Annotated in this window: 54 protein-coding genes and 1 pseudogene (1 of these 55 running past the window's edge); 19 read left to right on the top strand and 36 right to left on the bottom strand. The window is 69.9% G+C overall.

The genetic code is table 11. The features are described from left to right. On the bottom strand, positions 1-1,166 hold the 5' portion of the coding sequence (locus B9P64_RS05365) for an AI-2E family transporter (protein ID WP_085315200.1). The gene continues 103 nt to the left of window position 1, outside the view; the window shows 1,166 of its 1,269 coding nt (coding positions 1-1,166); its start codon is at positions 1,164-1,166; the stop codon falls past the left edge of the window. Between the two features lie 149 nt (positions 1,167-1,315). After that, positions 1,316-2,230: a 16S rRNA (cytidine(1402)-2'-O)-methyltransferase gene (gene rsmI, locus B9P64_RS05360; RefSeq protein WP_085315268.1), complete on the bottom strand. Its 915-nt coding sequence runs from the start codon at positions 2,228-2,230 to the stop codon at positions 1,316-1,318. Positions 2,231-2,306: 76 nt separating this feature from the next. Between rsmI and B9P64_RS05355 the strand changes: the two genes are divergently transcribed. The 5 genes from B9P64_RS05355 (at position 2,307) to B9P64_RS05335 (ending at position 5,927) form a co-directional block, all read left to right on the top strand. Then, complete coding sequence (locus B9P64_RS05355) at positions 2,307-3,377, top strand: penicillin-binding protein activator (RefSeq protein WP_176256731.1); 1,071 nt, start codon at positions 2,307-2,309, stop codon at positions 3,375-3,377. Between the two features lie 68 nt (positions 3,378-3,445). Further along, complete coding sequence (locus B9P64_RS05350) at positions 3,446-3,853, top strand: YraN family protein (RefSeq protein ID WP_085315266.1); 408 nt, start codon at positions 3,446-3,448, stop codon at positions 3,851-3,853. 53 nt (positions 3,854-3,906) lie between these two features. Next, complete coding sequence (locus B9P64_RS05345; RefSeq protein WP_085315199.1) at positions 3,907-4,494, top strand: phosphoheptose isomerase; 588 nt, start codon at positions 3,907-3,909, stop codon at positions 4,492-4,494. Between the two features lie 2 nt (positions 4,495-4,496). Next, positions 4,497-5,156, top strand: a complete 660-nt coding sequence (locus B9P64_RS05340) for a BON domain-containing protein (protein WP_085315265.1) — start codon at positions 4,497-4,499, stop codon at positions 5,154-5,156. 12 nt (positions 5,157-5,168) lie between these two features. Continuing rightward, positions 5,169-5,927: a hypothetical protein gene (locus tag B9P64_RS05335; protein WP_085315198.1), complete on the top strand. Its 759-nt coding sequence runs from the start codon at positions 5,169-5,171 to the stop codon at positions 5,925-5,927. 131 nt (positions 5,928-6,058) lie between these two features. Here B9P64_RS05335 and B9P64_RS05330 read toward each other — a convergent pair whose 3' ends face one another. Beyond that, a complete protein-coding gene (locus tag B9P64_RS05330) occupies positions 6,059-7,639 on the bottom strand; it encodes a cryptochrome/photolyase family protein (protein ID WP_139826155.1) in 1,581 nt (526 codons plus the stop codon). A 106-nt stretch (positions 7,640-7,745) separates the two neighbouring features. Here B9P64_RS05330 and B9P64_RS05325 point away from each other — a divergent pair, with 106 nt between their 5' ends. From B9P64_RS05325 to B9P64_RS05295, 7 genes are all read left to right on the top strand, one after another. Then, the gene (locus tag B9P64_RS05325; protein WP_085315196.1) at positions 7,746-8,342 is read left to right on the top strand and encodes a YqgE/AlgH family protein; all 597 of its coding nucleotides are present in this window, start codon (positions 7,746-7,748) and stop codon (positions 8,340-8,342) included. Beyond that, positions 8,335-8,823, top strand: a complete 489-nt coding sequence (gene ruvX, locus B9P64_RS05320) for a Holliday junction resolvase RuvX (protein ID WP_085315195.1) — start codon at positions 8,335-8,337, stop codon at positions 8,821-8,823. The genes B9P64_RS05325 and ruvX overlap by 8 nt, the downstream gene beginning before the upstream one ends. After that, on the top strand, positions 8,820-9,404 hold the full coding sequence (gene pyrR, locus B9P64_RS05315; RefSeq protein ID WP_085315194.1) for a bifunctional pyr operon transcriptional regulator/uracil phosphoribosyltransferase PyrR: 585 nt from the start codon (positions 8,820-8,822) through the stop codon (positions 9,402-9,404). Before ruvX ends, pyrR begins: the two co-directional genes overlap by 4 nt. A gap of 139 nt (positions 9,405-9,543) precedes the next feature. Further along, positions 9,544-10,491, top strand: a complete 948-nt coding sequence (locus B9P64_RS05310) for an aspartate carbamoyltransferase catalytic subunit (protein ID WP_085315193.1) — start codon at positions 9,544-9,546, stop codon at positions 10,489-10,491. A gap of 16 nt (positions 10,492-10,507) precedes the next feature. Continuing rightward, positions 10,508-11,815, top strand: a complete 1,308-nt coding sequence (locus tag B9P64_RS05305) for a dihydroorotase (protein WP_085315192.1) — start codon at positions 10,508-10,510, stop codon at positions 11,813-11,815. After that, entirely contained in the window at positions 11,812-12,645 is an 834-nt protein-coding gene (locus tag B9P64_RS05300) for a lysophospholipid acyltransferase family protein (protein ID WP_085315191.1), read from the top strand. The genes B9P64_RS05305 and B9P64_RS05300 overlap by 4 nt, the downstream gene beginning before the upstream one ends. Before the next feature lie 49 nt (positions 12,646-12,694). Next, the gene (locus B9P64_RS05295) at positions 12,695-13,816 is read left to right on the top strand and encodes a polyamine ABC transporter substrate-binding protein (protein ID WP_085315190.1); all 1,122 of its coding nucleotides are present in this window, start codon (positions 12,695-12,697) and stop codon (positions 13,814-13,816) included. A 518-nt stretch (positions 13,817-14,334) separates the two neighbouring features. On the opposite strand, the gene galE is transcribed toward B9P64_RS05295, so the two are convergent. From galE to rfbB, 21 genes are all read right to left on the bottom strand, one after another. Then, on the bottom strand, positions 14,335-15,357 hold the full coding sequence (gene galE, locus B9P64_RS05290) for a UDP-glucose 4-epimerase GalE (protein ID WP_085315189.1): 1,023 nt from the start codon (positions 15,355-15,357) through the stop codon (positions 14,335-14,337). Between the two features lie 18 nt (positions 15,358-15,375). Further along, positions 15,376-16,221 (bottom strand): symmetrical bis(5'-nucleosyl)-tetraphosphatase, encoded by an 846-nt coding sequence (locus B9P64_RS05285; protein ID WP_085315188.1) that lies wholly within the window; start codon positions 16,219-16,221, stop codon positions 15,376-15,378. Further along, positions 16,218-17,312 carry a glycosyltransferase family 4 protein gene (locus tag B9P64_RS05280; protein ID WP_085315187.1) on the bottom strand — a complete coding sequence of 365 codons (1,095 nt, stop codon included), beginning with the start codon at positions 17,310-17,312 and terminating at the stop codon, positions 16,218-16,220. The genes B9P64_RS05285 and B9P64_RS05280 overlap by 4 nt, the downstream gene beginning before the upstream one ends. Positions 17,313-17,321: 9 nt before the next feature. Next, complete coding sequence (locus tag B9P64_RS05275; protein WP_085315186.1) at positions 17,322-18,074, bottom strand: glycosyltransferase; 753 nt, start codon at positions 18,072-18,074, stop codon at positions 17,322-17,324. A 279-nt stretch (positions 18,075-18,353) separates the two neighbouring features. After that, a complete protein-coding gene (locus B9P64_RS05270; RefSeq protein ID WP_085315185.1) occupies positions 18,354-19,103 on the bottom strand; it encodes an SDR family oxidoreductase in 750 nt (249 codons plus the stop codon). Beyond that, positions 19,100-20,422, bottom strand: coding sequence for an FAD-binding oxidoreductase (locus tag B9P64_RS05265; RefSeq protein WP_085315184.1), 1,323 nt, complete (start codon positions 20,420-20,422; stop codon positions 19,100-19,102). The genes B9P64_RS05270 and B9P64_RS05265 overlap by 4 nt, the downstream gene beginning before the upstream one ends. Then, entirely contained in the window at positions 20,419-21,852 is a 1,434-nt protein-coding gene (locus B9P64_RS05260; RefSeq protein WP_139826154.1) for a UbiA family prenyltransferase, read from the bottom strand. Before B9P64_RS05260 ends, B9P64_RS05265 begins: the two co-directional genes overlap by 4 nt. A gap of 5 nt (positions 21,853-21,857) precedes the next feature. Continuing rightward, positions 21,858-22,874, bottom strand: coding sequence for a lysylphosphatidylglycerol synthase transmembrane domain-containing protein (locus tag B9P64_RS05255; RefSeq protein ID WP_176256730.1), 1,017 nt, complete (start codon positions 22,872-22,874; stop codon positions 21,858-21,860). 134 nt (positions 22,875-23,008) lie between these two features. Then, positions 23,009-24,403 carry a glycosyltransferase family 39 protein gene (locus tag B9P64_RS05250; RefSeq protein WP_176256729.1) on the bottom strand — a complete coding sequence of 465 codons (1,395 nt, stop codon included), beginning with the start codon at positions 24,401-24,403 and terminating at the stop codon, positions 23,009-23,011. A 59-nt stretch (positions 24,404-24,462) separates the two neighbouring features. Continuing rightward, a complete protein-coding gene (locus tag B9P64_RS24910; RefSeq protein ID WP_176256728.1) occupies positions 24,463-24,600 on the bottom strand; it encodes a hypothetical protein in 138 nt (45 codons plus the stop codon). Between the two features lie 260 nt (positions 24,601-24,860). Next, on the bottom strand, positions 24,861-25,802 hold the full coding sequence (gene rfaE1 / locus B9P64_RS05240) for a D-glycero-beta-D-manno-heptose-7-phosphate kinase (RefSeq protein WP_085315179.1): 942 nt from the start codon (positions 25,800-25,802) through the stop codon (positions 24,861-24,863). Between the two features lie 28 nt (positions 25,803-25,830). Beyond that, entirely contained in the window at positions 25,831-26,526 is a 696-nt protein-coding gene (locus tag B9P64_RS05235; protein ID WP_085315178.1) for a nucleotidyltransferase family protein, read from the bottom strand. Beyond that, complete coding sequence (locus tag B9P64_RS05230; protein ID WP_085315177.1) at positions 26,523-27,113, bottom strand: D-sedoheptulose 7-phosphate isomerase; 591 nt, start codon at positions 27,111-27,113, stop codon at positions 26,523-26,525. Before B9P64_RS05230 ends, B9P64_RS05235 begins: the two co-directional genes overlap by 4 nt. Continuing rightward, the gene (locus B9P64_RS05225; protein ID WP_085315176.1) at positions 27,110-28,138 is read right to left on the bottom strand and encodes a GHMP family kinase ATP-binding protein; all 1,029 of its coding nucleotides are present in this window, start codon (positions 28,136-28,138) and stop codon (positions 27,110-27,112) included. Before B9P64_RS05225 ends, B9P64_RS05230 begins: the two co-directional genes overlap by 4 nt. Before the next feature lie 10 nt (positions 28,139-28,148). Further along, positions 28,149-31,565 (bottom strand): methyltransferase domain-containing protein, encoded by a 3,417-nt coding sequence (locus B9P64_RS05220; protein ID WP_235839902.1) that lies wholly within the window; start codon positions 31,563-31,565, stop codon positions 28,149-28,151. A gap of 29 nt (positions 31,566-31,594) precedes the next feature. Next, positions 31,595-32,986, bottom strand: a complete 1,392-nt coding sequence (locus B9P64_RS05215; RefSeq protein WP_085315174.1) for an ABC transporter ATP-binding protein — start codon at positions 32,984-32,986, stop codon at positions 31,595-31,597. Continuing rightward, the gene (locus B9P64_RS05210) at positions 32,976-33,800 is read right to left on the bottom strand and encodes an ABC transporter permease (protein ID WP_085315173.1); all 825 of its coding nucleotides are present in this window, start codon (positions 33,798-33,800) and stop codon (positions 32,976-32,978) included. The genes B9P64_RS05215 and B9P64_RS05210 overlap by 11 nt, the downstream gene beginning before the upstream one ends. Positions 33,801-33,869: 69 nt before the next feature. Beyond that, a complete protein-coding gene (gene rfbD / locus B9P64_RS05205; protein WP_085315172.1) occupies positions 33,870-34,769 on the bottom strand; it encodes a dTDP-4-dehydrorhamnose reductase in 900 nt (299 codons plus the stop codon). Beyond that, positions 34,766-35,311 carry a dTDP-4-dehydrorhamnose 3,5-epimerase gene (gene rfbC / locus B9P64_RS05200; RefSeq protein WP_085315171.1) on the bottom strand — a complete coding sequence of 182 codons (546 nt, stop codon included), beginning with the start codon at positions 35,309-35,311 and terminating at the stop codon, positions 34,766-34,768. The genes rfbD and rfbC overlap by 4 nt, the downstream gene beginning before the upstream one ends. After that, positions 35,308-36,198, bottom strand: a complete 891-nt coding sequence (gene rfbA / locus B9P64_RS05195) for a glucose-1-phosphate thymidylyltransferase RfbA (protein WP_085315264.1) — start codon at positions 36,196-36,198, stop codon at positions 35,308-35,310. Before rfbA ends, rfbC begins: the two co-directional genes overlap by 4 nt. Before the next feature lie 5 nt (positions 36,199-36,203). Further along, the gene (gene rfbB / locus B9P64_RS05190; protein WP_085315170.1) at positions 36,204-37,265 is read right to left on the bottom strand and encodes a dTDP-glucose 4,6-dehydratase; all 1,062 of its coding nucleotides are present in this window, start codon (positions 37,263-37,265) and stop codon (positions 36,204-36,206) included. Between the two features lie 160 nt (positions 37,266-37,425). Between rfbB and B9P64_RS05185 the strand changes: the two genes are divergently transcribed. After that, positions 37,426-38,820 (top strand): phosphomannomutase/phosphoglucomutase, encoded by a 1,395-nt coding sequence (locus B9P64_RS05185; RefSeq protein ID WP_085315169.1) that lies wholly within the window; start codon positions 37,426-37,428, stop codon positions 38,818-38,820. 113 nt (positions 38,821-38,933) lie between these two features. On the opposite strand, the gene galU is transcribed toward B9P64_RS05185, so the two are convergent. Then, on the bottom strand, positions 38,934-39,791 hold the full coding sequence (gene galU, locus B9P64_RS05180) for a UTP--glucose-1-phosphate uridylyltransferase GalU (protein ID WP_085315168.1): 858 nt from the start codon (positions 39,789-39,791) through the stop codon (positions 38,934-38,936). Positions 39,792-40,086: 295 nt separating this feature from the next. On the opposite strand from galU, the gene waaC reads away from it, so the two are divergent. Both waaC and B9P64_RS05170 read left to right on the top strand, forming a co-directional pair. Beyond that, positions 40,087-41,115 carry a lipopolysaccharide heptosyltransferase I gene (gene waaC, locus B9P64_RS05175; protein WP_328589855.1) on the top strand — a complete coding sequence of 343 codons (1,029 nt, stop codon included), beginning with the start codon at positions 40,087-40,089 and terminating at the stop codon, positions 41,113-41,115. Next, positions 41,112-42,428 (top strand): 3-deoxy-D-manno-octulosonic acid transferase, encoded by a 1,317-nt coding sequence (locus tag B9P64_RS05170; RefSeq protein WP_085315166.1) that lies wholly within the window; start codon positions 41,112-41,114, stop codon positions 42,426-42,428. The genes waaC and B9P64_RS05170 overlap by 4 nt, the downstream gene beginning before the upstream one ends. Here B9P64_RS05170 and B9P64_RS05165 read toward each other — a convergent pair whose 3' ends face one another. The 3 genes from B9P64_RS05165 to B9P64_RS05155 are packed head-to-tail and all read right to left on the bottom strand — an operon-like array spanning position 42,429 to position 44,833. Continuing rightward, positions 42,429-43,775 carry a TolC family outer membrane protein gene (locus B9P64_RS05165; protein ID WP_085315165.1) on the bottom strand — a complete coding sequence of 449 codons (1,347 nt, stop codon included), beginning with the start codon at positions 43,773-43,775 and terminating at the stop codon, positions 42,429-42,431. Positions 43,776-43,787: 12 nt separating this feature from the next. After that, complete coding sequence (locus tag B9P64_RS05160; RefSeq protein WP_085315164.1) at positions 43,788-44,111, bottom strand: rhodanese-like domain-containing protein; 324 nt, start codon at positions 44,109-44,111, stop codon at positions 43,788-43,790. Positions 44,112-44,149: 38 nt separating this feature from the next. Further along, positions 44,150-44,833, bottom strand: coding sequence for a protein-L-isoaspartate O-methyltransferase family protein (locus B9P64_RS05155; RefSeq protein WP_085315163.1), 684 nt, complete (start codon positions 44,831-44,833; stop codon positions 44,150-44,152). A 430-nt stretch (positions 44,834-45,263) separates the two neighbouring features. Here B9P64_RS05155 and thiC point away from each other — a divergent pair, with 430 nt between their 5' ends. Together thiC and B9P64_RS05145 are read left to right on the top strand one after the other, a co-directional pair. Further along, positions 45,264-47,177: a phosphomethylpyrimidine synthase ThiC gene (gene thiC / locus B9P64_RS05150; protein WP_085315162.1), complete on the top strand. Its 1,914-nt coding sequence runs from the start codon at positions 45,264-45,266 to the stop codon at positions 47,175-47,177. A gap of 156 nt (positions 47,178-47,333) precedes the next feature. Further along, the gene (locus B9P64_RS05145) at positions 47,334-48,341 is read left to right on the top strand and encodes a GGDEF domain-containing protein (protein WP_085315161.1); all 1,008 of its coding nucleotides are present in this window, start codon (positions 47,334-47,336) and stop codon (positions 48,339-48,341) included. 64 nt (positions 48,342-48,405) lie between these two features. Here the strand turns inward: B9P64_RS05145 and B9P64_RS05140 are convergent, their stop codons facing one another. Further along, a complete protein-coding gene (locus B9P64_RS05140) occupies positions 48,406-49,326 on the bottom strand; it encodes a LysR substrate-binding domain-containing protein (RefSeq protein WP_176256727.1) in 921 nt (306 codons plus the stop codon). Between the two features lie 221 nt (positions 49,327-49,547). Here B9P64_RS05140 and B9P64_RS27215 point away from each other — a divergent pair, with 221 nt between their 5' ends. Together B9P64_RS27215 and B9P64_RS05130 are read left to right on the top strand one after the other, a co-directional pair. Then, complete coding sequence (locus B9P64_RS27215; RefSeq protein ID WP_235839900.1) at positions 49,548-50,015, top strand: DUF2917 domain-containing protein; 468 nt, start codon at positions 49,548-49,550, stop codon at positions 50,013-50,015. Next, on the top strand, positions 49,952-50,413 hold the full coding sequence (locus tag B9P64_RS05130; protein ID WP_235839899.1) for a peroxiredoxin family protein: 462 nt from the start codon (positions 49,952-49,954) through the stop codon (positions 50,411-50,413). Before B9P64_RS27215 ends, B9P64_RS05130 begins: the two co-directional genes overlap by 64 nt. 5 nt (positions 50,414-50,418) lie before the next feature. Here B9P64_RS05130 and B9P64_RS05125 read toward each other — a convergent pair whose 3' ends face one another. The 7 genes and pseudogenes from B9P64_RS05125 to B9P64_RS05095 form a co-directional block, all read right to left on the bottom strand. Beyond that, complete coding sequence (locus B9P64_RS05125; RefSeq protein ID WP_085315157.1) at positions 50,419-50,955, bottom strand: TlpA family protein disulfide reductase; 537 nt, start codon at positions 50,953-50,955, stop codon at positions 50,419-50,421. 60 nt (positions 50,956-51,015) lie between these two features. Beyond that, the gene (gene lipA / locus B9P64_RS05120; RefSeq protein WP_085315156.1) at positions 51,016-52,071 is read right to left on the bottom strand and encodes a lipoyl synthase; all 1,056 of its coding nucleotides are present in this window, start codon (positions 52,069-52,071) and stop codon (positions 51,016-51,018) included. A 181-nt stretch (positions 52,072-52,252) separates the two neighbouring features. Further along, the gene (locus B9P64_RS05115) at positions 52,253-52,642 is read right to left on the bottom strand and encodes a hypothetical protein (protein WP_085315155.1); all 390 of its coding nucleotides are present in this window, start codon (positions 52,640-52,642) and stop codon (positions 52,253-52,255) included. A gap of 25 nt (positions 52,643-52,667) precedes the next feature. Then, positions 52,668-53,363, bottom strand: a complete 696-nt coding sequence (gene lipB, locus B9P64_RS05110; protein WP_085315154.1) for a lipoyl(octanoyl) transferase LipB — start codon at positions 53,361-53,363, stop codon at positions 52,668-52,670. After that, positions 53,360-53,632 carry a YbeD family protein gene (locus tag B9P64_RS05105; RefSeq protein ID WP_085315153.1) on the bottom strand — a complete coding sequence of 91 codons (273 nt, stop codon included), beginning with the start codon at positions 53,630-53,632 and terminating at the stop codon, positions 53,360-53,362. Before B9P64_RS05105 ends, lipB begins: the two co-directional genes overlap by 4 nt. A gap of 14 nt (positions 53,633-53,646) precedes the next feature. After that, entirely contained in the window at positions 53,647-54,879 is a 1,233-nt protein-coding gene (locus tag B9P64_RS05100) for a D-alanyl-D-alanine carboxypeptidase family protein (protein WP_085315152.1), read from the bottom strand. A 143-nt stretch (positions 54,880-55,022) separates the two neighbouring features. Then, positions 55,023-55,247 (bottom strand): annotated as a pseudogene (locus B9P64_RS05095) (alpha/beta hydrolase); the annotation flags it as partial.

Below are 55,247 nucleotides of genomic sequence, written 5' to 3'. Positions count from 1 at the left end.
GCCGGCCGGCCGTCCATCAGGTCGCCGAGCGGCCGCAGGCTGTCGACGCGGTCGCACACCACCTTGACGATGGCCACGATCGGCGCCGCCAGCAGCAGGCCGCCCACGCCCCAGAGCCAGCTCCACAGCATCAGCCCGATGAACATGACGGCCGGATCGATGCGCGACGACCGGCTCTGCAACCACGGCGTGACCAGCATGCCGATCAGCGTGGAAATGCCCCAGTTGGCCGCCACCGGCCCGAGCGCCGCGATCAGCGTGCCGGTCTGCATGAAGCCGCCGATCGCGCCCGCCACCGTGACGATGACCGTGCCGACGTAGGGAATCGTGTGCAGCACGCCGGCCGCCAGCCCCCAGAGCGCCGCGTTCTCGATGCCGAGCAGCCAGAACGCCAGCCACACGCCCAGCCCGTAGAGCACATTGGTCACGACCAGGATCGCCAGCGCGTACTGGATCTGCTCGGCGATGCCGTAGAGCACGCGCACCGTCGTCTTCTTGTGCGACAGCGTGCGGCCGGCCACGCGCACCAGATTGCGCTTGAGGTTCTCGCCCGAGGCCAGCAGGAAAAAGGCGAGAAAGCTGACCAGCAGCGTCTGCGAGGCCAGCGCGATGACGCTCGCCGAGCCGGCCAGCAGCCAGTCGCGCAGCGCCGTGCCGGCGCCCAGACCGGCGCCGGCGGGCGGCGCGGCGGCATTGCCACGGCCGGCGGGCGGACCGGGACTGGCGGCGCGTTCGAGCGTGGACAGCGCCTTCTGCACCCGGCCGACCAGGCTGCTGTCGCCGCTGTGCAGCTCGCGCACGGCAGCCGCCAGGCGTTCGGCGGCGGCGGGCAGGGTGTCGATCATCGCCTCGACGTTGTCTTCCAGCCGGACGGCGGCGCCGATGCCGGCGGTCCAGAGCGTGCCGAGCACCAGGGCGGCGCCGAGCGCGCGCGGGATGCGCTGGCGCGCCAGCCGCGCGACGGCCGGATTGAGCGCGAAGGCGATCACTACGCCGTAGGCGAGCGGGATCAGGAAGCCGGCGGCCCAGCGCATCAGATAGAGCAGCGCGGCGATGCCGAGCGTGGTCAGGAGCACGCGCTCGGCGCCGGGGCGCAGCCGGCGCTCGACCGGCGCGGCGGCGGAATCGGCGCGCTCCGGGGCGTGGGAATGGGCGGGGGTGGACATGCGGCGCGGCGCTCCAGGGCGCCGCGCCGCGGCCCGTCCGCGACGCCCATCGGCCCCAAGATTCCGGTTCTACCCGCCCCGGCGCGGCGCGCGCGTCGGCCGGCGGCGAGGGCGGATGTAGGACTGCGGGCGACGCCGCGCGGCGCGGTTCAGTCGCCGTCGGCGGCGTCGGCCTGGTCGTCGTCGGCCGTGCCGCGCAGCGCCAGCGCCCGTGCGTACACCGCCTTGCGATGCAGCCCGCTGATCTCGCAGGCCACCTTGGTGGCGCGGCTGAGCGGCAGCGCGGCCAGCAGCGGCTTGAGCAGGCGGTCGAGATCGGCATCGTCGGTGGCGCCGGGCGGCGCGGCCTCGATCACCAGCACGAATTCGCCGCGCGCATGGTTGGCGTCGGCGCCGAGCCAGTCGCGCGCCTCGGCCAGCGTGCCGGCAAAGATCTGCTCGTGCAGCTTGGTCAGCTCGCGCGCAATCACGATGCGGCGCGTGGCGCCGAGCGCTTCCTCCAGCGCGGCGAGGCTGTCGGCGATGCGATGCGGCGCCTCGTAGAACACCAGGCTCGCGTCGAGCGGCGCGAGCGTGCGGATGGCCTTGAGCCGGGCCTCGCGTGAGGTGGGCAGAAAGCCCGCGAAGTGGAACGCCGTGCCGTCGAAGCCGGCCGCCGACAGCGCCGTCGCCACCGCGCTCGGCCCCGGCATCGGAATCACGCGATGCCCGGCGGCGCGCACCGCCGCCACCAGCCGCGCGCCCGGATCGCTGATGCCCGGCGTGCCGGCATCGGACACATAGGCCACGCGTGCGCCGGCCGCGAGCCGCTCGATCACGCGCGCCGCCGCCTCGCGCTCGTTGTGCTGATGGCAGGCGATCCAGTCGCGCCGCCGGTCGAGCCCGAGGCGCGCCAGCAGCTGCTGCGAATTGCGCGTGTCCTCGGCCGCAACGGCGTCGGCGATGTCGAGGATGTGCAATGCGCGCAGGCTCGAATCGGCAACATTCCCGATCGGCGTGGCCACTACATACAATGCCCCGGCCGGCATCTGCTGGGCCCGCGCGGCGGCATCCAGCGCCAGCAGCCAGCGGGCGCGCTCGCCGCCGCCTTCGCCGCTCTCATCCGCGCCGGTCGCCCCGGCCATCTCCCCGCCTTCCGTCATGCCATTTCCCTTGTTGCCCGTCGGTCGCCGTCGCTTTGTGGGTGCGGCGGCCTGCGCGATGGTAGCCGCCGGCCTGCCGGCCGCCGCCCGCGCCCAGACGCCGATCCAGATCGCCACCCTGCTGCCCACGCGCACGCCGGCCTTCGCGCGCGCGGCGGCGGCACTGCTGGCCGGCGTCGAGGCGGCGCGGCGCGGCAGCGATCAGCCGATCGAGCTGCTGCAATTCGAGATCGGCGCCGAGCCGGCGGCCGCGCTCGACGGCCTGCGGCGTGCCGGCGAGGCGGCGGTGCAGGTGGTGCTGGGGCCGCTCACGCGCAGCGCGGTGCAGGCGCTGGCCGAGGCCGGACCGCCGGCGCTGCCGGTGATCGCGCTGGCGCCGCTCGACGGCGAGGCGCCGCGCAATCTGTGGCCGCTCGGCCTGTCGCTCGATGCCGATGCGCGCCAGATCGCCCGGGTGGCGCTGGCCGAGGCACGCGCTACCGCGCCGACGGCCACGCCGACTGCCGCCATCATCGCCAGCGCGCCGGCGCTGTTCCGGCGCGCAGCCCAGGCGTTTGCCGGCGAATTCCGCGCCGGCGGCGGCGAGATCGCGCTGACGGTGGACTGGGCGCCGGGCCGCGAGCCGGTGCTCGGCAAGGCGGTGCTGCAGACCGCCGCGAGCTGCGTCTTCCTCGCGCTCGACCGCGCCGGTGCGGCGGCGCAGCGGCCGTTCTGCGGCCGGCTGGCGGCGTTTGCCACTGCCCAGATCGACGACGGCCGCGACGCCGCCGGCCAGCAGGACCTCGACGGCGTGCGCTTTGTGGAAGTGCCCTGGCGCGTGCAGCCCGACCAGTCGGCGCTGGCCGCGTTTGCCCGGCCCGAGCCGGCGCTCGGCGCGCCCGAGCTGGAGCGGCTCTATGCGCTCGGCATCGATGCGCTGCGGGTGGCGGTGGAGATTGCGCGCGGCCATGACGGCTTTGCGCTCGACGGCGCGACCGGGCTGCTCACGGCGGCCGGCGGCCGCATCGAGCGGCGCGGCGCCATCGCCACGCTGCGCGACGGCGTGCTCGGGCTGGACGCGCCGGCGTGAACGCCGCGGCGCCGGCAGGCGAGGGCGATGCGCTCGCGCCGCTCGACCGCGCGCGGCGGCTGGCGCGCATGGCCGCCGGCATGGCGCCGGTGGCCGAACCGGCACCGCATCCCGCCGCCGACCGCCGCGCCATCGGCGCCGCCTACGAAGCCCGCGCGCGCCAGCATCTCGAAGCCGCCGGCCTGGTCTGCCTCGACGCCAACTGGCGCGCGCATTTCCACAAGCAGGCCGGCGAGATCGATCTGGTGATGCGCGACGGCGCCACCGTCGTGTTCGTCGAGGTGCGCGCCCGCGCCAGCGCGGCCTTCGGCGGCGCGCTCGCCTCGATCACGCCGGCCAAGCAGCGGCGCTGGTGGCTGGCGGCGCGCGCCTGGCTCGCCGCGCATGCCGCCGGCGCCGAGCCGCGCTGCCGCTTCGACGTGGTGGCCTTCGAAGCCGGCCGGCTCGACTGGCGCCGCGACGTGCTCGCCGCCTGACCGCCGCCGCCGGCCCGCAACCCGCCCCGACCCACTACCTATAATCCGCCGCCATGTCTCTCGCCCAACGCATCCAGCAGCATTTCGCCGACAGCATCGCCACCAAGCAGGCGGCACTCGCGGCGCTCGCCCAACCCATCGAACGCGCCATCGACATCCTGGCCGACGCGCTCGCCAACGACCGCAAGGTGCTGGCCTGCGGCAACGGCGGTTCGGCCGCCGACGCCCAGCACTTCGCGGCCGAACTGGTCGGCCGCTTCGAGCGCGAGCGGCCCGAGCTGCCGGCGATCTCGCTCGCCACCGACAGCTCGATCCTCACCGCCGTGGCCAACGACTACAGCTATGAGCAGATCTTCGCCAAGCAGGTGCGCGCGCTCGGCCGCAGCGGCGATGTGCTGCTGGCCATCTCCACCTCGGGCAATTCGGCCAATGTCATCGCCGCCATCGACGCCGCGCGCGAGCGCGAGATGACCGTGATCGCGCTCACCGGCAAGGACGGCGGCCGCATCGGCGCCATGCTGGAGCCGCACGATGTGAGCCTGTGCGTGCCGGCCGACCGCACCGCGCGCATCCAGGAAACCCATCTGCTCGTCATCCACTGCCTGTGCGACGGCATCGACTACACGCTGCTCGGAGAATGAACATGACTTTCACCCACGGCCTTGTGCGCGCCGCCCTCGTTGCGGCCGCGATTGCCGCCGTGCCGGCGCTCAGCGGCTGCTTTCCGGTCATCGTGGCCGGCGCCGCCGGTGCCGCCATGTCGGCCACCGACCGGCGCTCGACCGGCTCCCAGGTCGACGACCAGGCCATCGAGCTCACGGCCGCCAACCGGCTCAAGAAGAAGTACGGCGACAACGTGAGCGTGAGCGTGGTCAGCTTCAACCGCCGCGCGCTGGTCTACGGCCAGGTCGGCAACCAGCCGGCACGCGAGGAAGTCCTGCGCATCGTGCGCGGCGTCGACAACGTGCGCGACGTGATCGACGAGACCGAGATCAGCGACAGCACGCCGAGCTTCGGCACCCAGACCAGCGACACGCTCATCACGCAGAAGGTCAAGCTCAGCTTCATCGATGCCAAGGACGTGTTCGCCAACTCGGTCAAGGTGGTGACCGAGCGCGGCACCGTCTATCTGATGGGCATCGTCAGCGCGCGCGAAGCCGACCGCGCGGCCCAGGTGGCGGCCGGCGTGTCGGGCGTGATGCGGGTGGTCAAGGCCTTTGAAGTGGTCAGCGAGGCCGAGCTGGCCAATCTGTCCAGCGCCAAGCCGGCCGATCCCACGCCCGGCCCCACGCCGCGCAACTGACCGGCCCGCGCCATGACGCCCGACGGTCTGCTGACGGCGGCCGCGCTGCTGCTGCCGACCTTCTGGGCAGTCGGCGCGCGCAACCGGCTGGCGCGGCTGCGCGGCGCCGCGCGCACCGCCTGGCTGCGCACCGACGACCGGCTGAAGGCGCGCCACGAGCTGCTGCTGCGCTTCGTCGATGCCGCCGGGCCGGGCCTGCCGCAGGCCGCCGAGCAGGTGGCGGCGCTGGCGGCGGCGCGCAATTCGGCCGCGGCGGCGCGCCAGGGCGTGCTGGCCCGCACCGGCGCGGCCGATGCGCTCGGCCAGCTCACGCGCGCCGAGGCGGCGCTCGATGCCGCGCTGCTGCGGGTGCTCGATCCGGTGATCGCCGCCGGCGTCGCGCCGGCACCGGACCCGCTGGCCCAGGCGGTGACGCTGCCGCTGCTGCTGGCCACCTCGGCCCAGCCTGCGGTGCCGGCGCCCGCGCCGGCTGCGGCACTGGCCGGGCTGGAGCTTGAATTCGACGCCGAGCCGGCAGCGCTGCCGGCCGAGCCGCCCGTGCCGTTTCCGCCGCCGGGGCTGTTCGATGAGCTGGATGCGGTCTGCACCCAGCTCGATGTGGCGCGCCATGCCTACAACGCCGCCGCCGAGGCGCACAACGCGGCGATCGCGCAGTTTCCGGCCCGGCTGCTGGCCGGCGCGATGCGGCTCAAGCCCATCGGCGAGGCGGCCTCGCTCGGCTCGCGCGCGACCATTGCGCCGCTGGTGCGCCGGCCCGCGGCGGGCGACTGAGGCTGGCGGTCGGCGCGGTCGGCGCGCAGTCGTTTGGCCGCCGTCGCCAAGCCGCCGTCGCTCAGGCGTCGTCGCTCACGCGTCGTTGCCCGGCCGCAGTCGCCCGAGCGCAGCCGCTCGGCCGCCGCCACTCAGCTTTTCTTCACCACCGCATAACGCGCCAGCGTCGCCTTGCGCGCGGCATCGTGCTCGACGATCGGCGCCGGGTAATCGCGCCCGAGCCGCACGCCGCCGCGCCCGGCCGCGAGTGCCAGTTTGGCCGGATCGTGCAGCGCCTCGGGCGCGACCCGGCCGAGCGCCGGCAGCCAGTGCCGGATGAAGCGCGACTCCGGATCGAACTTCAGCGACTGGCTCGACGGATTGAAGATGCGGAACCACGGTTGCGCATCGCAGCCGCTGCTGGCGCACCACTGCCAGCCGCCGTTGTTGGCCGCCAGGTCGAAATCGTTGAGCCGCGCCGCGAACCACGCCTCGCCGCGGCGCCAGTCGATGCCCAGGTCCTTCACCAGAAAGCTGGCGGTCACCATGCGCAGCCGGTTGTGCATGAAGCCGGTCGCGTTGAACTGCGCCATCGCCGCATCGACGATGGGATAGCCGGTGCGGCCGTCGCGCCAGGCCGCGAAGCGCGCCTCGCCCTCGGCGCCGCCGACCCAGTCGATGCGGTCGTACTCGGGCTTGAAGGCGGCGCCGGCGGCAATCTGCGGCGCGTGATGCAGCAGCTGAAAGTAGAACTCGCGCCAGATGAGTTCGTTGAGCCAGACATCGGCGCCGCCCGGGCCGTCGTCGCTGGCGGCATCGGCCGCGACATTGGCGCCGTGCGCGAGCGCCGCGCGCACCAGCGCCCGCGCGCTCACGGTGCCGAAGCGCAGATGCACGCTGAGCCGGCTGGTGGTGTCGAGATGCGGGAAGTCGCGCGTGCGGCCGTAGCGGCCGATGCGCATCAGGAAGGCGTCGAGCGCCCGGGCGGCGCCGGTCATGCCGGGCAGCAGGCCGGCGCCGGCGAGGTCGGCGGGCGCAAAGCCCAGGTCGGCGAGCGCCGGCAGCGGCGCATCGAGCGGGCGCGGATCGGCGCTGCCGGCGGGCGCGGGCAGGGTCGGCGGCGCGGCGAGCCGGCCGGCGCCGACCGGCGCGGGCGCCTCGGCAGCGGCGCAGTCCATGCCGCCGCCGCATTCGCGCACCGCAATCCGCTCCGGCGTGAGATTGCGGCGCCAGGCGCGCGCATACGGCGTGAACACCGCGTAGAAGCGGCCGGCGCCGGTCATCAGGTCGTCGCGGTCGAACACCACCTGATCGCGCAGGATGCCGAGCCGCCGGCCGGCCGCCTTGAGCGCGCGGCCGACGGCATCGTCGCGCTCGACCGCCGCCGGCTCGTAATCGCGCGTCGCGTACACCACCTCGGCGCCGAGCGCGGCGGCCAGGCGCGGAATCTCGTCGCGCGCGCTGGCATGACGCACGATCAGCCCGCCGCCGCGCCGGCGCAGCGCCGCATCCAGATCGACCAGGCTTTCGCGGATGAACTCGACCCGCCGGTCGCGCGCGCTGGCATGCGGATTGGCGTCTGCGTCGAGCAGCGGCGCCAGGATGTCGCGGTCGAACACGAAGGCCGCGTACACCGTGCGCGCCTGACGCAGCGCGGCCGCGAAGGCGGCATGGTCGTGATCGCGCAGATCGCGGCGCAGCCAGACGAGGGCGGTGGAGTGGGTATCTGCCATGAAGAATCTTTGTGTGGGTCGCTGTGGCGCGCCGGCCATCGGGGATTTGCCGTAACGAATCCGGTCCCGGTTTGTCCGGCCGGCGACGGCACTTAGAATCGGCCGCATGCCAGCCACCACGCCAGACCAGACCTATTCGCTCGCGGCCCAGTTCCTGATCGCGATGCCGAACATGCTCGATCCCAATTTTGCGGGCTCGCTCGTCTTCCTGTGCGAGCACAACGAGCGCGGCGCGATGGGCCTGATGGTCAATCGCCCGACCGAACTCACGCTCGACGCGCTCTACGAAAAGATCGAGATCGAGCTGATGCGCGAACCGGTGGCCGGCCAGCCGGTGTTCTTCGGCGGCCCGGTGCAGACCGAGCGCGGCTTCGTGCTGCATGAGCCGGTCGACGACTCGACCTACAGCTCCACCGTCAGCATCGGCAGCACGCTGCGGCTCACCACGTCGAAAGACGTGCTGGAGGAGATGAGCCACGGCGCCGGCCCGCAGCGCGTGCTGGTCACGCTCGGCTATGCCGGCTGGAGCACCGGCCAGCTCGAGAACGAGATCGCGTCGAACGGCTGGCTCACGCTCGAAGCCTCGCCCGAAGTGGCGGCGACGCTCATCTTCGACACGCCGGTCGAGCAGCGCTATGCCGCCGCGATCAAGCAGCTGGGCTTCGACCCGGTGATGCTGACCGGTGAAGCCGGTCATGCCTGACGCGCCGGCCGAGGTCGTCCTCGGCTTCGATGTGGGCAAGCGGCGCATCGGCGTGGCCATCGGCAACAGCCTGCTGCGCAGCGCCACGCCGCTCGACGTGATCGAGGTGCGCGACAACGCCCAGGTGTTCGAGCGGGTGTCGGCGCTGGTGGCCGAATGGGCGCCGGCGCGCTTCGTGGTGGGTCTGCCCACGCAGGCCGACGGCAGCGACAACCAGGGCACGCCGGTCGCGCGCAAGTTCGGCAACCGGCTCGCCGGCCGCTACGGCAAGCCGGTGGTCTGGGTCAACGAGGCCTACAGCTCGGTCGAGGCCGAAGCGCGCCACCGCGACAGCCGCGCCGACGGCTCGGGCGGCTATGGGAAAATCGCCGCCCGCAAGACCGCCGGTGGTCGCACGCATGGCCCGGTCCTCGACCACCATGCCGCCGCCATCATTCTTCAGCAGTACTTCGACGAGTCTCCGACCGCCGCATCGACATGAGCCTTCCCGTTTCCGGTGCCGCCATTGATGCCGACGCCGCCTATCGCGCGCTGCGCGACGGTCTCGTCGCCCGGCTGGCCCGCCTGGGCGCGAGCGCGCCGGTTCTCATCGGCATTCACAGCGGTGGCGCCTGGATCGCCGAGCGCCTGGCGCGCGACCTGCGCATCGCTGAGCTCGGCTTTCTCGACATCAGCTTCTACCGCGACGATTTCTCGCGCGTGGGCCTGCATCCGCAGGTGCTGCCCACCGCCATCCCGTTCGCGCTCGACGACCGCACCGTGCTGCTGGTCGACGATGTGCTGCACACCGGCCGCACCATCCGCGCCGCCATGAATGCGCTGTTCGACTTCGGCCGGCCCGAGCGCATCGAGCTGGCGGTGCTGTTCGACCGCCACGCGCCCGCCAGCGCGCCCGACACGCGCGAGCTGCCCATCGCTCCGAGCGTGGCCGGCGCGCGCATCGAGCTGCCGGCCGGCGCCAATCTGCGGCTGCGCCGCGAAGGCGACGGCTTTGCCGCGTCGCTGGTGCCGGCGGCCGGATCGGCGCCTGCCGCGCCAGCGCCGGGCGATTCCGCCGCCTGATCCGCGGCGCGCCGTCGACGCGGCGCAACATCGGGCGCCCGGCTCATCGCGGCGCCACCCACGACAACCACACTCCGCCCGCCGGCCCCCGCGCGACCGCCTCCGCCGCCGCGCCCGCCCCACGAGACCGCAGCCAGCCATGTACAACCCCCAGCTCAACGAACGCGGCGAACTCAAGCACCTGCTCACGACCGAAGGTCTGCCCAGGCGCATCGTCGAGAACATCCTCGATACCGCCGCCAGCTTTGTCAGCGTGGGCGAGCGCGACGTGAAGAAGGTGCCGCTGCTGCGCGGCAAGAGCGTGTTCAACCTGTTCTTCGAGAACAGCACGCGCACCCGCACCACCTTCGAGATCGCCGCCAAGCGCCTCTCCGCCGACGTGCTCAACCTCAACATCAACGCCAGCAGCACCAGCAAGGGCGAGAGCCTGCTCGACACCATCGCCAACCTGAGCGCGATGCAGGCCGACATGTTCGTGGTGCGCCATGCCAGCAGCGGCGCGCCCTATCTCATCGCCCAGCATGTGGCGCCGCATGTGAGCGTCATCAACGCGGGCGACGGGCGCCATGCCCACCCCACGCAGGGCCTGCTCGACATGTACACGATCCGCCACTTCAAGAAGGACTTCACCAAGCTGACGGTGGCGGTGGTCGGCGACGTGCTGCATTCGCGCGTGGCGCGCAGCGACATCCATGCGCTGACCACGCTCGGCGTGCCCGAGGTGCGGGTGATCGGCCCGCGCACGCTGCTGCCGAACGGGCTGGAGCAGCTGGGCGTGCATGTGTTCCACGACATGGACAAGGGCCTGCGCGGCGTCGACGTCATCATGATGTTGCGGCTGCAGAACGAGCGCATGCAGGGCGCGCTGCTGCCGTCGGCGCAGGAGTACTTCAAGAATTACGGCCTCACGCCCGAGCGGCTGGCGCTGGCCAACCGCGATGCCATCGTCATGCATCCGGGCCCGATGAACCGCGGCGTGGAAATCGACAGCACGGTCGCCGACGGCGCGCAGAGCGTGATCCTGTCGCAGGTCACCTTCGGCATCGCGGTGCGCATGGCCGTGATGAGCGTCTGCGCCAGCCACTAATCAGAACGGTCACTCCATGAAAATCAAGATCCAGGGCGGGCGCGTGATCGACCCGGCCAACCGCGTGGATGCGGTGCTCGATGTATTCATCGCCGACGGCCGGATCGCGGCCATCGGCGCGGCGCCCGACGGCTTTGCCGCCGACCGCGTGCTCGATGCCGCCGGCCTGGTGGTGGTGCCCGGCCTCGTCGACCTGTGCGCGCGACTGCGCGAGCCGGGCTATGAATACAAGGCCACGCTCGAATCCGAGCTGAAGGCAGCGATGCACGGCGGCGTGACCACGCTGGTCTGCCCGCCCGACACCGATCCCGCGCTCGACGAGCCCGGGCTGGTCGAAATGCTCAAGTTCCGCGCCGAGCGGCTGCGTCAGGGCCATGTGTATCCGCAGGGCGCGCTGACGCTGGGGCTGAAGGGCGAAGTGCTCACCGAAATGGCCGAACTCACGCAGTCGGGCTGCATCGGCTTTGGCCAGGCCGATGTGCCGGTCACCAACACCCAGGTGCTGCTGCGCGCGATGCAGTACGCGCACACCTTCGGCTACACCGTGTGGCTGCGGCCGCAGGATGCCTGGCTGGGCAAGGGCGGCGTGGCGCATTCGGGCGCGGTGGCGGCGCGGCTGGGGCTCGCGGGCATCGGCGTGTCGGCCGAGACGATTGCGCTGCACACCATTTTCGAGCTGATCCGCATCACCGGCTGCCGCGTGCATCTGTGTCGCATCTCCAGCGCCAACGGCGTCGAGCTGTTGCGTGCCGCGCGCGCCGAAGGGCTGCCGGTGACGGCCGACGTGAGCGTGAACCACGTCCATCTCACCGATGTCGACATCGGCTTCTTCGACCCGATGTACCGGCTGGAGCCGCCGCTGCGCTCGGGCCGCGACCGCGCCGCGCTGCAACAGGCGCTGGCCGACGGCACCATCGACGCGATCTGCTCCGACCACTGCCCGGTCGACGACGACGAGAAGCTGCTGCCCTTCGATCAGGCCAGCCCGGGCGCGACCGGCCTCGAACTGCTGCTGCCGCTCACGCTCAAGTGGGCGCGCGAAGCCGGCCAGCCGGCGTCGGCGGCGATTGCGCTCATCACCCAGCGCGCGGCGGCCATCGTCGGCGCGCCGGCGCTGGCCCAGGGCGCGGGCACGCTCGGCGCGGGCGCCGTGGCCGACGTCTGCGTCTACGACCCCGAGGCCTGGTGGAAGGTCGAGCCGGCGCGCATCGCCAGCCTGGGCAAGAACACGCCCTTCCTGCGCCACGAGTTGCAAGGCGAGGTGGTCTGGACGCTGGTCGCCGGCGACGTGGCCTATCAGCGCGCGGCAGTCGCGGCGGCATGAGCGCGCAGCCGTCGGACGCCAGCGCCGCCCGCGTGCCGGTCAGCCCCGACATTGCGGTGCCGCTGCCGCCGCCCGGACTGCTGCCGCAGATCCGCATCCGGCTGCGCATCGCGGCCGCCGTCGCCACGCTGGTCGGCGGCTTTGCGGTGCAGCTGCTGCTGTTTCCGGTCATCGGCAAGGGCGGCCGCGATTTCGCGATGACGCGCTGGTCGCGGCTGATGCTGGTCGCCTGCGGCGTGCGCCGGCTGCCGGCCCGCATCGCGCCCGAGACGGCGCCAGGCTTTGCCGGCGCGCTGGTGCTGGCCAATCACGTCTCCTGGCTCGACATCCTGCTGCTGGCGGCGCTCCATCCGACGCATTTCGTGTCCAAGAGCGAGGTCGGCGACTGGCCGCTAATCGGCGCGATGGCCAAGCGCATGGGCACGCTGTTCATCGAGCGCGGCAAGCGCCATGCGGTGCACGCGATGATCCGGCGCGTGGCCATCGCGCTCGGCGGCGGCGAAAGCTGCACCGTGTTTCCCGAAGGCACGACCGGCGACGGCAGCACGCTGCTGCCCTTCCACGCCAACCTGCTCCAGGCCGCCATCGAGGCCGGTGCGCCGGTACAGCCGGTGGCGCTGCGCTACCGGCTGCGCGGCCAGCCGACCGGCGTGACCGCCTATTGCGGCGACATCAGCCTGGGCCAGTCGGCGTTTGCGGTGCTCGGCACGCCGGGCATCGAGGCTGAGCTGATCGCGCTGGCTCCCATCGCCTCGGCCGGGCTCACCCGCCACGAACTGGCCGAGCGCACGCGCTCCGCCATCGCCGCGGCGCTGGGCTGCGCCGGCTGATCCCGTTCATCGCTTCTCCGCACCGCTCAACCCGTCCGAGGAATCCGCCATGTCCGTCAATCCGTCCCGCTTCGCCGTCGGCGCCGCGCTTGCGCTGGCTGCCGTGTTCACCGCTCCGGCCCAGGCCGCCGACACCGGCGAGCCCAAGGAACTGAACATCTACAACTGGTCCGACTACATCGCGGACGACACCATCGCCAACTTCGAGAAGGAAACCGGCATCAAGGTCCGGTACGACAACTACGACAGCAACGAGGTGCTGCAAGCCAAGCTGCGCGCCGGCAAGACCGGCTACGACATCGTGGTGCCGGGCTCGGTGTTCGCCAAGCAGTACATCGCAGGCGGCCTGCTCAAGCCGCTCGACAAGTCGCTGCTGACCAACTGGGGCAACCTCGACAAGGCGCTGCTGGAGCAGCTGGCCAAGGTCGATCCGGACAACAAGTACCTCGTCGACTGGATGTGGGGCTATGTGACGGTGGGCATCAACGAGGCCCGCGTGAAGAAGGCGCTCGGCGACCTGCCCATGCCCGAGAACGCCTGGAGCCTGATCTTCGACCCCAAGTACGCGAGCAAGCTCAAGAGCTGCGGCGTGAGCTTTCTGGATTCAGCGTCGGAGGTGTTCCCGGTTGCCAACCTGTATGCGGGCAAGCCGCCCTACAGCGGCGTCGAGGCCGACTATCAGGAAAGCGCCAAGCTGCTCAAGAGCGTGCGGCCCTACGTCACGCTGTTCTCGTCGTCGGGCTACATCAACGATCTGGCCAACGGCTCGCTGTGCGCGGTGATGGGCTATTCGGGCGACATCAACATTGCGCGCCAGCGTGCGATCGAGGCCAAGAACGGGCAGAGCATCCGCGCGCTGATCCCGAGCACCGGCGCGACGCTGTTCTTCGACACGATGGCGATCCCGGCCGATGCGCCGCATCCCAAGAACGCGCATCTGTTCATCAACTACATCCTGCGCGCCGAGGTGGTGGCGGGCATCACGAACAAGGTCTTCTACGCCAACCCGAATGCGGCGAGCCTGAAGTTCGTGACCAAGAACGTGGGCGAGAACAAGACCATCTTCCTGAGCCCGGAGGACACCAAGAAGATGGTGGCGCCCGACACGGTGAGCCAGGACATCCGGCGGGTGCAGACGCGGTTGTTCACCAGCTTCAAGTCGGGGCGCTGATTTTTTTGGCAGCGGACCGGGGCTGGCCGGGATGGCCGCGGCGCCCGCTGGCGGCGGCCCCCGCGTGGCGGGGGCTTCCCGGGCGCGGCGGCCATCCCGGCCAGCCCCGGTCCTCGTGAATCGGCAAAGGTTGTTGGGGCTGTGATGCAGGCGCTGCGCTGGGTGTGATTGCCGCAGATGCTTGGACGCGGTGCCTTGGAAGATTCGGGGCGCCGCACGGACGGAGCTGACACAAACACAAAGGGCCGCAATCGCGGCCCTTGTTCATTCAGCGGCAGTGAAGGTTCGGACCGGAGGCGGCCGGAAGCGATGGCCCGCCGTCTGGCCAGCCGAGTGCCGGGCTTGGCGCCGGGCGAACGCCGCAGGCGTTCAGGGCCGCATGTCTGAGGGGGCGAAGCCCCCGAGTTGGCGGCCCGGCCCGGCGACAAGCCCGGCGCGAGGGCAGCACGCGCAGCGGGCCGCAGCCAGTCGGCGGGCCATCGCTTCCGGCCGCCTCCGGTCCTGCGGCCTAAAAAACATCAGCCGGCGTAGCCGTTCGGATTCCCCGACTGCCACCGCCACGCATCCCGGCACATGTCTTCCAGATTGCGCTGCGCGGTCCAGCCGAGCAGGTCGCGCGCCGCATCCACCCGCGCATAGCAGGCCGGCACATCGCCCGCGCGGCGCGGCACGATGTCGTAGGCCACCGGCCGGCCGGTCGTGCTGGCAAAGGTGTTGATGCAGTCGAGCACGCTGTAGCCCACGCCGGTGCCCAGGTTGACGGTCACTGACTTGTCCTTGGCGAACAGGTAGTCGAGCGCCTTCACATGGCCCTCGGCCAGATCGACCACATGGATGTAGTCGCGCACGCAGGTGCCGTCGGGTGTCGGATAGTCGCCGCCGAACACGCCGAGCTTTTCGCGCCGGCCCACGGCCACCTGCGTGATGTACGGGAACAGGTTGTTCGGGATGCCCGACGGGTCTTCGCCGATGGTGCCGCTCTCGTGCGCGCCGGCCGGGTTGAAGTAGCGAAGGATCGCGATGCGCCAGCTCGGGTCGGCGGTCATGCAGTCGCGCAGCAGCTCCTCGGTGTAGAGCTTGGTCTGGCCGTAGGGGCTCATGGTCCAGAGCTTGGAGTTCTCGTCGATGGGCACCGATTCGGGGTCGCCGTAGACGGTGGCCGACGAGCTGAAGACGAACTTCTTCACTCCGGCGCGCTGCATCGCCTTGAGCAGCTGGGTGCTGCCGAAGATGTTGTTGTCGAAGTACTCCAGCGGCTTCTGCACCGATTCGCCGACCGCCTTGAGCGCGGCGAAATGGATGACGGCATCGACCGCGTACTTGGCGAACACCGCGTCGAGCGCGGCGGCGTCGCGCACATCGCCGCGTTCCAGCGCGATGGTCGTGCCGGTGATGGCTTCGAGCCTCGCCAGCACGCCCGGATGGGCATTGCAGAAGTTGTCGAGGATGACGGCGCGATAGCCGGCAGCTTCAAGCGCCACGACCGTGTGCGAGCCGATGTAGCCGGCGCCGCCGGTGACGAGGATGGTCTTCTGGGTCAAGTGGTGGCCTATGAGGAGTCAGGTTCCGGGGCGCTGCGCCTGCGGGCAGTCGATCTGCCAGAGCCGGCGCGCGGCAGGGTCGCCAGCGAGCTGAAGTGCCGTGAGTTTGCCGCCCCAGATGCAGCCGGTGTCGAGTGCAACATGTTCGGGCGACAGGCGCAGGCCCAGCGTGGACCAGTGCCCGGTCACGACGGTGACATCGCGGCTGCGCCGTCCGGGCACATCGAACCAGGCGAAGTGGCCGGCGGGCGGAGCGCCCGTGCCGTCCTTGCTTGCGAAGTCCATCGTGCCGTCGGCGGTGCAGAAGCGCATGCGCGTCAGCGCGTTGACGATCACCCGCCAGCGGTCGGGACCGCGCAGCGAGTCGTCCCAGCGTGCCGGCGTGTTGCCGAACAGCAAAGCGAGGAAGTCGCGCCAGTCCGGCCCGCGCAGCCGATCCTGCAATTCGGAAGCGAGTTCGACGGTCTGCGCGGCGGTCCATTGCGGCAGCACGCCGGCATGCACCAGCAGATGGCCGTCCTGCAAATGCGCGAGCGGGCGGTGACGCAGCCAGTCGAGCAGCTCATCGCGGTCGGGCGCGGCGAGGATGTCGGCCAGCGTGTCGCCGCGCCCGGGCTTGCGAACGCCGGCGGCCACTGCCAGCAGATGCAGATCGTGATTGCCGAGCACCGCGACCGCGCGCTCGCCAAGGCTGCGCACCCGGCGCAGCGTGCCGAGCGAATCGGGACCGCGATTGACGAGATCGCCGCAGAACCACAGTTGCGGATCGGGCGGCGCGTCGGGAGATTGGGAGATGTGATCGAGCAGCGAGTCGAGGCTCGCGCGGCAACCCTGCAGGTCGCCGAAGGCAATGATGGGCGTCATCGCCGCATTCTGAGCCAGCCCGGTGCGCGCAGCCGGACGATGCGCGAGTATAGCCACACATAGGTCAGCACGAAGGCCAGCGCGCCGGCCGCCAGCGCCATGCCGCTTTCGAAGAACAGCACCGCCGGCACCACCGCCAGACAGGACAGCACCCACAGATAGGGCGCGGTGAGCGAATTGCTGCGCTGGCACACCAGCGCGTCGCCGGCCAGCTCGGGCGGCAGCACCAGCCGGCGATAGATGAGCTGATGCAGATGCGAGGCATCGGGCAGATGCGGATTGGCGCCCTTGACCACGCGCCGGCGGTAGACCGAGAACGCCACCTCGGTCAGCGGATAGCAGAGCAGCAGCACCGGAAACCAGGCCGACACGCGCGGATTGCGCGCCACCAGCAGGATCGACATCGCGCCGAGCACGAAGCCGAGGAAGTAGGCGCCGCCATCGCCCAGGAACAGGCTGCCGCGCGGCCAGTTCCAGAACAGGAAGCCGAAGATCGCGCCGGCCATCAGCAGCCCGCCCGACACGATGAACGGATCGCCGACGCGCCAGCCGACCACCGCCAGCGCCACGAACATCGCCGCCGTCACCACGCCGGCCAGCCCGTTGAGCCCGTCGATGAGATTGACCGCATTGGTGATGGTGAGCAGCGCCAGCAGCGTCAGCGCAAAGCCCGCGACCGGCCAGGCGATCACCGCATCGAGCCAGCCGATGTCGACGCGCGGAATGCGCAGATCGAGCAGCCACCAGGCCAGCGCGCAGGAAATGGCCATGCACACCAGCCGCCAGCGCGGCGAGATGCGCTTGGTGATGTCCTCGCCGACGCCGCCCAGAAAGCTCGGCAGCACGCAGCCGAACAGCCCGAGGATCAGCCCGCCCGTCACCGGGTTGTGCAGCTCGATCGCGGCCGCGCCGACCAGCGCCGCCAGAAAGATCGCGATGCCGCCGACCCGTGGCACCGGCGCGCGATGCAGCTTCTGCACGCCGGCCAGATCGTGGTCGAGCAGGCCGTTGTGGGTCAGCCGCGCGGCCAGCCGCAGGATGATGAAACCGACGATCAGCGAAACGATGTAGGCGATGCCGAACGAGAACATGGGCGCTCCTCAGCCGTGCTGGCCGGACCGGGCAAGCTGCCGTCCGTAGCGCCAGAACACCGGCGTGGTCCACATGCGCAGCAGGCTGAACACATGGTTGGCGAGGCGGCGCGGCGAGCGGTGGCTGTCGCGCCGCGCGTCGTGGATGACCTCGGCGGGTTCGACCACGCCGATGCCCAGACCGGCGAGGCGCAGGCGGGCACAGAGGTCGAAGTCTTCGCAGTACATGAAATAGCCCTCGTCGAAACCGCCGACGCGGGCAAACGCGCTGGCGCGCACCGCCATCGCCATGCCGGCCATCCAGCAGGGCGCGGCCGGCACCGCCGTGCGCAGACCCAGGCCCCAGCGCCGAAACAGGTCGAGCGGCGTGGGCAGGGCGCGAAAGAAATCGGCGCGCCGGCCGTCGGGTTCGAGCACCACCGGGCTGGCGAGCCCGAGCTGGCGGTCGGCGGCAAACGCCGCGACCAGCGCCCGCAGCGGATTGCCGACCAGCCGGATGTCCGGATTCATGACCCAGAACAGCTCGGTATCGCAATGCGCGAAGGCGGCGTTGTGATTGGCGGCAAAGCCGCGCGGCGCCGGGTTGTCGACGATGTCGAGCGCCACATCGTCGCGGTCGAAGCGCGGTGTCCAGGCCTCGGGCAGGTTGCGCGTGACGACGATCCGCGCGAGTCCCGCATCGTCGAGCGCGGCGATCTGGTCGAGCAGCCGCTGAGCGAGCAGGCCCTGGCCGTGGCTGACGATGGAAAGCGTGGTTCGCATGTGGATTGAGGCTGGCGAAAGTTCCGCCCGGCGTCCTTGCTGATTGGTTTCGGGATGTTGAACGGATTCTAGGTGGGCATGTTGCAATGCACAAATATTGCCCTGCTGTCCAGTGGGGCTAGGCCGAAAGGCCTCGGGCGGGCGGGTGCAAGCGATGTCATGAAGTGCAATGCGATGTCGCGTGCCAAGCCGCGCAGCGCCCGGCGCGCTGGCGGATTTTGCTGGCTGGCGCCCGGCCGTAACCCGGCGCCCGGTCTGTTTTGGCCGAGGTTGGCGCCGTCAGAGCTTGAGGCGCACGAACACGAACTCGGGGATGTGCCGGATCACCAGCATGATGAGCCGCCAGAGGCCCGGGGCGTAGACCACCGCTCGGCCGCTGCGCACGCCGTCGACGATGCTGCTGGCCACGGCTTCGGGCGCGGCCAGCCGGGCGCCACGGGCGCGGAATTCGGCCGTCATGGGCGTATCGGTGGGGCCGGGCTTGATGAGCACCACCTTGACGCCGGCCCGGTGCAGCCGGTTGCGCAAACCTTCGCAGTAGCGCGTGACCAGGCCCTTGGCGGCGCCGTAGACATAGTTGGACTGGCGGCCGCGGTCGCCGGCGACCGAGCCGATCACCGCGATGGTTCCCGCACCGAGCGGTTCGAGCCGCTGCGCGAAGGCTTCGGCCACCAGGCAGGCCGAGCTGCCGTTGAGGTCGAGCGCGCGCCGCGCGGTGGCCAGGCTGTGCTGGCAGGCGGCCTGATCGGGCAGCCAGCCGTGGGCGATCAGCACCACGTCCACGCCGCCGAGCCGGGCGAAGGATTGCGCCGCGATGGCGTCGGCGGCGCCAGCCAGGTCGGGCTGCTCGGCGTCGAAGCCGGCCACCTCGACCGAGCTGGCGCCGCGCACGCGCAAGTCTTGCGCGATGACGTCGAGCCGCGCGAGATCGCGGCCGGCGAGCAGGAGATGGGCTTTTTCGGCGGCCCAGAGCCGGGCACAGCATTCGGCGATGCGCGAGGTTGCGCCGACGATCACGACACGAGTCATGCGGTTTCCGCCGGCATTACCCGGCGCCAGAACGAGGAAGAAAAGGCCTTGTCGCGCCAGGGCGCGAACGCTTCGAGCCGCGCGCCGTAGCCGGCCGCGAACATTGCGGGCGACATGGCGGCGTCCTTGGCCGGATAGAGCGCGCCGCCGGCCGCCAGCACCTGCGCATCGAGGCGCCGGAACAGGTCGAGCGTGCTGGCGCCGAGGTTGGGAAAGTCGAGCGCCAGCGTGACGCCGGGCCGCGCGAACGACAGCAGGCCGGGCGCGCTGCGGTCGCCGAAGGTCTTGAGCACCGCCAGAAACGAGCCCTGGCCGCTGCGCGCGATGCTGTCGAGCAGCGCCTGCGTGGCGGCCGGACCGGCTGCGGGTGGCAGCACGCACTGGTACTGGTAGAAGCCGCGCCGGCCGTAGATGCGGTTCCATTCCAGCAGTCCGTCGAGCGGCCAGAAGTACTCGTACACGCTCTGGATCGCGCCCTCCGCATCGCGCGAGCGTGCGTAGTAGGCGGCGTTGAAGGCGCGCAGCGACAGCCGGTTGATGAGCGAGACCGGCGGTGTGAACGGCACGCCGCGACTGCGCGGCGCGGGCGGCAGCGTCGGCCGGCCGGCCAGTTCGTCGCGGCCGGCATGGCGGCCTGCCAGATACACGCCGCGCAGCGCGCCGTCGCGTGCCGACAGGCAGTCGATCCACGACACCGTGTACGGAAACTGCCGCTCGCGCTCGGCATTGAGCGCGAAGAATTCGGCCAGCGTGGCGAAGCGGGTCGAGCGCACCGACATCCAGCCGCTGTCCACCGGCATGAGCCGGAGGCGTGCGGTGACGATGAGCCCGGTCAGCCCGAGCCCGCCGAGCGTCGCGCGGAACAGCGCCGAATGATGCGTGGGCGAGCAGTCGAAGGCGCCGTCGGAGCACAGCAGGCGCAGGCCGAGCACATGGTCGCCAAAGCTGCCGGCCGCGTGATGGTTCTTGCCGTGCACATCGTTGGCGATGGCGCCGCCCACGGTGACGAAGCGCGTGCCCGGCACCACGGCCGGAAACCAGCCGCGCGGCAGGAAGTCGCGGACGATGTCGGACAGCAGCGTGCCGGCCTCGCACTCCAGCACGCCGCTGTCGGCGTCGAAGCCGAGGTAGCGGTCGAGGCCGCGCATCGCCACCAGATCGTGGCCCTCGTTCAGGCCCACGTCGCCGTAGCTGCGGCCATTGCCGGCGGCCAGCAGCGGCCGGCCGGCCGGCAGTGCCAGCCCGACCCGCGAGGCCGGCAGCGTCAGTCGATGCTGGAACGGCCCGGGCAGGCCCCAGGAACGCTGGCCGGCGCTCATGTGGCCAGCATCGAGGCCAGCACGCCCAGCCCGACCAGCGTCAGGCAGAAGCGATCCCGGGCCACGAAGACGATCGGATCGTCATGCATCTCGCCGCGCCCGGCCTTGAGCCAGATCCGGCCCAGGCCCAGGGTCATCAGCGCCACCAGGCTCCACAGGAATTCGGGATGGCGGTATTGCGCATGCGCGGTCTGGCTGTCGATGTAGAACGCGGTGACGAAGGTGGCGACCATGCCGGCTGCCGCGCCGAGCGCCAGCACCACCGGCGTGTCGCCGGGACCGTAGGCGCGCCCGGCCACCGTGGTCTTGCCCGCCGCCGTCATCAGCACCAGCTCGGCATAGCGCTTGAGCAGCGCCAGACTCAGAAAGCCGTAGGCGCACAGCGCCAGCAGCCAGAACGACAGCGCCACGCCGACCGCCGCCGCGCCCGCGACCACGCGCAGCGTGTACAGCGCCGCCAGCGTCGCCACGTCCACGAACAGCTTGCGCTTGAGCAGCGTGGAATAGGCCGTGGTGGTGACGAGATAGATCAGCAGCACGACCAGGAACCGCGGGCCGACCAGCGCGCCCAGCCCGATCGCCAGCAGCGCCACCAGCGGCGCCGCCAGCATCCCGGCCATGACCGGCAGATCGCCGGCGGCGAAGGGCCGCAGCCGCTTGCGCGGATGGGCCCGGTCGGCGGGCAGATCGAGCAGATCGTTGACCAGATAGATCGACGAGGCGGCGCAGCCGAAGGCCGCGAAGGCCACCAGGCATTGCAGCAGCGTGGTCCGGCTGTCGAGCACATGCGCGGCCAGCGGCGCCAGGAAGATCAGCAGGTTCTTCACCCACTGGTACAGCCGCAGCGCCCTTACCCACAGGCGCAGCCGCGTCAGCGCCGAGGCCGGCCGGTTGTCGAATTCCTGCGCGACCGTGCCGGCGGCGCGCGCCTTGGCGGTGACGGCCGCCGGCGCCTCGACCACGATGGACTCGCCGGCCTCGGCCCATACCGCCAGATCGTCGGAAGAATTGCCGGCATAGGCGAAGCCGCGCGCGCCGAATTGCGCCGACAGCGCCGCCGCCTTGCGATGCGACGACAGGTTCACGCCATCGGTGGCGAACACGCCGCTGAAAAAGCCCAGGTGCGCGGCGATGGGCTCGGCCACGCTGCGATGCGCCGCCGTGGCCAGATAGACCGGGCGCGTCGCCGACTCGCGCCGGGCCCATTCCACGAGATCGGTGCGATAGGGCAGGGCGTCGGGCGCGGGGCGGGCGTGCTCGGCCAGCCGCGCCTTCATGCTGGCCTTGCCGCCGGCCAGCCAGAACGGCAGCCGCAGCAGCAGCAGCGGATGGGTCTTGAGCAGTTCGAGCACCGACTCGTGCAGCGTGTCGGTGCGGGTGAGCGTGCCGTCGAGATCGAGACAGAGCGGCAGGGCGGCGTGTTCGGACATGATCCTCAATCCTTGGGTTGAACCGGCGGCCGGCGCAGACCCAGCAGCGACAGCAGCGGAATCGCGCCGACGCCCAGCACGATCGCAAACCACAGCGTGGCGGCGCGGCAGACCAGCGTGCATACCGCCGCCGGCGCCGGCGCCACGCCGGCCAGCACGAGCAGCGAGGCCATCGCCACTTCGGTCCCGCCCAGCCCGCCGGGCAGAAAGGTGACGACGCCGACGATCACGCTCGCGGCATAGATGCCCACCACCGTGAGCGGCGCCACCTCGGGCGCGAACCAGTGCGCCAGCAGCCACAGGCCGACGCCTTCCAGGCCCCAGGCCACGAAGGACAGCGCCAGCATCGGCAGCGGCCGATGCCCGGCCAGCGCCCCGGTCTGCTCGATCAGCCGTTGCGCCAGCCGCGCCAGGCCGAGCGCGCGATGCCAGCCCGAGCGCTCGGCCTGGGCGCGCAGGGCGCCGATGGCGCGCAGCGGCAGCGCCGGCTGGCGCAGCAGCGCGATGACGCCCAGACCGATGACCGCGATCGCCGCCAGACTCAGCGCGCCCATCTTCCAGAGCCCGAGTACCGGCAGCGCCAGCGCCAGCATCGCGACCATGTCCATCAGCCGTTCGAGCACGAACACCGACAGGCTGGTGCTGGTCGGCACGTCGAGCCGCGCCAGATAGGCGCTGCGCAGCGCCTCGCCGACCTTGCCCGGCGTGAGCGTGAGCGAGAAGCCCGACAGATAGATCAGGAAGTGCCGGCCGGTGGGGACGACATGGCCCGTGCTGCGCAGATAGGCGTCCCAGCGCAGATAGCGCAGCAGATAGTTGCCGAGCGAGAGGGCGAAGACGGCCAGGACCAGCCAGGCGGGCAGCTGGGTCAGCGCTTGCCAGCCACGGTCCAGTTCGGTGCGCGACTGTGTGCCCAGCAGCAGCGCAACGCCGGCGAGGGCCAGTGCCGCGATGAGGAGCAGAGCGAGGCGGTTCCGTCCAGGCGAGCGGACCGGCGCTTGGGCGGTGGCGGGAGAGGTCATTGGGGATGTGGCTCGCTTGATCTGCGGTCGGCGCAGGCTGGGATGTGCTGCGGTGAGGCCAATTGCGCCGCAGTGCAGCAACGGTAGCAGCAGTGCCGCGCGCCGCGGGTGCATGGCGGCTGGATCGTGCGGCACTAGCGTGCTGGCGCGGCGGCGTGGAGCGAAACGTTGCAGCTGGCGTTGAATCGCAATGCTGCCGCGTCGGGCTGGGGCGTGGCACGCACGGGGAATTCGCCATCGGCGAAGCGCACATGGCGATCGAAGATGGCGCGCGCCAGCACCCAGTCGGGTGAACCTGGCTCGGCCGAGATCGTCACGTTGCCATCGGCGGCGCGGTGATCGGCGCCGGCGAGGTGCGCGAAATCGTCGAGCAGCCGGGTCTGGCATTGCGCCATGTCGTAAAAGTCGAGACCGATCCTGCCGGTGTGCAGGCTGGCGATCGCGACCGCCAGAACCACGAGCGCACGCGCCGGCCACGCTCGCCAGCCACGCCACACCAGCACGAGCAGCAGCGCGAAGGCCACCGCGCTCGCATACAGGTATTGCGACTCGTTCTTGGAGATGAGCAGCACCGGCCCGAGCGGCGCGAGGTAGCCCAGCGGATAGAGCAGCGCGCGCCAGCGGTGGCGCAGCAGCAGCAGCACGAACAGCCCGCCATGCAGGACGGCCGCCAGAAGCAGCACCGGCGTGCGGCTGAGCCAGAGCGTCTGCGATTCGACGACACGCGGCGTCAGCGGGAATAGCAGGTAGGTGGTGGCATTCGTGGCCAGATTTGCCGGCGACGGGTCGATCCCGTAACCGCCGCCGCCCCGCGCGCCGCCAGCCAGCGCGGGGAAGCGCAAGGCCAGATAGCTGCCGACCAGCACTGCGGTGACAGCCAGTGCAAGCACGGCGCGCGGACGCAGCATCCGATCCCGGTCTGCCAGCGCCAGCAGCAGTACGGCTGGCAGCAGCGCCACCGCCGTCTCCTTCGAGGCCAGCGCCGCCGCGGTGCCGGCTGCGGCGCCAACCAGCAGCAGCACATGGCCACCGCGCCAGTACCTGCAAAAGGCGGCAAGCGCCAGCGCGCCAAACAGAAAGTAGGTCAGCTCGTAGATGGCGACGACCCACGACACCGAGAACGTCGTGAGCGGGCTGACGGCGAACAGCAGGGTCACGGCCAGCGCCGCGCGGCGCAGGAAGGGCCGGGTCGCAAGGTAGACCGCGCAGGCGGCAAGTGCATGGGCGAGGCCGCTCAGCAAGTGCCCGGCGAGCACTGGATGCGAGCTAGCAAGCACGCGGGCCAGCAGGCTGTAGCCGATGGGTCGAAAAAAGGTCGCGTTGCGCAGCCCTGCCACATCGGTGAGATCGAGGTGGGTTAGCTGGCCGGTATGGCGGAGCTGATCGAGCAGTTGCAGTTCGTCGTGGGAATAGAAGCCGGGTGCTGCGATCGACAGCAGATTGCCGGCCAGCGCGACAGCGACGACAAGCAGCAGCGCCAACGGGGTGGACAACGGTGGTGTTGCGCTGGCGGGGCCGGGCGGGCTCATGCGGGATTTCCGGAATGAATTGGCGGTTGCGGCAAGGGCACAGGCACTCGTGGTCAGAGCTAAAAGTAGATGAAGGGCTCCGACAGGTCGCGCTGCCAAAACATATCGAGCGCGGCCAGCGCGGCGGCAAACGGGCGCCAGCTGCCAGATCGGGGCGTGGCTCCGGCATGGGCGGCGCGGCGGCCGGGCGGATTCACGGGCGCGCCTCCGCAGGCGGGTTTGCCGGGAGCGCATGGAACTGCCCCAGTGCAATGCGCTGGCCGGCCACGGTTTCGCGCGGGCCCCAGTCGGTCACGACCAGCGGGGCGGCGACCGGCACCGGTCGGTGGCGCCTTGCCGCCACGTCGGTGGGGCGGGGCTCGCAGGCGCTCAGCGCGGGCATGAGGACGGCGGAGAGCGCGCCGGCACGATGGAGTCGCAATGCGGTCTGCCGATGATGGTTGTTTTCAGGCGGTGCTCAGGACTGGGCGAACAGTTCTTCCCGCGTGACCACCGCCGTGCCGACCTTGCCCACCACGATGCCGCCGGCCCGGTTCGCCACCGGCACCGCTTCGGCCAGCGGCACGCCCACGGCCACCAGGCTGGCCAGCGTCGCGACCACGGTGTCGCCGGCGCCCGACACGTCGAACACCTCGCGCGCGACGGCCGGGAAGTTGAGCACCGTGCCGGCGGTGAACAGCGTCATGCCTTCTTCGGAGCGGGTGAGCAGCAGCGCCTGCACGTCGAGGTTGGCGCGCAGGCGTTCGGCCTTGGCATGCAGGTCGGCTTCGGACGACCAGCCGCCGACCACTTCGGCCAGCTCGCTGCGGTTGGGCGTGAGCACGGTGGCGCCGCGATAGCGTTCGTAGTCGGCGCCCTTGGGGTCGACGATCACCGGCTTGCCGGCGGCGCGCGCGCTCGACAGGATGTGCGCGATGTGCGCCAGCCCGCCCTTGCCGTAGTCGGACAGCACCACCACGTCGGCGCCGGCAATGCGCTGTTCGATGTCGCCGAGCGCCGCGTCGAGCACCTCGTGCCCGGGCTTGCGTTCGAAGTCGATGCGCACCAGCTGCTGCTGGCGGCCGAGCACGCGCAGCTTGACGATGGTGGGCATCGCGGCGTCCTCGATCAGGCTGTCGGCGATGCCGCCGGCGCCGACCAGGGCGCGCAGACGCTGGCCGGCTTCGTCGCGGCCGATCACGCCCACGAGTTCGGCCCGGGCGCCCAGGCTGACGATGTTGCGCGCCACGTTGGCGGCGCCGCCGAGCCGGTCTTCGGTGCGGGTGACGAGCACGACCGGCACCGGCGCCTCGGGCGAGATGCGGTTGACGTCGCCGAACCAGTAGCGGTCGAGCATGACGTCGCCGATCACCAGCAGGCGGCCGGCGGCGAGGTCGTGGGAGGGCGTGGTGGTCTGCATGCGGAGAAGGGGAAGTTGACCGCGCGGGTCAGCGGCCGAGTGCCGGCAGCTCGGTCTGCGCGCGGTCGAATTCGGCCGGAATGCCAATGTCGATGAAATAGCCGTCGGTGCGGAACACGCGCGGGCGCAGTTCGGCGCAATGGGCCTGGAGCAGGTCGGATTCGAGGCTGAAGCGGCCGGCGAGGCCGTGGCGCGCGAACACCCGGCTGCGCAGCACATAGATGCCGGCGTTGATCCAGCCCGGGCCGCTGCGGCCCTTTTCGGAGAAGCGCGTGGCGCGGCCGTCCTCGACCACCACCTCGCCGAAGCGCGCCACGTCGTCGACCTGGCGCAGCGCGACGAAGGCGTCCTCGGGCGCGGCGGCATAGGCGGCGAGGAAGTCGGCAAAGTCGAGTTCGACGAAGGTGTCGCCGTTGAGCACCACCACGGCTTCGTCGGGGCAGTCGGCCAGCGCCAGCGCGATGGCGCCGCCGGTGCCGAGCGGCTCGGCCTCGACCGAGTAGCGCAGCGTCATGCCGCGATAGCAGTTGCCGAAATGCGCCTCGATGCGCTTGGCCAGATAGCCGACCGACAGCAGCACCTCGCTGAAATGCGCGGCGGCGAGCCGGTCGAGCAGGTATTCGAGAAAGGGCCGGCCGGCGATCGGCGCCATCGGCTTGGGCAGGTCGGCGACACGCTCGCGCAGCCGGGTGCCGAAGCCGCCGGCGAGCACCACGGCCTTCATGCGGCGGCCGGCGGCGTGAACAGCGCCGACTCGATCAGGCTGCACAGCGTGTGGCCGAGCAGGATGTGGCCTTCCTGGATGCGCGGCGTGCAGGTGGACGGCAGCTTGAGGCAGTGGTCGACGACCTCGTCGATGGCGGCCGGCCGGGCGCCGGTGAAGCCCACCGTGCGCAGCCCGAGCTGGCGCCCGAGCGCGAGCGCCGCGATCACGTTGGGCGAGCGGCCCGAGGTGGTGATGCCGATCAGCACATCGCCGGCCTTGCCGACCGCCTGCACCTGGCGCGCGAACAGCTTTTCGTAGCCGTAGTCGTTGCCGATGGCGGTCAGCACCGAGCTGTCGGTGGTGAGCGCGAAGGCGGCGAGGCCGGGGCGGTCGAACTCGAAGCGGCTGACCAGTTCGCCGGCCAGATGCTGGGCATCGGCCGCGCTGCCGCCGTTGCCCATGAACAGGATCTTGTTGCCGGCCTGGAGCGCGGCGACGCAATCGCGCGCGATGGCTTCGAGCGTGGCCAGCAAGGCCTCGTCGCGCTGGATGGCGGCGAGATGGTCGGCGGCGGCGCCGATCTGGCGGCGGATGGATTCGATCATGCGACTCTCCAGCTCTGGCGTCCGGTGGCGGTGAAGTGGCAGTTGCTCACCTGGCCGTCGAAGCGGCCGAGGGTCTTGATGACCGCCACGCGGCGGTCGGGCGGCACGAAGAACATCATGAATCCGCCGCCGCCGGCACCCGAGACCTTGCCGGCCAGCGCGCCGGCGGCGCAGGCGGCGTTGTAGATCTCCTCGATGTGCGGCGTGGAGACGGTGGCGGCGGAGCGCTTCTTCTGCTCCCAGCCGTCCTTCATCGATTCGACGATGCCGGCGAAATCGCCGCGCAGCACGCATTCCTTCATGCGCACCGCCTCGGCCTTGAGCTTGTGCATGGTCTCGATGGCGCTGGCCGAGCCGGCCTGCACATGCGAACTCTGGTCCGCGATGATCCGGGCCGACTCGCGCGACACGCCGGTATAGAACAGCACCAGCGAGGCTTCGAGCTCGCAGACGATCCATTCGCGCACCCGCAGCGGATTGATGACCGCGCGGTTGTCGGCATAGAACTCCATGAAGTTGAAGCCGCCGAAGGCCGCCGCGTACTGGTCCTGGCGGCCGCCTTGCAGCTTGCAGACCTCGCGCTCGATGTGGAAGGCGAGATGGGCGATCTCGTAATCGTCGAGCGGCAGGTTCAGCAGCTCGACGAAGGCGGCAATCATCACCACCACCAGCGTCGACGACGAGCCGAGGCCCGAGCCGATCGGCGCGTCGCAGAAGGTGCTGAGTTCGAGCGCGATCGGCCGGCCGCCGTTGTAGCGCTCGACGATCTCGCGGTAGACGGCGCGGTGCAGCTTCAGCTCGCCGTCCACTTCCACCGGCGCGTCGAGCGGCAGTTCGACCTGGCTGCCCTGGTCGGTGGCGATGAAGCGGATGCCGTCGGTGTCGCCGGTGCGCAGCACGGCATAGGCATAGCGGTCGATGGTGGCGTTGAGCACCGATCCGCCATACAGGTCGCAGTAGGGCGAAACGTCGGAACCGCCGCCGGCAAGGCCGAGGCGCAGCGGGGCGCGGGCACGGATGAGCATGGTGTGTGCGTCAGAGGTGGGAGGCGTGGTCGGGCGGCGGCATGTCCGCTTCGAGCACGTGGCGCATCGCGCCGAAGGTGAAATGGTCGCGGATGTGCTGCTGCTCGGCGGCGCTGCGGGCACGCCAGAGCGCATCGTCGCGCAGCAGGTCGAGGGTGCGGCGGGCGAAGGCCTCGGGGTCTTCCTCGATGAACAGCGCCGGCTCGGCCGCCGCCAGCCCCTGCGCGCCGGTCGGCGTGGTGACCAGCGGCAGGCCGAAGCGCATCGCCTCGACCACCTTGCCCTTGACGCCGGCCCCGGCGCGCAGTGGCGCCACGCCGGCGCGGGCGCTGGCGTAATGGCCGGCCAGCGCCTCGTCGGTGACGAAGCCGGTCACGACGATGCGGTCGGACGCGAGCACCTTGACCGCCGGCGACGGATTGGAGCCGACCAGGAACAGCCGCACCCCGGGCGCCTCGGCAAACACCAGCGGCATTACCTGGGACACCAGCCATTGCGCGGCATCGACATTGGGTGGATGGCCGAAGCCGGCGACGAACAGCAGATCGCGCCGCTCGGCCAGATTGGCGGCCGGATCGGGCGCGACATCGGTGTAGGCATAGGGCGGCAGCGTGGCGCAGGTCTGGCGCCCGCCGGCGGCGGCGATCAGGCCGCGCACGTACTCGGTCTCGGTGGCCGACGGGTAGTAGACGACATCGACCCGGGACCAGACCTCGGGCTCCATCTTGAGAAAGCGCTGGTACTCGGCGGCGAGCGCGCTGTCGTCGGGCGTGAGGCGCATCTGCTCCTGGAGCCGCAGATGGTGCACATCGTGGCCGTAGTACAGCAGCCGGGCGCGGGTGTTGGCGCGCAGGCTGTCGATGTAGTTGAGCGCGACATAGGGCCGCGACAGCAGCACGTAGTCGATGTGGGCGCCGTTCTCACGCGTCCAGCGGTCGAAATTGCCGCTGTACTCGGGGCCGTGGAAGACCTCGACGCCGGTGGCTTCGAGCGCCGGCGTGTAGTCGGGGTCGAACCACAGGTTCTCGGGCCAGAACTTCACGTTCAGGTCCATCGAGCGCAGCACTTCCATCACCTGCCACATGGTGCGCGAGCCGGCATCGCGGTCGGGCTGGGGCACGTAATGGTCGACGACCAGGATGCAGGGTTTGGCGCGGCTGCGGTCGCGCGCGACGAACACCTGCTCGGCATTGGGGAAGTGCTCGCGCGCCAGCACCTCGGCCCACTTGTCGCGGAACTTGCGCTGGTTCTCGACCTGATAGGCCTTGATGCCGCTGCCGGTATCGGTGCCGTGCGAGACGCCCTCGTAATGGATGACGACCGAGCGTGGCTGGTAGTACACGCGCTTGCCGGCGGCGCGCACCGCGAAGGCCAGATCGCTGTCCTCGCAATAGGCCGGCACATAGCGCTCGTCGAAGCGGCCGAGCTGCTCGAAGAAGTCGCGCCGGATCAGCAGCGACGCGCCCGAGCAGTAGTCGACCTCGCGCAGATAGTTGAACTGGCTGGCGCGCGGGTCCTGCAGCCGGCCGAAGTTCCAGGCCGAGCCGTCGTTCCACATGATGCCGCCGGCCTCTTGCAGCCGGCCGTCGGGATAGACCAGCTTGGAGCCGACCATGCCGCAGTCGGGCCGGCTGGCAAACACGTCGAGCAGCGCGTCGAGCCAGCCCGGCGTGACCTCGGTGTCGTTGTTGAGCAGATAGAGGTAGTCGCCGCGCGCCAGCCCGGCGGCGCGGTTGCAGCTGAGCAGAAAGCCGAGGTTGCGCGGGTTGCGCTCGTAGCGCAGGCCGGGCACGGCGCCGAGCCGGTCGATCTCGGTATCGCCCGAGCAGTCCTCGGCGACGATGACTTCGAACGGCACCGCCGGCGGATGGGCGGCGATCGAGCGCAGGCAGGTCAGCGTCACGTCGAGCATGCCGTAGGCCGGAATGACGATGGACACGACCGGCGCGGCCACCTCGGCAAAGCGCAGCTCGGCGAGCGCGGCGGCGAGCCGGTCGGGCGGGACCGGGCCTTCGGTGGCGGGCGCGGCGAGCTGGCTCGCGGCGCGCTGCCGCTTCCAGTTCTCGTAATGGACGATGCCGTCGAACAGCGGCCCGCCGAGCCGGTAGACGGTGTCGACCAGCCGGGTCTTGGCATCGTGATCGAGCGGCAGCCGGGTGTAGACCTGCCGCGCCAGCCGCTGGGCGCGCGGCCGCAGCGGTTGCAGCACCGCATCCCATTCGCCGCGCAGCAGCCGGGCCGCCACGCGCAGCGGCTGGGTCAGGCGCCAGGAGCGGGTGCGCAGCAGCGCCGCGAAGCGGGCTTCGAGCTCGGCAGTGCGCTCGACCTGGCCCTGGTGCTGGCGGCGCGCGCGCTCGAGTTCGGCGTCGAGCCGGAGCGCCCAGGCAGTGCGTTCCTCGAATTCGGTTTCCTTGGCGGCGAGTGCGGCTTCGAGCGTGGCGGCGCGGGCCTGGGCGGCCGCGGCGGCGGCTTCGAGCGCGGCGGCGCGCGCGCTGGCAGTTGCGGCGGCGGCTTCGAGGTCGGCAGCGCGGGCCTGCGCGAGCTGGACCTGCGCATCGCTGCGCGCGGCCCGGGCGCTGCCGGCATCGAGCTCGGCGCGCGCCGCGGCGGCGCTGGCGACGGCGGCGGCGCGTTCGTCGTCGATGGTCGAGGCCCAGCGGCGCAGCTCGATGTCGGCGCGGAACAGGTCGTCGGCCGGGTCGCAGAACAGTGACGGCGCGAGTCGCTCGACCAGCGGCCGGTCGGCGCACAGCGCGATGCGGTAGATGCACTCGGCCAGCTGCGGCAGCGCGCGCCGCACGCCGTCGGCCTGCGGCATCCAGGTCTCGACCGCCGGCGCCAGCTCGGCGCCGGACTCGGGCTGCACCCAGCCGACCGTGGCCAGGGTCTGGCCGTACAGCGCCACATGGCCGAAATGCCGGTCGAGTAGCGCGCGGAATTCCTCCGCGCTCAATTCGCGCACATGGAATTGATTGTGGCCGCCATCGGTCCTGGCATAGACCGCGCGATCCGGCGTGGAAATGACCAGCAGGCCGCCCGGTTTGAGCACGCGGCGAATCTCGGCCAGCATTTCCTCCTGCTCGGCCAGATGCTCCAGCGTTTCGAACGACACCACCATGTCGAATTCGGCCGCCGCAAACGGAATTGCCGTGGCCGAACCCTGGACGAATTGCAGATTGGGAAATTGCGCGCCGTATTGGGCGCGCGCATGCGCCACCGCCTCGGCTGAAATATCCACGCCGCAGACCGAGGCCGCCACCTGCGCAAGCAGGGCCGAGCCATAGCCTTCGCCCGAGGCGATATCGAGCAGCCGCTTGCCACCGGCCAATGCCGAGCAGACGGCATAGCGATGCAAATGCTCATAGCGGATGCGCCCATCGAGCGTGGGCAGAAAACGCTCGCCGGTCCACGGCAAGGGCTGGGCCAAATCGGCTGCGGGAGTGATGGAGCTTGAATTCATTCGACCGAAGCAGCCGGATTGCGCACCCGGCTGCGAGTGATTTCTATATTGCGCATTGGAATGCCGACCTGACCGAAGCAGACCCGGCTGGCCTGGGCCCGCAGGATGACGGCATCGTGGACCCAGTGCTGCTGCACATGCGCATCCTGGCTGCCGGTCGCGATTGCCACCGAAATGGCGTAATCGCCGACCGGCAGGATCGGCATGCGGAATTCGAATACGGCTTCGATCCGTTCACCGGCGCGTGCCGAACAGGGATCGAGCCGGTAAGTCAGATAGGTATTGTCGCCAAACACCGTCTGGCCAAGGCGGTCCTTGAAATCGAAACCGAGAATCACCGCATCGAGATCGGCGATGGCATTGGCCGCGATGACGATTTGCACCAGCTCACCGCCCACCACCCAGTCGAGCCGGGCGCCACTGGCGGCATCGCGCACGCAGGTATCGACGATGCGCGCGCCGCCGGCACCGAAGGATTCGGCACCGATCTGGAACGGCAATACCTCCAGATCGTTGCGCAGATTCGACTGATTGATGAATCGCTCGCGCATGTCGATGTAATCGGCATCGGCGGCGGGCGCTGGCGTTTCGGCAATCTCGGCCTGCTGCGTGGCCGAAATGTCTTGCGATTCGGCGACCAGATTTTCGAGATAGCGCTTGATGACGCTCTTGGGGCTGCCCAGATCGATGACGCGGCCGCGTTCGAGCAGCAGCGCGCTCGAACACAGATTGGTCACCGCCGAAATATCGTGGCTCACGAAAAGCAGCGTGCCGCGCTCCATGAAGCTGCGCAGAAAGCGCATGCATTTCTGCACGAAATAGGCATCGCCGACCGACAGCGCTTCATCCACCACCAGAATGTCGGCATCGACATGGGCGATCACGGCAAAGGCCAGCCGCACATACATGCCGCTCGAATAGGTCTTGACCGGCTTTTCGATGAAATCGCCGATATCGGCAAATGCCGCAATCCGGTCGAAGCGCTCGTCGATCTGCTCGGTCGACAGGCCGAACAAGCGGCCATTCATGTAGACGTTTTCGCGGCCGGAGAATTCGGGATTGAATCCGGCGCCGAGTTCGAGCAAGGCCGCGACCTTGCCGCGCACCGCCACCCGGCCGGCCGATGGCGCCAGCGTGCCGCAGAGGATTTGCAGCAGCGTCGACTTGCCCGAGCCGTTGCGCCCGACGATGCCGAAGGTTTCGCCCTGGGCAACCTGGAAATTGATGTCGGCCAGCGCCGGAAACTTGCTGTGATAGCAGCCGGCTTCCAGACCCAGCATTCGCTGCACCGGCGGCAGCAGCAATTGCTTGAGCCGGTCGCGCGGACTGGAATAGACCTCGAAATTCTTGCAGAGCCCTTCGACCTCGATGACGATTTCAGAGGACATCGGCAAACCCCCGCCGCGTCATCTGAAACCAGGCAAAGCACAGCAGCGCATAAACCGCCGAGGCGGCATTGACTGCCAGCCAGTAGCCGGCATCGGGCAGCGTGCCGTCGATCATGATCTGCCGGGTCATTTCCACATAATGGGTGATCGGATTGAGCATGATGAATGGCCGGAAAGCCGCAGGCACGGCCTGGATCGGATAGAAGATGGGCGCCATGAAAATGAGTGCGCTGGTCAATACGCCGACCACCTGACGCACATCGCGCGCATACACGCCGAGCGAGGCGAGAAACCAGCAATTTCCGGTGGTAAAGGCAATCAGCGGCAGCAGCGCAAATGGCAGCAGCAGCAGGGTTGCATGCAATTGGCCTTCCATCAGCAGATAGGCCAGGCACCACACGACAAGCCCCACCAGATAATGGAAGAAGGCCGACAGCACGGTCACGGCCGGCAGAATCTCCAGCGGAAACACCACCTTCTTGACGTAATTGGCGTTCTCGATGATGAGCGTCGGCGCGCGCGACAGGCATTCGCTGAAGAAGTTGAATACCAGCAATCCGGCAAACAGCACGATGGCGAAATGCGATTGCGAATCGGGCATGCCGGGCCAGCGCGACTTGAACAGCGTGCCGAAGGCAAAGGTATAGATCGCCAGCATGAACAGCGGATTGAACAGCGACCACAGCAGGCCGAGTGCCGAGCCCTGATAACGGCCCAGCACATCGCGCCGGGTCAGTTCAAAAATGAGCCGCGCATTGGTGCGCAGCGAGGGCAGCGGATTGAATCGCGCCTCTGAAATCGAGGATGCGCTCATGAACGACAGTCTTTCCTGAATCGGGCGGGAAGTGGCGCCGGGCCATCGGCCCGGAATGCGCGCCTTCGGTCAGGCGCCTTGCGCACCTGAAACATGAAGTGCGACGCCGGCCTGCCACGCGGGCAATCGAATGCCGAAACGCTGCTCCAGTGCGGAGCAATCGAGCCGGGAATTGAGCGGCCGGCGCGCGGGCGTGGGGTAGTCGCGGGTGGGAATCGGCTCGATCGCCTGCACTTTCAAGGCAGCAGCGCCGGCGCTCTGGCGCTCAGCGGCGATCAATTCGGTGGCAAAGCCATGCCAGCTTACTTGGCCGGACGCCACCAGATGCAGCAGTTGCGAATCGAAGCGGCCGGCGGCGCGGTCGCGCAGCGATTGCAGCAGCGCAATTGCGGTCACATCGGCAATCAGGCGCGCGGAAGTGGGCGCGCCGATCTGGTCGTCGATGATGCGCAGGGTTTCGCGTTCGCGCGCGAGCCGGAGAATGGTGCGCGGAAAATTCTGGCAGCGATGCGAATAGACCCAGCTGGTGCGAAAGCAGAGCCAGTCGGCGGCCGAATTGGCGAGGGCGATTTCGCCGGCCAGTTTGCTGCGGCCATAGGCATTGACCGGCGCGGTCGGGTCGCTTTCGCTGTGCGGCGTGTTGCCGCTGCCGTCGAACACGTAGTCGGTCGAGTAATGGATGACGAGCGCGCCAGTGGCGGCGGCGAATTCGGCGATGACGCCGACCGCATCGCCATTGATGGCGGTGGCGAGCGCTTCTTCCGATTCGGCCTTGTCGACGGCGGTGTAGGCGGCGGCGTTGAGGATGACGTCGGGCCGGTGCGCTGCCAGTGCGGCGCGCAGCGCGGCCGGCTCGGCCAGATTGCATTGCGCGCGGTTCACGCCGGTCACTTCGCCGAGCGGCTGGCAGCTGCGCAGCAGTTCCCAGCCGACCTGACCGTCGCAACCGGTCACCAGGATGCGCGTCATGCGTAGACCTCGGCGTCGCTCAGCAGCGGCGCGGCGGCGTCCTTGGCGGCGACCAGCGGCTCGCCGTCGAGCTGCCAGTCGATGCCGAGCGCCGGATCGTTCCAGCGCAGGCTGCGGTCATGCTCCGGCAGCCAGTACTCGGTCGTCTTGTAGAGGAAGTCGGCGCTGTCGCTCAGCACCGCAAAGCCGTGGCCGAAGCCGGGCGGAATCCACAGCTGCCGATGGTTCTCGGCGCTCAGCTCAACCCCGGCCCACTGGCCGAAGTTGGGCGAGCTGCGGCGCAGATCGACTGCCACGTCGAGCACCCGGCCAGCCACCACGCGCACCAGCTTTCCCTGCGGCTTGACCATCTGATAGTGGATGCCGCGCAGCACATTGCGCGCCGAGCGCGAATGGTTGTCCTGCACGAAGGCGGCGGCGCTGCCGGTGGCCTCGGCGAAGGTGCGCGCATTCCAGCTTTCGAGGAAGAAGCCGCGCGCATCGCCGAACACCTTGGGTTCGAGGATGAGCACTTCGGGCAGGCGGGTCGGAATGACGTTCATGCAGACGGGAACACGCGTTCGTTGATGATGCGCAGCAGGTACTGGCCGTAGTTGTTCTTCTTCAGCGGCTCGGCGAGGCGGGCCAGCTGCTCGGCATCGATCCAGCCCTGGCGGAAGGCGATTTCCTCGGGGCAGCACACTTTCAGGCCCTGACGCGTCTCGATGGTTTCGATGAAGGTCGAGGCTTGCAGCAGCGACTCGTGCGTGCCGGTATCGAGCCAGGCCATGCCGCGACCCATGATCTCGACCGACAGCTGACCGTCGGCCAGATAGCGCGCATTGACGTCGGTGATCTCAAGCTCGCCGCGCGCCGACGGCCGGATGTCGCGCGCGATGTCGACCACCCGGTTGTCGTAGAAGTACAGGCCGGTGACGGCGTAGTTGCTCTTGGGCTTGGCCGGCTTCTCTTCGATGCTGAGCGCGCGGCCGGCAGTATCGAAATCGACCACGCCGTAGCGCTCCGGATCAAGTACGTGATAGGCGAAGACCGTGGCGCCGTCGGTGCGCGCATTGGCGTTCTGCAGCCGCAGCGACAACTCGTGGCCGTAGAAGATGTTGTCGCCCAGCACCAGCGCAGCCGGGTCGCTGCCGATGAAATCGCGGCCCAGGATGAAGGCCTGCGCGAGGCCATCCGGGGACGGCTGCACCACATAGCCGATGTTGAGCCCCCACTGGCTGCCGTCGCCGAGCAGCTCGGCGAAGCGCGGCAGATCGCTCGGCGTGGAGATGAGCAGGATGTCGCGGATGCCCGCGATCATCAGCGTGCTCAGCGGGTAATAGACCATCGGCTTGTCGTGGATCGGCAGCAGCTGCTTCGACACCACGCGCGTGACCGGATACAGCCGCGTGCCCGAGCCGCCGGCCAGCACGATGCCCTTGCGATTGATGGCGCTCATGTGCGCTCTCCGTATTGGCGGTCGATCCAGTCGCGATAGCTGCCGTCGCGCACCCGGTCGACCCAGCCGCGATTGTCGAGATACCAGGCCACCGTCGCGCGGATGCCGGTCTCGAAGGTTTCCTCGGGGCGCCAGTCGAGTTCGCGTTCGATCTTGCTCGGGTCGATGGCGTAGCGGCGGTCGTGGCCCGGGCGATCCTTGACGTAGGTGATGAGGTCGGCGTAGCGGCCTTCTGCGCGCGGGCGCAGTTCGTCGAGGATGGCGCACAGCACGGTCACCACGTCGATGTTGCGGATCTCGTTCTTGCCGCCGACGTTGTAAACCTCGCCCGGCCTGCCGGTTTCGAGCACACGCTCGATGGCGCGGCAATGGTCGAGCACGAACAGCCAGTCGCGTACGTTGAGGCCGTCGCCGTAGATCGGCAGCGGCTTGCCGTCGAGCGCGTTCTGCAGGATCAGCGGGATGAGCTTTTCCGGAAACTGGAACGGGCCGTAGTTGTTGCTGCAATTGGTGGTCAGCACCGGCAGCCCGTAGGTGTGGTGATAGGCGCGCACCAGATGGTCGGACGCGGCCTTCGATGCCGAATAGGGGCTGTTGGGCGCGTAGGCGGTGGTCTCGCTGAACGGCGCGTCGTCGGGGCCGAGCGAGCCGTAGACCTCGTCGGTCGACACATGCAGAAAGCGGAAGCCGGCGCGCGCTTCGGCTGCGAGTTCCTGCCAGTACTTGCGCGCGGCTTCGAGCAGTTCGAAGCTGCCGTTGACATTGGTGCGGATGAATTCGCCGGGGCCGAGAATGGAGCGGTCGACATGGCTCTCGGCGGCAAAGTGCACGATGGCGCGCGGCCGGTGCGCTGCAAACAGCGCGGCGATCGCCGCGCCATCGCAGATGTCGGTATGACTGAAGATCAGGCGCGGATCATGCTGCGCCGAGGCGAGGTTCTCGCGATTGCCGGCATAGGTGAGCTTGTCGATCACCACGATCGGCTCATCGAACCGGGCAAGTCGATGCAGCACGAAGTTCGAGCCGATGAAGCCGGCTCCGCCTGTCACAAAAATCATGGGATCGCTTACCTGATGGGCTGCGGGCGGCGCGGAATGTCTTGGTCCGCAATTACCATTTGCCGCTGATGGGGCCGCCATTCTAGTGGCTGCATGAAAACCTTCGCTCCGCCCATCCTCACTCCATATTGTTGTCCTACCTGTTCAAGGAAAACCGCCGATGGCCCTCGATTCTTCCAACGCACCTGCCGCATCGCTGTTCAAGGCCTATGACATTCGCGGCGTCGTTTCGACCGCGCTCACGCCCGATGCCGTGCGCCTGATCGGCCAGTCGATCGCGACGCTCGCGCGCGAACGCGGCCAGACCGCCGCCGTCATCGGCCGCGATGGCCGCGTGTCGGGTCCGGAACTGGCCAAGGCGCTCGCCGACGGCCTGCGCGCCGGCGGCCTCGATGTGGTCGACGTGGGTCTGGTCGCCACGCCGATGCTGTACTTCGCCACCTATGAACTCGGCATTCCGACCGGCGTCATGGTCACCGGCTCGCACAACCCGCCCGAGTACAACGGCCTCAAGATGGTCGTGGCCGGCGAAGCCATCTACGGCGACACCATCACCGGCCTGCGCACCCGCATCGTGGAAGGCAAGCTGGCCGAAGGCGCCGGCGGCTACAGCACCGACGACATCGCCGAGCGCTACATCCAGCGCATCATCGGCGACGTCAAGCTGGCGCGCCCGATCAAGGTCGTGCTCGACGCCGGCAACGGCATTCCCGGCGCCTATGCGCCCGAGCTGTTCAAGCGCCTCGGCGCCACGGTGGTCAAGGAGCTGTTCTGCGAAGTGGACGGCACCTTCCCCAACCACCATCCCGATCCGGCCGATCCGCACAACCTCGAAGACGTGGCGCAGGCGCTCAAGGACACCGACGCCGAAATCGGCCTGGCTTTCGACGGCGACGGCGATCGTCTGGGCGTGGTGACCAAGGAAGGCAACATCATCTGGCCCGACCGCCAGCTGATGCTGTTCGCGCGTGACGTGCTGTCGCGCAATCCGGGCCAGCAGATCATCTTCGACGTGAAGTGCAGCCGCCATGTCGGCAATGTGGTGCGCGAAGCCGGCGGCGTGCCGCTGCTGTGGCGCACCGGGCATTCGCTGGTCAAGGCCAAGCTCAAGGAAACCGGCGCCCCGCTGGCCGGCGAGATGAGCGGCCACACCTTCTTCAAGGAACGCTGGTACGGCTTTGACGACGGCCTGTACACCGGCGCCCGCCTGCTCGAAATCCTGTCCCGTTCGGACGATCCGAGCGCGGTGCTCAATGCGCTGCCCAACGCCTCCAGCACGCCCGAGCTCAAGCTCGAACTGCCCGAGGGCGAGAACTTCACGCTGGTCGAGAAGCTGCAAGCCACGGCCAAGTTCGAAGGCGCGACCGAACTCATCACGATCGACGGCGTGCGCGCCGAGTTCCCCGACGGCTTCGGTCTGGCGCGTCCGTCGAACACCACGCCGGTGGTGGTGCTGCGCTTCGAGGCCGACAACGCCGAAGCGCTCGAACGCATCCAGGGCGAATTCCGCAAGGCGATCCTGGCGGTCAAGCCCGACGCCAAGCTGCCGTTCTGATGCCGGCTGCCCGCGCGACGGGCGGCGCCTGAAATGCAAAGAGGGCCTTTCGGCCCTCTTTGTTTTGGTGCAGCCCCGCTCCGTGGCGGGGTTGCAAGCCCTTGCAAACCTGCTTACTTGAGCAGCTTGGCGGCCAGTTCCTTCAGCTCGGGATGGTTGCGGCCGATCTCGATGTTGGCCTCCCACCAGCCCTGGCGCGTGCCGCAGTCGTAGCGCGTGCCGACGTAGCGGTGCGCCACGACCTTGCGCGAGCTCATCAGCGCGGCGATGCCGTCGGTGAGCTGGATTTCGCCGCCGGCGCCGCGCGGCGTGTTGACCAGCTCGGCAAAGACCTGCGGCTCAAGCACATAGCGACCGACCACGGCGAGCGTGGACGGCGCTTCCTCGGGCTTGGGCTTTTCGACCATGTAGGTCACCTTCGAGGTGGCCGGCGTGATCGGGTCGGCGGCGATGATGCCGTACTTCTTGGTGTCCTCGCGCGCCACGTCCATCACGCCGAGCACGCTGGCGCCATGGGCTTCGTACTGCTGCACCAGCTGCTTGGTCACCGATTCGTCGGCGTAGAGCAGATCGTCGGGCAGCAGCACCGCGAAGGGTTCGTTGCCGACGGCCGGCTGGGCGCAGAGCACCGCATGGCCCAGGCCGAGCGGCTCGGGCTGGCGGATGAAGATGAAGTTCACGCCCTTGGGCGCGATGCTCTTCACGATGTCGAGCAGCTCCTTCTTGCCGCGCGCTTCGAGCTCGGCTTCGAGCTCGGGCGCCTTGTCGAAATGGTCTTCCAGCGCGCGCTTGCTGCGGCTGGTGATGAAGATCATGTCGGTGATGCCGGCGGCGACCGCTTCTTCCACGGCGTACTGGATCAGCGGCTTGTCAACCACGGTCAGCATTTCCTTCGGAATCGCCTTGGTGGCGGGCAGCGAGCGCGTACCGAGGCCGGCGACAGGAAAGACGGCTTTGCGGACTTGGGTCATGGGAATTCCTGGAGTTCCTGGAGTGTGAAAGTCGGCGATCGGCGCAGTGAGCGCGCCTTGTGCATCGGGAGGAGGGCGTTGCGTCTGGCTGGCGGACTGCAAGGTACTGGAAGGCTGGCGGCGCGGGTAGCGCCCGAGCGCAAGCCTGCGGAAGGTCGGCACAGTTGCGGCGTGCGAGCGGTGTTGCTTCAGCATATTTCGCGCCTGCCGGGTCGCGCGCGTGTGCGCGAAGCGGCGGGATTGTAAGCTCGGCCCCCTTTCGCGGCAGCTGACGGTTGCGGGATGTTCGCCGCGAATGGCGACCTCGCGCCCGACCTTGGCACGCGACGATGTCATTCAGTACAGGGCGGGGCGGATGCGGGTTCTTCTGGTCAAGATCAGTTCGATGGGCGATGTGATTCACAACCTGCCCGTCGTCGGCGACATCCTGCGCGCCCGGCCCGAGGCGCGCATCGACTGGATCGTGGAGGAGGCCTATGCCGGCCTGCTCGGCCTGCATCCCGGCATCGCCCAGGTGATTCCGATCGCGCTGCGGCGCTGGCGCCGGGCGCCGCTGTCGGCGACCACGCGCGGCGAGGCCGGCGTGCTGTGGCGCCGGCTGCGCGCCAGCCATTACGACGCCATCGTCGACAGCCAGGGCAATGTGAAGAGCGCACTGGTAGCGCGCATCGCCCATGGCGAGCACCTTGGCTATGCACGCGAATCGGCACGCGAGCCGCTCGCGGCGGCGTTCTACGACCGCGGTTTTGCCAACGGGCCGTATTTCAGCCAGCCGGCCACGCGCCGCTACCGCGCGCTCGCCGGCTGGGCGCTGGGCTACGCGCCCGAGGGCGCGCCGCACTACGGCCTGACGCCACCGCCGCAGCGGCCCGACTGGCTGGCCGGCAGCGAGCCCTATGCGATCGCGCTCACCGCTACCGCGCGTGACGAGAAGCTCTGGCCCGAGGCGCACTGGCGCAGCCTGCTCGCGCAGCAGACGCGCGCCGGCCGTCGCGTCGGCTTGGCCTGGGGCAATGCCGCCGAGCGCGCGCGCGCCGAGCGGCTGGCCGACGGCATCGACGGCGCCCAGGTGGCGCCGCGCGCGCTGGGGCTGGTGGAATGGGCCGGCGTGCTGGCCGGCGCGAGCTGCGTGGTCGGCGTCGATACCGGGCTCAGTTTTCTGGCAGCGGCGGTCGGCGCGCCGGTGGTGGCGATTTACGTGGCCACCTCGCCGACGCATGTGGGCATCGTCGCCAGCACGCCGCATCGCTGCCTTGGCGACGTTGGCCAGCCGCCCGGCGTCGATGACGTGTTTGGCGCAATGCAAGAACTGGCGCGCGCATGAACCGGCCCGGCGCCGACCTGCGCCTGTCGCCGCGCGAGCGCCTGGCCGCCGCCGGCTATGCGCTGCTGTGGTGGATTGCCCTGCCGCTGGCCTTCGCGCGGCTGGCCTGGCGCGCGCGCCGCGAGCCCGGCTATGGCCAGCATCGCGCCGAGCGGCTCGGCCGGCATGCGCGCCGGCCCGATGCCGAGCGCATCTGGGTGCATGCGGTCTCGGTCGGCGAGACGCGCGCGGTCGCGCCGCTGGTCGAGGCGCTGGCGCGCGAACGGCCGGGCGCGGTGTTCGTGCTGACCCACATGACGCCGGCCGGCCGGGCTGCCGCGCAGCAGGTGTTTGCCGGGCTGATCGGCGCCGGCCGGCTCGAATCGGTGTTTGCGCCCTACGACATCGGCTTTGCGGTGCGCGGCTTTCTGGCCGCATTCCGGCCGCGCGTCTGCCTGCTGATGGAAACCGAAATCTGGCCGCAGCTGATCCGGCTGTCGGCCGCGCGCGGCGTGGCGGTGGCGCTGGTCAACGGCCGGCTGTCCGAGCGCAGCGCGCGGCGCGGCCGGCGCTTTGCCGCGCTGCTCGAACCGGCGGTGCGCGCCATCGCGCTCGCCACCGTGCAGACCGAGGACGACGCCGCGCGCATGCGCAGCTTTGGCGCACGCCGGCTGGCGGTCTGCGGCAACCTCAAGTTCGATCTGGCGCCGGCGCCGGCCGCCGTGGCGCTCGGCCGCGACTGGCGTGCGGCCATCGGCGCGCGCCGCGTGCTGCTGCTCGCCTCGACCCGCGAGCATGCCGGCCAGAGCGAGGAGGCGCTGCTGCTCGACCGGCTGCCGGCCGAGCGCGGCGGCGCGCTGCTGGCGATCGTGCCGCGCCATCCCCAGCGCTTTGCCGAAGTTGCCGAGCTGGCGCGCGCGCGCGGCCTGCGCGTGGCGCTGCGCAGTCAGGCGCTGCCCGCGCCCGACGACGAGGTGTGGATCGGCGATTCGATGGGCGAGCTGGCGGCCTACTACACGCTCGCCGATGCCGCCTTCGTGGGTGGCAGCCTGCTGCCGCTCGGCGGCCAGAACCTGATCGAAGCCAGCGCCTGCGGCTGCCCGGCCGTCATGGGGCCGAGCCAGTTCAACTTTGCCGAGGCTTCGCGGCTGGCCGTCGAGGCCGGCGCGCTGCTGCGCGTGAATGCCGCCGACGAGGTGTGGCCGGCGCTGTTCGGCATTGCCGGCGATCCGGCACGGCGCGCGGCGATGGCGGCGGCGGCCGGCACATTTGCCGCGCGCCATCGCGGCGCGACCGAGCGCAATCTGACTGCGCTCGCCGCGCTGTTCGACTGACTAGCGGCCGAACAGCCCGTCAACCTGCGTCAGATCGGCATCGCCGAGCCGGCCGGCGGCCGACTTGAGTTGCAGCCCGGTGTAGATCGCCTCGTAGCGCGCCTTGGCCAGATCGCGCTGGGTCGAGAACAGCTGCTGCTGGGCGTTGAGCACGTCGATGTTCACGCGCACGCCCACCTTGTAGCCGAGCTGGTTCGACTCCAGCGACGACTGGCTCGACTTCTCGGCCGTCTCGAGCGCACGCACCTGGGCCAGCCCGGAGGTGAGCCCGAAATAGGTCTGGCGCGCCGTCTGGGCTGCCTGCCGACGCGCGTTTTCCTGGTTCTGGCGCGCCTGCTCGTCGAGCGCCACCGCCTCGCGCACGCGGCCCTGGGTTGCGCCGCCGGCAAAGATCGGCACGCTCAGTTGCAGGCCGATGCTGTCGTTGCGAGTGCTGGTGCCGCCGATGCCGGCGATGGCATAGGTGGACAGATTGGACTGGTAGCTGCGCGCCACCACCACATCGAGCGTGGGCAGATGGCCGGCGCGCGCGCGTTCGATCTCGCGCGTGGCGATCTCGGCATTGACGCCGGCCGCCTGCACCTGCGGATTGTCGGCTTCGGCCGCCGCGACCCAGTCGTCGAGATTGGCCGGCTCGGGCGCGGCCAGCTGCACTGGCGTGCGCAGCGGCACCAGCTCGCCCGGCACCCGGCCGCTCACTTGCAGCAGCGCGGCGCGGCGCGTGGCCACGTCGTTGAGCGCGCCCAGTTCCTCGGCCACCGCCAGATCGAAGCGCGATTGCGCCTCGTTGGTATCGGTGATGGTGGCCGTGCCCACCTCGAAATTGCGCTTGGCCGAGGCCAGCTGCTCGGCGATGGCGACCTTCTTGGAGCGCACGAAATTGACCGTGTCTTCGGCCGCCAGCACATCGAGATAGGCGCGCGTCACGCGCAGCCGCAGGTCCTGCTGGGCCTGCGCCAGCTGGGCTTCGGCCGCCACCACCGCCAACTTGGCCTGCTCCCAGCCCACATAGCTCTGCCAGCGCAGCAGCGGTTGCGTGAGCTGGAGCGTGTAGTTGCGCGTGTTGTCGGTGTGCCGGGTGTCCTTGGGCGGGATCACCGCATCGAGCGAGTAGCGCTGGATGCCGGCGCTCAGGCCCACATTGGGCAGCAGGCTGCCGAAGGCCTGCGGCTCGCGTTCGCGCACCGACTGGGCCTGGGCGCGCGCGGCGGCATAGACCGGATCGCCGGCGAGCGCCGATTCATAGAACTGGAGCAGCGATTGCGCGCCGGCCGTGGCCGGCAGCAGCGCGAAGCCGAGCGGCAGCAGCGCCGCCGTCAGTGCGCGGGCAAGGCGAGTCGGACGCATGCGGGCTCCGGCTCAGTAGCGGCGCATGGTCGGATCGACCTGGCCCGCCCATTCATGCACGCCGCCGGCCAGATTGATGACGCGGGTGAAGCCGTTGCGCTCCAGCCAGAACGCCACCTGGGCGCTGCGGCCGCCGTGATGGCAGATGCAGACGATCTCGCGGTCCGGGTCCAGCTCGCCGACGCGCGCCGGGATGGTGTTCATCGGGATCGAGATCGAGCCCGGGATCTGGCACAGCTCGACCTCCCAGGTTTCACGCACATCGACCAGCAGCGGCTGTTCGGCGGCGGTATCGGCGAGGCGGGCGGCCAGTTCGGTGGGCTGCATCTGTTGCACGGCGGGCTCCTGCGCGGGCCGGAGGCGGCCCGCTGGATTTAGAAACGGAAGGTCGACGGCTGCTCGGCGTTGCGCAGCAGGGCCACGCGGGTCTCGAACAGGTTGCGCTGCGTGGCCGACTGGGCGCCGGTCTTGGTGAGCAGCAGGGCTTCCATTACCACGCCGCTGCCCACGAAGGCCGCCAGCCGGCCGCCGATCTTGAGCTGGGCCGCGAAGGCCGGCGGCAGCAGCGGCAGGCCGCCGGAGATGACGATCACGTCGAATTCGCCGAGCTGGGGCAGGCCGCGCGCGCCGTCGGCCACCACCACCTTGGCATTGCGCACGCCGGCGCGCGCCAGATTGGCTTCGGCAAAGCGCGCCAGCGCCGGATCGATTTCGACCGTGGTCACGTGCCGCGCGCGCGCCGCCAGCAGCGCCGCCATGAAGCCCGAGCCGGTGCCGATTTCGAGCACGGTGTCGTCGGGGCCGACCGCCAGTTCCTGCAGCACGCGGGCCTCGACGCGGGGCTGGAACATCTTTTCGCCCTTGGCGGCGCCTTCGACGTTGAGCGGCACTTCCACATCGGCGAGGGCGAGGCTGCGGTAGGCCGGCGGCACGAAGTCTTCGCGCTTCACCACGGCCAGCAGGCCGAGCACGGACGGGTCGAGCACATCCCAGGGGCGGATCTGCTGCTCGATCATGTTGAACCGGGCGCGGTCGAAGTCGAGGGTCGTTGTCGTCATTGGAATGAGGGTTTCAAGAGGGAGCGGCGCGGACGCGGACGCTCGGCAAGACCGGGAAACGGAGGAATCGCTGCGGCGCCTGCCGTGCCGGGCAAACCGCCGGGGCGCCTTTCTGAAACGGGCCGGATTCTAGCAAAGCCCCCCTTGTCAAGGCGGGCACAACGCGCTCGCAATCGGCGCGCGCAAGGGCTTGCGGCGCAGATGTTTCACCCCTGTCGCCGACTTGCGACGGATTCGCAATTCGCCTAAGGTCGGCCGGGCACGCGGGGGTCCTGCCGGCAAGTCCGGCGGGTGAGAGAGTCCCTTGAACCTGTCCGGATAATGCCGACGTAGGGAGCCGTGCCAGGGCGCCGTTCACCTTCGTTGCGTGAGGCGCCGGGCTCCTTCGTCGCACCGTCCCCGCTGCGGTTTCAGACGAACGGAGTCCCAGATGAACGCCAACCCGCAATTCCTCGCCGCGACCGCCCAGGTCGATGACGCGGCGGTCAAGCCGCTGCCCAACTCGCGCAAGTTCTACGCGCAGGGCTCGCGCCCCGACATCCGCGTGCCGATGCGCGAGATCAGCCAGGGCGACACGCACACCACGGCCGGCGTCGAGACCAATCCGCCCATCTACGTGTACGACACCTCGGGCCCCTACACCGACCCGGCCGTCAAGATCGACATCCGCTCCGGCCTCGCGCCGGTGCGCGCGGCGTGGATCGAGGAGCGCGGCGATACCGAAGTGCTGGCCGGCCCCAGCTCGGCCTTTGGCCAGGAGCGCGTGGCCGATCCCAAGCTCGCCGAGCTGCGCTTCAACCTCAAGCGCGCGCCGCGTCGCGCCAAGGCCGGCGCCAACGTCACGCAGATGCATTACGCGCGGCAGGGCATCGTCACGCCCGAGATGGAATACATCGCCATCCGCGAGAACGCGCGTCGCAAGGAGTACCTGGAAGGCCTGCGCGCCGGCGGCCCCACCGGCGAGAAGCTCGCGCGCCTGATCGGCCGCCAGCATCCGGGCCAGAGCTTTGGCGCGTCGATCCCCGAAGAAATCACGCCCGAATTCGTGCGCGATGAAGTGGCGCGCGGCCGCGCCATCATCCCGGCCAACATCAATCACCCCGAAACCGAGCCGATGATCATCGGCCGCAACTTCCTGGTGAAGATCAACGCCAACATCGGCAACTCGGCGGTCAGCTCGGGCATTGGCGAGGAAGTCGAGAAGATGACCTGGTCGATCCGCTGGGGCGGCGACACGGTGATGGACCTGTCGACCGGCAAGCACATCCACGAGACGCGCGAATGGATCGTGCGCAATTCGCCGGTGCCGATCGGCACGGTGCCGATCTATCAGGCGCTCGAAAAGGTCGACGGCAAGGCCGAGGACCTGACCTGGGAAATCTTCCGCGACACGCTGATCGAGCAGGCCGAGCAGGGCGTGGACTACTTCACCATCCATGCCGGCATCCGGCTCGCGTACATCCCGCTGACGGCCAACCGCATGACCGGCATCGTCAGCCGCGGCGGCTCGATCATGGCCAAGTGGTGCCTCGCGCATCACAAGGAAAGCTTCCTCTACACGCACTTCGAGGACATCTGCGAAATCATGAAGGCCTATGACGTGGCCTTCAGCCTCGGCGACGGCCTGCGTCCGGGCTCGATCTGGGATGCCAACGACGAGGCCCAGCTGAGCGAGCTGCGCACCCTCGGCGAACTGACGCAGGTGGCATGGAAGCACGATGTGCAGGTGATGATCGAAGGCCCCGGCCATGTGCCGATGCAGATAATCAAGGAGAACATGGACATCCAGCTGCGCGACTGCCACGAGGCGCCGTTCTACACGCTGGGTCCGCTGACGACCGACATCGCGCCGGGCTACGACCACATCACCTCGGCCATCGGCGCGGCGCAGATCGGCTGGTACGGCACGGCCATGCTCTGCTACGTCACGCCCAAGGAGCACCTGGGCCTGCCGAACAAGAAGGACGTGAAGGACGGGATCATGGCCTACAAGATTGCCGCCCATGCGGCCGATCTGGCCAAGGGCCATCCGGGCGCGCAGATCCGCGACAACGCGCTGAGCAAGGCGCGCTTCGAGTTCCGCTGGGACGACCAGTTCAACCTCGGCTTCGATCCGGATACCGCCAAGGATTTCCACGACGAGACGCTGCCGAAGGAGTCGATGAAGTCGGCCCACTTCTGCTCGATGTGCGGCCCGCACTTCTGCTCGATGAAGATCACGCAGGACGTGCGCGATTACGCGGCCGAGCAGGGCATCGCGGCCGAGGCGGCGCTCACGAAGGGCATGGAGGAAAAGTCCATCGAGTTCGTGAAGAAGGGCGCCGAGGTCTATCACAAGGCCTGACGGCGCGGTGGCAACCGGCCCGGCCTCCAGTGCCGGGCTGGCGGCAAAGCCCACCGTGTTCGCACCGCATTTCGTGCGATTTATCGCTTTGCCGCCTCCCTACCATTCCTGCCAATCTGGACGTGGCGCCACTCGCCCGTCAGCAAGGGCAGCGGCATGGACAAGATCATCGATTACGTGGCGGATGTGACTGGCGAGCGCGATCGCGATGCGATCGATGTGTCGGTCGCGCAGGCGTTGTTCGACTGCCTCGATCCCGATGCGCTGACGCTGTTCCGGCTGTTCGAGGACGATGCGCGCCAGCGCCGGCTGATGCCGCGCGCGGTATTCGGCGCCGGCTTCGAATCGCCGCTCGCGACGGTGCAGCTCAACCGCAGCCTGCGCACGACGCTGCCGCTGGTCGATGCCGAGCCGCTGGTCGAGCGCTGCGTGCGCCAGCGCATCGTGACGCGCGGCCTGACGCCCGACGGCCGGGTGCGCACGCTGTTCCCGCTTGCCTCCGACAGCGCGGTGATCGCGGTGCTGGAGGTGCTCACGCGCGACGCCATGAGCGCGCGCGAGCAGCGCATGGCGCTCGGCGTGCTGCGCATCCTGCGCAACCATCTCGCCATCCTCGACTACAGCGAGCACGACACGCTGACCGGTCTGCTCAACCGCAAGACCTTCGACGGCAACTTCAACAAGCTGGTCATGCGCGCCAATCGCAGCGAGGGCGAATCGCCCTGGTTTGCCATCGCCGACATCGACCGCTTCAAGCTCATCAACGACAACTTCGGCCATCTGTTCGGCGACGAGGTGCTGCTGCTGCTGGCCCGGCTGATGCGCGACACCTTCCGCAGCGGCGACAAGCTCTACCGCTTTGGCGGCGAGGAATTCATCGTCACGCTCGACCGCGCCTCGCCCGATGCCGCCGAGAGCGCCTTCGAGCGGCTGCGCGCGGCGGTCGAGGCGCATGAATTCCCGCAGGTAGGCCGGGTGACCGTGAGCCTGGGCTACACCACGGTGCTGCCCGGCGATCTGCCGGCCACCGCCATCGGCCGCGCCGACGAGGCGCTGTACTACGCCAAGGAACACGGCCGCAACCAGGTCTGCGGCTATGAGCTGCTGGTCGGGCGCGGCCTGCTGGTGGCCAAGGCCGAGCGGGCGGAGATGGAGCTGTTCTGAGCGCGCCCGGCGGCTGGCCGCCGCCGCATCGGGCCTGCCGCGTCAGGCCAGGCGTGCCGCCGCCTCAACCCGCCGGCGCGGCGCCCGCCTCGGCGATCAGCCAGTCGGTGAACAGCGCCGCCGGCCCTTCGCGCGCCAGCTCGGACGCGACCAGATACACCCCGTAGCGCGATCCCAGCCGGAGCGCCGGAAACGGCGTGATCAGCTCGCCGCGCTCGATGTAGTCGCGCAGGAACTGCGACTTGCCGAGGATCACGCCCTGGCCGCGCACCGCCGCCTGCATCGACTGATCCACGAAATTGAACAGCAGCCGGCCGGCCGGTTGCAGGCGCGGCTCGCCGGCCAGCTCCAGCCAGCGCTCCCAGCTGTTCTCGGCCGAACTCTGAAAGCCGTCGTCGAGCACCAGCAGCGTGCAGCGCGCGAGTTCGCCCGGCGCCGCCAGCCCGCCCACGCGCTCCAGCAGCGCTGGCGACAGCGCCGGCGTCAGCTCCTCGTCGAGCAGGCGCAGGGCGTTGCGCGGCGCCTGGTCGTCGCGGCAATAGCGGATCGCCAGATCGATCTCCTCGGCCACCATGTCGAGCACCGTGTCGCCCGAGTCGATGCGGATGTCGATGGCCGGATGCAGCCGCGCGAACGAGCTGAGCCGCGGCACCAGCCACAGCGACGCGAACGACGGCCAGGTGGTCAGCGCCACGCGGCGCCGCTCGGCCTCGCCGCGCAGCTCGGCCACGCAGCGGTCCAGCTCGCCGAGCGCGCCGCGCACCACGCGTTGCAGCTTCTGGCCAGCCAGCGTCAGCTCCAGCTCGCGCGTGCGGCGGATGAACAGCGGCCGGCCCAGCTCCTCCTCCAGCGACTGGATCTGGCGCGACATCGACGATTGCGTGAGATGCAGCTCCTCGCCCGCCAGCGTGAAGCTGAGCAGGCGCGCGGCGGCCTCGAAACCGCGCAGGTTGGCCAGGCCGAGCGGCCGGGTGCGGCGTGCCATGACGTTCTCCGGATCGTGCATGCATGTGATTTGCGCATGCATTATGCGCAGGGATTTCGTTTGTGCGGCAGCCTGCGAGCCGTCGATATTGCGGCTGTCGACGCGCAAGTTCTCGGGGCGCCGGGCGGATCGGCCGCCGCGCACCGGGCTCGCATGGCCGGCATGCATGCACTCGATGCATGCGAGGCATGCATGCGGCGCAGCGCGTCGGGGAGACCGTCATGGCGAAGGCAGGGGATGAGGCGCTCGCGCTCGACGCGGGCAGTGCGGTGACATTGGCGCTGGCGCGCGGCGATCTGCTGTGCGTGCGCGGCGGCCGGGTCTGGATCACGGAAACTGGCGTCACCGGCGACCATGTGCTCGATGCCGGCATGTGCCTGCGCGCCTCGGGCGCCGGGCCGCTGGTGATCGAGGCCTGGAGCGATGCGCGGCTGGCGCTGCGCCCGGCCGGCGCCGACGCAGCCGTGCCGCGCCGGCTTCCTATAATCGGCAGCTTCAGTTCTCTCGCGGAGTTGCCGTCATGGCCGCCGAAACCGGAATTTCCCCGTCTCCCGTCGTCGCTGCCGCTGGCGCTGCGCCAGCGGGTTCGCGCCGTGGCCTGCTCGTGGGCGGCGCGCTGGCTGCGGTGGCCGTTGCGGCCGGCGGCTTCAGCCTGCTCGGCGGCGGACAAGGCCCGGCGCCCGATGTAGCGCTGCGCACCCTGGCCGGCGAGTCGCTCAAGCTGTCCGACCTGCGCGGCAAGGTGGTGCTGGTGAATTTCTGGGCCACGTCCTGCACCACTTGCGTGCATGAAATGCCCGCGCTGGCCGAGGCGCACCGGCGCTTTGCCGCGCGCGGCTACGAGACGGTGGCGGTGGCGATGAGCTACGACCGGCCCGACTACGTGGCCAACTTCGCGCAGGAACGCGCGCTGCCGTTCAAGGTGGCCATCGACATCGACGGTGCGATCGCCCAGGCCTTCAGCGGCATTCCGGCCACGCCGACCAGCTTTCTGGTCAGCAAGCAGGGCCGGATTCTTCAGCGCTATGTGGGCGAGCCCGACTGGGAGGCGTTCGCGAAGCTGGTGGAAGCCGAACTGGCTGCCTGATCGCGTCAGGCGCTGAACAGCGCGGCCAGCCGGTCGCGCATCGCGCCCTCCAGCTCGCCCTGCCAGCGCAGCAGCGTCTGGCCGTCGCGGCCCACGACATAAAAGCTCGGTACCTGACGCACGTCGGGGAAATTGCGCCGGGCATCGGCCTGACGCAGCACCGGCCAGTGCGGCGGGCGTTGCGCGACGAAGCGCTTGAGCTCGTCGGCGCTTTCGTCGATGGACACGCCCAGCACGCGCAGGCCGCGTTCGCGGTACTCGGCCGCGAAGCGCTCGACCTCGGGCAGGTTGCGCAGGCAGTAGCCGCACCACGTCGCCCAGAACTCGACCAGCACGATGTTGCCGCGCAGCCCGGCCAGATCGATGGCGGCGCCGCTCGCCACATCGCTGCCGGCGATTTCCGGCCGCTCGACCGATGGCGGCACATAGCGCCGGCCGTGGCGCAGCGCGACGAAGCCGGCGCCGCCGACCGCCACGAGCCCCGCTCCGGCGATGCCGGCGCGCAGCCAGCGTCGGCGCTTGGGCGCGAGCGGGGCGTTCATCGCGTGGCTCGCATGGCGTTTGCCACGCCCGCGCCGGCCGATGCGTCGTGCATCAGCGCCTCACTCCGCCACGCCGGCGGCATGCGCCTGCTGGTCGGCGTGATAGCTCGACCGCACCATCGCGCCGACCGCCGCATGGCTGAAGCCCATCTCGGCCGCCTTGGCCTCGAACATCTTGAACACGTCGGGATGCACATAGCGCCGCACCGGCAGGTGATGGCCCGAGGGCGCGAGGTACTGGCCGATGGTCAGCATGTCGATGTCGTGGGCGCGCATGTCGCGCATCACGTCGAGGATTTCCTCGTCGGTCTCGCCCAGGCCGACCATCAGGCCGCTCTTGGTCGCCACGCCCGGATGGCGCGCCTTGAAGTCCTTGAGCAGCTTGAGCGAATGCTCGTAGTCGGCGCCCGGCCGCGCTTCCTTGTAGAGACGGGGAACCGTCTCCAGGTTGTGGTTCATCACGTCGGGCAGGCCGCCGGCAAAGCAGTCGAGCGCCTTGTCGAGCCGGCCGCGGAAGTCGGGCACCAGCACCTCGATCTGCGTGCTCGGCGTGAGCGCGCGGGTCTCGCGGATGCAGTCGACAAAGTGCTGGGCGCCGCCGTCGCGCAGGTCGTCGCGGTCGACGCTGGTGATGACGACATAGCGCAGCCGCAGGTCGGCGATGGTCTTGGCGAGGCGCGCCGGCTCCTCGGTGTCGAGCGGGTCGGGGCGGCCGTGGCCCACGTCGCAGAACGGGCAGCGGCGGGTGCACTTGTCGCCCATGATCATGAAGGTGGCCGTGCCCTTGCCGAAGCATTCGCCGATGTTGGGGCAGGAGGCTTCCTCGCAGACGGTGACCAGCTTGTTGGCGCGCAGCACGTCCTTGATCTCGTGGAAGCGGCCGCTGGCCGAGCCGGCCTTGACGCGGATCCACTCGGGTTTGCGCAGGATTTCGTGCGGCGCGATCTTGATGGGAATGCGCGCGGTCTTGGCCTCGGCCTTCTGCTTGGCGGTCGGGTCGTAGGTTTCGCGCGATTCGGCGGTGCGGGTGGTGCGCTCGGCGGCGGTGGCGCCGGCAACGGGCGTGGCCGGCGCGGCGTCGGCGGTCTCGGCTTGGGGGGCTTGGCTGCTGCTCATGGGGTCTCGCGGAGAGGCCGGAGCGTCAGGAGCGGGCCCGGCCGGAAGGGCGTTCGAGTGTGCCACAGGGGGTGGGGTTCGCCGGGGCGGTGGCGTATGGCGGGCAGGGGCTTGGCGGCCGTCGGGCAGCGCGCCGGGCCCGCGCGTCGGGCCGTTCAGCCGCGCCGGGCGCCGGGCCGATTCAGCCGGCGGCCTGCGACCGGCCGGCGCGCGGCAGCAGCGGCGAACGCGCCAGCAGCGCGCCGAGCGTGCCGCCGAGGCCGTCGATGAGCACATCGCCGCCCTCGAAACCGTGGTGATGGCCGACGATCTGCCAGCCCTCGTGCGCGAGGCCAAACATCCACAGCGCGCCGACGATCCACGCCAGCCCCAGACGCGGCAGCCCGCGCGCCCAGACCGCGCCGAACAGCGCAAAGCTGGCCAGATGCATCTGCACATGCAGCCGCATCGGGTAGACGTGGCTGGCCTGCCAGTCGGCGGCGGCCCAGACCATCACCAGCGTGAGCGCGATGGCCAGCGCAAGCGCGGCAGGGTCGAAGCGGCGGCTGGCCGGGCGGGCGAAGTGGGGCATGGCGGCGGTTGAGGAGGTGGGCGACTCAGGCCGGGCGGCCGAGCTGGTGCAGCAGCGCGTCGGTCAGTGACTTGGCGGCAGCGTCCCACGCAACTTGAGCGCCAGCGCGTGACATGTCGGTGGTTTCGAGCCCGGCATAACCGCAGGGATTGATGTCGGCATAGGGCGCGAGGTCCATCGCCACATTGAGCGCGACGCCGTGATAGGTGCAGCCGCCGCGCACCCGCAGCCCGAGTGCGGCGATCTTGGCGCCCGGTTGCGCTGCGGCATCGGCGCCGCCTTCGAGCAGATAGACGCCGGGCGCGCCGGCCTTGCGGTCGGCCGCGATGCCGAAGCCGGCCAGCGTGTCGATCACCGCCTGCTCGATGCGCGCGACCGCCTCGCGCACCAGATAGCCGCGCCGGCGCAGATCGACCAGCAGATAGACCACCACCTGCCCCGGCCCGTGATAGGTGATCTGCCCGCCGCGATCGGTCTGCACCACCGCGATGCCGTTGGCGCGCAGCAGATGCTCGGGCTTGCCGGCCTGGCCGAGCGTGTAGACCGGCTCGTGCTCCAGCACCCAGATTTCGTCGGGCGAGTCGGGCGTGCGGGCGGCGGTCAGGTCGCGCATCGCGGCGACCGTGGCCTCGTAGGGCACGCGGCCCAGCGTCCGCACCACCGGCGCGAACGGGCGCCAGCCGCTGCGCGCGGCGGCGGCGCTGTCGGGCAGTGCGCTCACAGCACCACCGACACCATCGGATGGCCCGACAGCTCGGTGTAGAGCGCATCGAGCTGGGCCCGGTCGACCGCGCGGATGGTCGCGGTCAGGCTCAGATAGGTGCCGCTCTTGCTCAGCCGCATTTCCAGCGTGGCCGCGTCCCAGTCGGGCGCATGGCGCTTGACGATGTCGACCACCGTCTGGGCAAAGTGATCGTGGCGCCGGCCCATGATCTTGATGGGGAAGTCGAGCGGGTACTCGATCAGGCTGTCGAGATTGGGATCTGCCATCGCGCCTCCTCGGTTCACTTGAACATCATGCGCATCGCGTCGATCGCGCTGCCGATCATGCCGGCCTTGTTGACGCTGGCCAGCGCCACCAGCGGCACCTCGCCGACCGGCCGGCCGTCGAGCGTGAGCTTGATGGTGCCGACCTGCTGACCGGTCTGGATCGGCGCCACCAGCCGTTCGCTGCGCTCGACCGCCGCCTTGATCTTGTCGCCCTGGCCGCGCGGCACGCTCACCACCAGCTCGCGGTTCACGCCGGCGCTCACCTCGTCGGCCGTGCCCTTGAACACCGGAATCGACTGCACCGCCGCGCCCTTGGCATACAGGCGCACATCGTCGTAATTCTGGAACGCGTAGTTGAGCAGCTTCTGCGATTCCTGCACCCGGCCGGCGGCGTTCTGCGCGCCGATCACCACCGAGATGACGCGCCGGTTGCCGTCGGGCGCACCGGTCTGCGGCTGGCCGGCGGCCGGCGCACCGGCGGCCGGCGCGGCCGGGAAGGCGCGCCGCGCGGTGGCGATCAGGCACCAGCCGGCCAGATCGGTGTAGCCGGTCTTGAGGCCATCGACCGACGGATCGAGCCAGAGCAGCCGGTTGCGGTTCTCCTGCTTGATGCCGTTGTAGGTGTACTCGCGGGTCGAGTAGTACGAGAGGTATTCGGGGAAGTCGGTCACCAGCCGCTGGCTCAGGATCGCCAGGTCGTGCGCCGTGGAGTAGTGGTTGGGGTCGCTCAGGCCGTGCGAATTGCTGAAGTGCGAGTTCTTCATGCCGAACTCGGCGGCCTTCTTGTTCATGAGGTCGGCGAACTGCTCCTCGGTGCCGCCCACGCGCTCGGCCAGCGCGATGGTCGCGTCGTTGCCCGACTGAATAATCATCCCGTGCAGCAGCTCGTCGACCGACACCTGCTTGCCCACCTCCACGAACATGCGGCTCGATTCCTTGTTGCCGCCGCTTTTCCAGGCGCGCTCGCTGATGAGCACCAGATCGGCTGGCTTGAGCGTGCCGGCCTTGATCGCGCTGAACACCAGATAGGCGGTCATCAGCTTGGTCAGCGAGGCCGGATCGGTGCGGGTATCGGCCTCCTGCATGGCCAGGATCTGGCTGCTGTTCACATCGAGCACCAGCCAGGACCGGGCCGCGATGACCGGCGGCGGCACCTGGGCCGAGACCGGCGCGGCAACGGCCGCGAGCAGCGTGGTGGCCGTGGCGAGCGCAATGGCGCGCAGGCCGGGAATGAGACGGTGTTGCATGGCGAAACCCTGATCGTTGTCTTGAAGTGGCCGCCCGGCGCAAGGCGCCTGGGGCGGCGGGAAAGCGGGCTCCGGTCGGGCCCGGAGCGGAAACACCGATGCGAGGCGCTGCCGTTCGCGCCTCGTCGGCCCCGGCGGCGGCGTCAGCCGGCGTCGTCGGCGGCCTCGCTGCCGGCCTGCGGCGCGAGGCGCGGCGCCAGTGCATCGAGCACCAGCGACTTGATGATGATGAGCCGGCGATGAAAGAAGTGGTCGGCGCCCGGCACCACCACCACCGGCAGCTCCTGCGGCCGGGCCCAGTCCAGCACCGAACCGAGCGGCACCGTGTCGTCCAGCTCGCCGTGGATGACCAGCGTGCCGGCCGGCAC

The organism is Derxia lacustris (assembly GCF_002105195.1).
Classification (GTDB): domain Bacteria; phylum Pseudomonadota; class Gammaproteobacteria; order Burkholderiales; family Burkholderiaceae_E; genus Derxia; species Derxia lacustris.
The sequence above is the reverse complement of the archived record's forward strand: the minus strand, read 5'-3'. Positions and strand labels throughout refer to the sequence as shown.

Excerpts from the sequence above, each read along its gene's own strand:
- B9P64_RS05285 (WP_085315188.1), bottom strand. The coding sequence starts at position 16,221 with ATGACGCCCATCATTGCCTTCGGCGACCTGCAGGGTTGCCGCGCGAGC.
- B9P64_RS05345 (WP_085315199.1), top strand. The coding sequence starts at position 3,907 with ATGTCTCTCGCCCAACGCATCCAGCAGCATTTCGCCGACAGCATCGCC.
- B9P64_RS05170 (WP_085315166.1), top strand. The coding sequence starts at position 41,112 with ATGAACCGGCCCGGCGCCGACCTGCGCCTGTCGCCGCGCGAGCGCCTG.
- B9P64_RS05230 (WP_085315177.1), bottom strand. The coding sequence starts at position 27,113 with ATGATCGAATCCATCCGCCGCCAGATCGGCGCCGCCGCCGACCATCTC.
- B9P64_RS05270 (WP_085315185.1), bottom strand. The coding sequence starts at position 19,103 with ATGACTCGTGTCGTGATCGTCGGCGCAACCTCGCGCATCGCCGAATGC.
- rfbD (WP_085315172.1), bottom strand. The coding sequence starts at position 34,769 with ATGACGCGCATCCTGGTGACCGGTTGCGACGGTCAGGTCGGCTGGGAA.
- rfbC (WP_085315171.1), bottom strand. The coding sequence starts at position 35,311 with ATGAACGTCATTCCGACCCGCCTGCCCGAAGTGCTCATCCTCGAACCC.
- B9P64_RS05210 (WP_085315173.1), bottom strand. The coding sequence starts at position 33,800 with ATGAGCGCATCCTCGATTTCAGAGGCGCGATTCAATCCGCTGCCCTCG.
- B9P64_RS05155 (WP_085315163.1), bottom strand. The coding sequence starts at position 44,833 with ATGACGACAACGACCCTCGACTTCGACCGCGCCCGGTTCAACATGATC.
- pyrR (WP_085315194.1), top strand. The coding sequence starts at position 8,820 with ATGAGCCTTCCCGTTTCCGGTGCCGCCATTGATGCCGACGCCGCCTAT.
- B9P64_RS05105 (WP_085315153.1), bottom strand. The coding sequence starts at position 53,632 with ATGGCAGATCCCAATCTCGACAGCCTGATCGAGTACCCGCTCGACTTC.
- B9P64_RS05340 (WP_085315265.1), top strand. The coding sequence starts at position 4,497 with ATGACTTTCACCCACGGCCTTGTGCGCGCCGCCCTCGTTGCGGCCGCG.
- B9P64_RS05300 (WP_085315191.1), top strand. The coding sequence starts at position 11,812 with ATGAGCGCGCAGCCGTCGGACGCCAGCGCCGCCCGCGTGCCGGTCAGC.
- B9P64_RS05225 (WP_085315176.1), bottom strand. The coding sequence starts at position 28,138 with ATGCTCATCCGTGCCCGCGCCCCGCTGCGCCTCGGCCTTGCCGGCGGC.
- galU (WP_085315168.1), bottom strand. The coding sequence starts at position 39,791 with ATGACCCAAGTCCGCAAAGCCGTCTTTCCTGTCGCCGGCCTCGGTACG.
- waaC (WP_328589855.1), top strand. The coding sequence starts at position 40,087 with ATGGCGACCTCGCGCCCGACCTTGGCACGCGACGATGTCATTCAGTAC.
- B9P64_RS05295 (WP_085315190.1), top strand. The coding sequence starts at position 12,695 with ATGTCCGTCAATCCGTCCCGCTTCGCCGTCGGCGCCGCGCTTGCGCTG.
- B9P64_RS05330 (WP_139826155.1), bottom strand. The coding sequence starts at position 7,639 with ATGGCAGATACCCACTCCACCGCCCTCGTCTGGCTGCGCCGCGATCTG.
- ruvX (WP_085315195.1), top strand. The coding sequence starts at position 8,335 with ATGCCTGACGCGCCGGCCGAGGTCGTCCTCGGCTTCGATGTGGGCAAG.
- B9P64_RS05115 (WP_085315155.1), bottom strand. The coding sequence starts at position 52,642 with ATGCCCCACTTCGCCCGCCCGGCCAGCCGCCGCTTCGACCCTGCCGCG.
- lipA (WP_085315156.1), bottom strand. The coding sequence starts at position 52,071 with ATGAGCAGCAGCCAAGCCCCCCAAGCCGAGACCGCCGACGCCGCGCCG.
- B9P64_RS05350 (WP_085315266.1), top strand. The coding sequence starts at position 3,446 with ATGGCCGCCGGCATGGCGCCGGTGGCCGAACCGGCACCGCATCCCGCC.
- B9P64_RS05305 (WP_085315192.1), top strand. The coding sequence starts at position 10,508 with ATGAAAATCAAGATCCAGGGCGGGCGCGTGATCGACCCGGCCAACCGC.
- B9P64_RS05260 (WP_139826154.1), bottom strand. The coding sequence starts at position 21,852 with ATGTCCGAACACGCCGCCCTGCCGCTCTGTCTCGATCTCGACGGCACG.
- B9P64_RS05145 (WP_085315161.1), top strand. The coding sequence starts at position 47,334 with ATGGACAAGATCATCGATTACGTGGCGGATGTGACTGGCGAGCGCGAT.
- B9P64_RS05265 (WP_085315184.1), bottom strand. The coding sequence starts at position 20,422 with ATGAGCGCCGGCCAGCGTTCCTGGGGCCTGCCCGGGCCGTTCCAGCAT.
- rfaE1 (WP_085315179.1), bottom strand. The coding sequence starts at position 25,802 with ATGCAGACCACCACGCCCTCCCACGACCTCGCCGCCGGCCGCCTGCTG.
- B9P64_RS05185 (WP_085315169.1), top strand. The coding sequence starts at position 37,426 with ATGGCCCTCGATTCTTCCAACGCACCTGCCGCATCGCTGTTCAAGGCC.
- B9P64_RS05235 (WP_085315178.1), bottom strand. The coding sequence starts at position 26,526 with ATGAAGGCCGTGGTGCTCGCCGGCGGCTTCGGCACCCGGCTGCGCGAG.
- B9P64_RS05280 (WP_085315187.1), bottom strand. The coding sequence starts at position 17,312 with ATGTTCTCGTTCGGCATCGCCTACATCGTTTCGCTGATCGTCGGTTTC.
- B9P64_RS05255 (WP_176256730.1), bottom strand. The coding sequence starts at position 22,874 with ATGACCTCTCCCGCCACCGCCCAAGCGCCGGTCCGCTCGCCTGGACGG.
- B9P64_RS05140 (WP_176256727.1), bottom strand. The coding sequence starts at position 49,326 with ATGGCACGCCGCACCCGGCCGCTCGGCCTGGCCAACCTGCGCGGTTTC.
- rfbB (WP_085315170.1), bottom strand. The coding sequence starts at position 37,265 with ATGATTTTTGTGACAGGCGGAGCCGGCTTCATCGGCTCGAACTTCGTG.
- B9P64_RS05100 (WP_085315152.1), bottom strand. The coding sequence starts at position 54,879 with ATGCAACACCGTCTCATTCCCGGCCTGCGCGCCATTGCGCTCGCCACG.
- B9P64_RS05325 (WP_085315196.1), top strand. The coding sequence starts at position 7,746 with ATGCCAGCCACCACGCCAGACCAGACCTATTCGCTCGCGGCCCAGTTC.
- B9P64_RS27215 (WP_235839900.1), top strand. The coding sequence starts at position 49,548 with ATGGCGAAGGCAGGGGATGAGGCGCTCGCGCTCGACGCGGGCAGTGCG.
- thiC (WP_085315162.1), top strand. The coding sequence starts at position 45,264 with ATGAACGCCAACCCGCAATTCCTCGCCGCGACCGCCCAGGTCGATGAC.
- B9P64_RS05355 (WP_176256731.1), top strand. The coding sequence starts at position 2,307 with ATGCCATTTCCCTTGTTGCCCGTCGGTCGCCGTCGCTTTGTGGGTGCG.
- B9P64_RS05250 (WP_176256729.1), bottom strand. The coding sequence starts at position 24,403 with ATGAGCCCGCCCGGCCCCGCCAGCGCAACACCACCGTTGTCCACCCCG.
- B9P64_RS05335 (WP_085315198.1), top strand. The coding sequence starts at position 5,169 with ATGACGCCCGACGGTCTGCTGACGGCGGCCGCGCTGCTGCTGCCGACC.
- B9P64_RS05275 (WP_085315186.1), bottom strand. The coding sequence starts at position 18,074 with ATGCGAACCACGCTTTCCATCGTCAGCCACGGCCAGGGCCTGCTCGCT.
- B9P64_RS05310 (WP_085315193.1), top strand. The coding sequence starts at position 9,544 with ATGTACAACCCCCAGCTCAACGAACGCGGCGAACTCAAGCACCTGCTC.
- B9P64_RS05215 (WP_085315174.1), bottom strand. The coding sequence starts at position 32,986 with ATGTCCTCTGAAATCGTCATCGAGGTCGAAGGGCTCTGCAAGAATTTC.
- B9P64_RS05125 (WP_085315157.1), bottom strand. The coding sequence starts at position 50,955 with ATGAACGCCCCGCTCGCGCCCAAGCGCCGACGCTGGCTGCGCGCCGGC.
- B9P64_RS05165 (WP_085315165.1), bottom strand. The coding sequence starts at position 43,775 with ATGCGTCCGACTCGCCTTGCCCGCGCACTGACGGCGGCGCTGCTGCCG.